At 33.5% G+C, this 57,671-nt stretch carries 55 protein-coding genes and 1 tRNA gene (2 of these 56 cut by a window edge); 44 read left to right on the top strand and 12 right to left on the bottom strand.

The genetic code is table 11. The features are described from left to right. The 5 genes from BR77_RS04615 to BR77_RS04595 all read left to right on the top strand — a co-directional run. A protein-coding gene (locus BR77_RS04615) for a LacI family DNA-binding transcriptional regulator (RefSeq protein WP_015076087.1) crosses the window boundary here: on the top strand, nucleotides 1-494 show its end. Its footprint begins 520 nt before the window's first position; the window shows 494 of its 1,014 coding nt (coding positions 521-1,014); its start codon lies beyond the left edge, outside the window; the stop codon is at nucleotides 492-494. A gap of 134 nt (nucleotides 495-628) precedes the next feature. Beyond that, the gene (gene rihC, locus BR77_RS04610) at nucleotides 629-1,543 is read left to right on the top strand and encodes a ribonucleoside hydrolase RihC (protein ID WP_015076088.1); all 915 of its coding nucleotides are present in this window, start codon (nucleotides 629-631) and stop codon (nucleotides 1,541-1,543) included. A gap of 18 nt (nucleotides 1,544-1,561) precedes the next feature. Beyond that, complete coding sequence (gene dcuC, locus BR77_RS04605; RefSeq protein WP_015076089.1) at nucleotides 1,562-2,935, top strand: C4-dicarboxylate transporter DcuC; 1,374 nt, start codon at nucleotides 1,562-1,564, stop codon at nucleotides 2,933-2,935. 241 nt (nucleotides 2,936-3,176) lie between these two features. Further along, entirely contained in the window at nucleotides 3,177-4,184 is a 1,008-nt protein-coding gene (locus BR77_RS04600; protein ID WP_015076090.1) for a class I SAM-dependent methyltransferase, read from the top strand. Nucleotides 4,185-4,215: 31 nt separating this feature from the next. Continuing rightward, nucleotides 4,216-5,406: an acetate/propionate family kinase gene (locus BR77_RS04595; protein WP_015076091.1), complete on the top strand. Its 1,191-nt coding sequence runs from the start codon at nucleotides 4,216-4,218 to the stop codon at nucleotides 5,404-5,406. 52 nt (nucleotides 5,407-5,458) lie between these two features. Here BR77_RS04595 and BR77_RS04590 read toward each other — a convergent pair whose 3' ends face one another. Next, on the bottom strand, nucleotides 5,459-5,923 hold the full coding sequence (locus BR77_RS04590; protein ID WP_010050541.1) for a universal stress protein: 465 nt from the start codon (nucleotides 5,921-5,923) through the stop codon (nucleotides 5,459-5,461). Between the two features lie 142 nt (nucleotides 5,924-6,065). Here BR77_RS04590 and BR77_RS04585 point away from each other — a divergent pair, with 142 nt between their 5' ends. Then, nucleotides 6,066-6,296: a hypothetical protein gene (locus tag BR77_RS04585; protein WP_010050542.1), complete on the top strand. Its 231-nt coding sequence runs from the start codon at nucleotides 6,066-6,068 to the stop codon at nucleotides 6,294-6,296. 32 nt (nucleotides 6,297-6,328) lie between these two features. On the opposite strand, the gene BR77_RS04580 is transcribed toward BR77_RS04585, so the two are convergent. Together BR77_RS04580 and BR77_RS04575 are read right to left on the bottom strand one after the other, a co-directional pair. Beyond that, nucleotides 6,329-6,607, bottom strand: a complete 279-nt coding sequence (locus BR77_RS04580; RefSeq protein ID WP_010050543.1) for a hypothetical protein — start codon at nucleotides 6,605-6,607, stop codon at nucleotides 6,329-6,331. Nucleotides 6,608-6,693: 86 nt separating this feature from the next. Continuing rightward, nucleotides 6,694-7,971, bottom strand: coding sequence for a replication-associated recombination protein A (locus tag BR77_RS04575; RefSeq protein WP_010050544.1), 1,278 nt, complete (start codon nucleotides 7,969-7,971; stop codon nucleotides 6,694-6,696). Nucleotides 7,972-8,286: 315 nt separating this feature from the next. Between BR77_RS04575 and BR77_RS04570 the strand changes: the two genes are divergently transcribed. The 13 genes from BR77_RS04570 to recD2 all read left to right on the top strand — a co-directional run bounded on the left by BR77_RS04570 (nucleotide 8,287) and on the right by recD2 (nucleotide 23,520). Next, a complete protein-coding gene (locus BR77_RS04570) occupies nucleotides 8,287-8,700 on the top strand; it encodes a CidA/LrgA family protein (protein ID WP_015076092.1) in 414 nt (137 codons plus the stop codon). Continuing rightward, complete coding sequence (locus BR77_RS04565) at nucleotides 8,666-9,385, top strand: LrgB family protein (protein WP_035064077.1); 720 nt, start codon at nucleotides 8,666-8,668, stop codon at nucleotides 9,383-9,385. Before BR77_RS04570 ends, BR77_RS04565 begins: the two co-directional genes overlap by 35 nt. A 212-nt stretch (nucleotides 9,386-9,597) precedes the next feature. Continuing rightward, nucleotides 9,598-10,569, top strand: coding sequence for a phage tail tip lysozyme (locus BR77_RS18970; RefSeq protein ID WP_016356399.1), 972 nt, complete (start codon nucleotides 9,598-9,600; stop codon nucleotides 10,567-10,569). A gap of 294 nt (nucleotides 10,570-10,863) precedes the next feature. Further along, nucleotides 10,864-12,189: a hypothetical protein gene (locus tag BR77_RS04555; protein WP_035064074.1), complete on the top strand. Its 1,326-nt coding sequence runs from the start codon at nucleotides 10,864-10,866 to the stop codon at nucleotides 12,187-12,189. 197 nt (nucleotides 12,190-12,386) lie between these two features. Further along, the gene (locus BR77_RS04550; protein ID WP_035064070.1) at nucleotides 12,387-12,896 is read left to right on the top strand and encodes a pyrophosphohydrolase domain-containing protein; all 510 of its coding nucleotides are present in this window, start codon (nucleotides 12,387-12,389) and stop codon (nucleotides 12,894-12,896) included. A gap of 14 nt (nucleotides 12,897-12,910) precedes the next feature. After that, the gene (gene gshAB / locus BR77_RS04545) at nucleotides 12,911-15,187 is read left to right on the top strand and encodes a bifunctional glutamate--cysteine ligase GshA/glutathione synthetase GshB (protein ID WP_015076099.1); all 2,277 of its coding nucleotides are present in this window, start codon (nucleotides 12,911-12,913) and stop codon (nucleotides 15,185-15,187) included. Between the two features lie 313 nt (nucleotides 15,188-15,500). Continuing rightward, complete coding sequence (locus tag BR77_RS04535; protein WP_015076100.1) at nucleotides 15,501-16,646, top strand: cysteine desulfurase family protein; 1,146 nt, start codon at nucleotides 15,501-15,503, stop codon at nucleotides 16,644-16,646. 463 nt (nucleotides 16,647-17,109) lie between these two features. Continuing rightward, a complete protein-coding gene (locus BR77_RS04530; protein WP_010050560.1) occupies nucleotides 17,110-17,454 on the top strand; it encodes a DUF1831 domain-containing protein in 345 nt (114 codons plus the stop codon). Between the two features lie 96 nt (nucleotides 17,455-17,550). After that, on the top strand, nucleotides 17,551-18,804 hold the full coding sequence (gene mnmA / locus BR77_RS04525; protein ID WP_015076102.1) for a tRNA 2-thiouridine(34) synthase MnmA: 1,254 nt from the start codon (nucleotides 17,551-17,553) through the stop codon (nucleotides 18,802-18,804). 166 nt (nucleotides 18,805-18,970) lie between these two features. Then, nucleotides 18,971-19,426: a hypothetical protein gene (locus tag BR77_RS04520; protein WP_015076103.1), complete on the top strand. Its 456-nt coding sequence runs from the start codon at nucleotides 18,971-18,973 to the stop codon at nucleotides 19,424-19,426. A gap of 141 nt (nucleotides 19,427-19,567) precedes the next feature. After that, nucleotides 19,568-20,200 (top strand): histidine phosphatase family protein, encoded by a 633-nt coding sequence (locus BR77_RS04515; protein WP_010050566.1) that lies wholly within the window; start codon nucleotides 19,568-19,570, stop codon nucleotides 20,198-20,200. Nucleotides 20,201-20,277: 77 nt separating this feature from the next. Continuing rightward, complete coding sequence (locus BR77_RS04510) at nucleotides 20,278-20,955, top strand: tetratricopeptide repeat protein (RefSeq protein ID WP_015076104.1); 678 nt, start codon at nucleotides 20,278-20,280, stop codon at nucleotides 20,953-20,955. 30 nt (nucleotides 20,956-20,985) lie between these two features. After that, complete coding sequence (recD2, locus tag BR77_RS04505) at nucleotides 20,986-23,520, top strand: SF1B family DNA helicase RecD2 (protein ID WP_051926661.1); 2,535 nt, start codon at nucleotides 20,986-20,988, stop codon at nucleotides 23,518-23,520. Nucleotides 23,521-23,652: 132 nt separating this feature from the next. Here recD2 and BR77_RS04500 read toward each other — a convergent pair whose 3' ends face one another. Further along, the gene (locus BR77_RS04500) at nucleotides 23,653-25,020 is read right to left on the bottom strand and encodes a PTS sugar transporter subunit IIC (protein WP_015076108.1); all 1,368 of its coding nucleotides are present in this window, start codon (nucleotides 25,018-25,020) and stop codon (nucleotides 23,653-23,655) included. Between the two features lie 17 nt (nucleotides 25,021-25,037). After that, complete coding sequence (locus tag BR77_RS04495) at nucleotides 25,038-26,138, bottom strand: DUF871 domain-containing protein (protein WP_016356405.1); 1,101 nt, start codon at nucleotides 26,136-26,138, stop codon at nucleotides 25,038-25,040. Between the two features lie 126 nt (nucleotides 26,139-26,264). Between BR77_RS04495 and BR77_RS04490 the strand changes: the two genes are divergently transcribed. Then, a complete protein-coding gene (locus BR77_RS04490) occupies nucleotides 26,265-27,356 on the top strand; it encodes an AraC family transcriptional regulator (RefSeq protein ID WP_015076110.1) in 1,092 nt (363 codons plus the stop codon). 265 nt (nucleotides 27,357-27,621) lie between these two features. On the opposite strand, the gene BR77_RS04485 is transcribed toward BR77_RS04490, so the two are convergent. Then, complete coding sequence (locus BR77_RS04485) at nucleotides 27,622-28,557, bottom strand: diacylglycerol/lipid kinase family protein (RefSeq protein WP_010050576.1); 936 nt, start codon at nucleotides 28,555-28,557, stop codon at nucleotides 27,622-27,624. 238 nt (nucleotides 28,558-28,795) lie between these two features. Between BR77_RS04485 and BR77_RS04480 the strand changes: the two genes are divergently transcribed. The 15 genes from BR77_RS04480 to BR77_RS04410 all read left to right on the top strand — a co-directional run bounded on the left by BR77_RS04480 (nucleotide 28,796) and on the right by BR77_RS04410 (nucleotide 43,898). Further along, nucleotides 28,796-29,554, top strand: a complete 759-nt coding sequence (locus BR77_RS04480) for an ABC transporter ATP-binding protein (protein WP_015076111.1) — start codon at nucleotides 28,796-28,798, stop codon at nucleotides 29,552-29,554. Nucleotides 29,555-29,572: 18 nt separating this feature from the next. Continuing rightward, nucleotides 29,573-31,408: an ABC transporter permease gene (locus BR77_RS04475; RefSeq protein ID WP_016356406.1), complete on the top strand. Its 1,836-nt coding sequence runs from the start codon at nucleotides 29,573-29,575 to the stop codon at nucleotides 31,406-31,408. A gap of 337 nt (nucleotides 31,409-31,745) precedes the next feature. Beyond that, entirely contained in the window at nucleotides 31,746-32,579 is an 834-nt protein-coding gene (locus BR77_RS04470; RefSeq protein WP_257613192.1) for a YitT family protein, read from the top strand. A gap of 350 nt (nucleotides 32,580-32,929) precedes the next feature. Beyond that, nucleotides 32,930-35,575, top strand: a complete 2,646-nt coding sequence (gene alaS, locus BR77_RS04465; protein WP_015076115.1) for an alanine--tRNA ligase — start codon at nucleotides 32,930-32,932, stop codon at nucleotides 35,573-35,575. Nucleotides 35,576-35,824: 249 nt separating this feature from the next. Then, nucleotides 35,825-36,094: an IreB family regulatory phosphoprotein gene (locus BR77_RS04460; RefSeq protein ID WP_010050586.1), complete on the top strand. Its 270-nt coding sequence runs from the start codon at nucleotides 35,825-35,827 to the stop codon at nucleotides 36,092-36,094. Further along, nucleotides 36,091-36,513, top strand: a complete 423-nt coding sequence (gene ruvX / locus BR77_RS04455) for a Holliday junction resolvase RuvX (RefSeq protein ID WP_010050587.1) — start codon at nucleotides 36,091-36,093, stop codon at nucleotides 36,511-36,513. The genes BR77_RS04460 and ruvX overlap by 4 nt, the downstream gene beginning before the upstream one ends. A 61-nt stretch (nucleotides 36,514-36,574) precedes the next feature. Then, complete coding sequence (locus BR77_RS04450; protein WP_010050588.1) at nucleotides 36,575-36,883, top strand: DUF1292 domain-containing protein; 309 nt, start codon at nucleotides 36,575-36,577, stop codon at nucleotides 36,881-36,883. Nucleotides 36,884-37,301: 418 nt separating this feature from the next. Further along, a complete protein-coding gene (gene mltG, locus BR77_RS04445; protein WP_010050589.1) occupies nucleotides 37,302-38,459 on the top strand; it encodes an endolytic transglycosylase MltG in 1,158 nt (385 codons plus the stop codon). 87 nt (nucleotides 38,460-38,546) lie between these two features. After that, nucleotides 38,547-39,176, top strand: coding sequence for a uridine kinase (gene udk, locus BR77_RS04440; protein WP_010050590.1), 630 nt, complete (start codon nucleotides 38,547-38,549; stop codon nucleotides 39,174-39,176). A 158-nt stretch (nucleotides 39,177-39,334) separates the two neighbouring features. Continuing rightward, a complete protein-coding gene (gene greA, locus BR77_RS04435) occupies nucleotides 39,335-39,805 on the top strand; it encodes a transcription elongation factor GreA (protein ID WP_010050592.1) in 471 nt (156 codons plus the stop codon). A 341-nt stretch (nucleotides 39,806-40,146) separates the two neighbouring features. Further along, on the top strand, nucleotides 40,147-40,890 hold the full coding sequence (liaF, locus tag BR77_RS04430) for a cell wall-active antibiotics response protein LiaF (RefSeq protein ID WP_010050594.1): 744 nt from the start codon (nucleotides 40,147-40,149) through the stop codon (nucleotides 40,888-40,890). Next, nucleotides 40,887-41,963: a sensor histidine kinase gene (locus BR77_RS04425; RefSeq protein WP_010050597.1), complete on the top strand. Its 1,077-nt coding sequence runs from the start codon at nucleotides 40,887-40,889 to the stop codon at nucleotides 41,961-41,963. Before liaF ends, BR77_RS04425 begins: the two co-directional genes overlap by 4 nt. Next, a complete protein-coding gene (locus tag BR77_RS04420) occupies nucleotides 41,956-42,588 on the top strand; it encodes a response regulator (RefSeq protein WP_010050600.1) in 633 nt (210 codons plus the stop codon). Before BR77_RS04425 ends, BR77_RS04420 begins: the two co-directional genes overlap by 8 nt. A gap of 117 nt (nucleotides 42,589-42,705) precedes the next feature. Then, the gene (locus BR77_RS04415) at nucleotides 42,706-43,365 is read left to right on the top strand and encodes a potassium channel family protein (protein ID WP_010050601.1); all 660 of its coding nucleotides are present in this window, start codon (nucleotides 42,706-42,708) and stop codon (nucleotides 43,363-43,365) included. 242 nt (nucleotides 43,366-43,607) lie between these two features. Continuing rightward, nucleotides 43,608-43,898, top strand: coding sequence for a HesB/YadR/YfhF family protein (locus tag BR77_RS04410; RefSeq protein WP_010050602.1), 291 nt, complete (start codon nucleotides 43,608-43,610; stop codon nucleotides 43,896-43,898). 193 nt (nucleotides 43,899-44,091) lie between these two features. On the opposite strand, the gene rnjA is transcribed toward BR77_RS04410, so the two are convergent. After that, nucleotides 44,092-45,765, bottom strand: coding sequence for a ribonuclease J1 (gene rnjA / locus BR77_RS04405; RefSeq protein ID WP_015076121.1), 1,674 nt, complete (start codon nucleotides 45,763-45,765; stop codon nucleotides 44,092-44,094). Nucleotides 45,766-45,768: 3 nt separating this feature from the next. After that, nucleotides 45,769-45,981, bottom strand: a complete 213-nt coding sequence (locus BR77_RS04400; RefSeq protein WP_010050604.1) for a DNA-directed RNA polymerase subunit epsilon — start codon at nucleotides 45,979-45,981, stop codon at nucleotides 45,769-45,771. A gap of 643 nt (nucleotides 45,982-46,624) precedes the next feature. Between BR77_RS04400 and BR77_RS04395 the strand changes: the two genes are divergently transcribed. The 6 genes from BR77_RS04395 to BR77_RS04370 all read left to right on the top strand — a co-directional run bounded on the left by BR77_RS04395 (nucleotide 46,625) and on the right by BR77_RS04370 (nucleotide 52,936). Then, a complete protein-coding gene (locus tag BR77_RS04395; protein WP_015076122.1) occupies nucleotides 46,625-48,355 on the top strand; it encodes an ABC transporter ATP-binding protein in 1,731 nt (576 codons plus the stop codon). Next, complete coding sequence (locus tag BR77_RS04390) at nucleotides 48,352-50,130, top strand: ABC transporter ATP-binding protein (RefSeq protein WP_015076123.1); 1,779 nt, start codon at nucleotides 48,352-48,354, stop codon at nucleotides 50,128-50,130. The genes BR77_RS04395 and BR77_RS04390 overlap by 4 nt, the downstream gene beginning before the upstream one ends. A 126-nt stretch (nucleotides 50,131-50,256) precedes the next feature. Beyond that, the gene (locus BR77_RS04385; RefSeq protein ID WP_010050609.1) at nucleotides 50,257-50,442 is read left to right on the top strand and encodes a hypothetical protein; all 186 of its coding nucleotides are present in this window, start codon (nucleotides 50,257-50,259) and stop codon (nucleotides 50,440-50,442) included. A gap of 83 nt (nucleotides 50,443-50,525) precedes the next feature. Continuing rightward, complete coding sequence (locus BR77_RS04380; protein ID WP_015076125.1) at nucleotides 50,526-51,305, top strand: Cof-type HAD-IIB family hydrolase; 780 nt, start codon at nucleotides 50,526-50,528, stop codon at nucleotides 51,303-51,305. 37 nt (nucleotides 51,306-51,342) lie between these two features. Further along, nucleotides 51,343-51,415 (top strand) — tRNA-Ala (locus tag BR77_RS04375). Nucleotides 51,416-52,345: 930 nt separating this feature from the next. Further along, a complete protein-coding gene (locus tag BR77_RS04370; RefSeq protein WP_015076127.1) occupies nucleotides 52,346-52,936 on the top strand; it encodes a 50S ribosomal protein L25/general stress protein Ctc in 591 nt (196 codons plus the stop codon). A gap of 30 nt (nucleotides 52,937-52,966) precedes the next feature. Here BR77_RS04370 and BR77_RS04365 read toward each other — a convergent pair whose 3' ends face one another. Further along, complete coding sequence (locus BR77_RS04365) at nucleotides 52,967-53,452, bottom strand: ImmA/IrrE family metallo-endopeptidase (RefSeq protein WP_010050614.1); 486 nt, start codon at nucleotides 53,450-53,452, stop codon at nucleotides 52,967-52,969. 12 nt (nucleotides 53,453-53,464) lie between these two features. Continuing rightward, nucleotides 53,465-53,821, bottom strand: coding sequence for a helix-turn-helix domain-containing protein (locus BR77_RS04360; RefSeq protein WP_010050615.1), 357 nt, complete (start codon nucleotides 53,819-53,821; stop codon nucleotides 53,465-53,467). 215 nt (nucleotides 53,822-54,036) lie between these two features. Between BR77_RS04360 and BR77_RS04355 the strand changes: the two genes are divergently transcribed. The 3 genes from BR77_RS04355 to BR77_RS04345 all read left to right on the top strand — a co-directional run bounded on the left by BR77_RS04355 (nucleotide 54,037) and on the right by BR77_RS04345 (nucleotide 56,300). Then, the gene (locus tag BR77_RS04355; protein WP_015076128.1) at nucleotides 54,037-54,441 is read left to right on the top strand and encodes an ArpU family phage packaging/lysis transcriptional regulator; all 405 of its coding nucleotides are present in this window, start codon (nucleotides 54,037-54,039) and stop codon (nucleotides 54,439-54,441) included. Between the two features lie 465 nt (nucleotides 54,442-54,906). Continuing rightward, nucleotides 54,907-55,308 carry a phage holin family protein gene (locus BR77_RS04350; RefSeq protein ID WP_016356407.1) on the top strand — a complete coding sequence of 134 codons (402 nt, stop codon included), beginning with the start codon at nucleotides 54,907-54,909 and terminating at the stop codon, nucleotides 55,306-55,308. Beyond that, entirely contained in the window at nucleotides 55,305-56,300 is a 996-nt protein-coding gene (locus tag BR77_RS04345; protein ID WP_015076131.1) for a GH25 family lysozyme, read from the top strand. Before BR77_RS04350 ends, BR77_RS04345 begins: the two co-directional genes overlap by 4 nt. A 51-nt stretch (nucleotides 56,301-56,351) precedes the next feature. Here the strand turns inward: BR77_RS04345 and BR77_RS04340 are convergent, their stop codons facing one another. After that, a complete protein-coding gene (locus BR77_RS04340; protein WP_016356408.1) occupies nucleotides 56,352-56,768 on the bottom strand; it encodes a VOC family protein in 417 nt (138 codons plus the stop codon). 377 nt (nucleotides 56,769-57,145) lie between these two features. Further along, a protein-coding gene (gene def / locus BR77_RS04335) for a peptide deformylase (protein WP_015076133.1) crosses the window boundary here: on the bottom strand, nucleotides 57,146-57,671 show its 3' portion. 35 nt of this gene lie beyond the right edge of the window; only the last 526 of its 561 coding nucleotides appear in the window; the start codon falls outside the window, past its right edge; it ends in the stop codon at nucleotides 57,146-57,148.

Genomic DNA, 57,671 nt, shown 5'->3' with positions numbered 1-57,671 from the left:
TTCTTCTAAAAGGACATACTAGAATTGGAATTATTGCAGGAGACAAAGGGGGCTATACTTCTAAAGAACGACTTTTAGGTTACCAGGATGCTTTAAATTCTCAAGGAGTTTCTTTAAAACCAGAATATATTGTTTACGGTGATTTTTCAAAAAAAAGTGGTTATGATGCCTGCCAAGAATTATTTGAGTTGCAAAATGTCCCCACAGCAATTTTTGTAACAAATTATGATATGACCGTTGGAGCTTTAGAATGTTTTAATTCATACCAGAAAAGAATAGGAGAGGATATTTCTTTAATTGGTTTTGATTCTGCTGAAATCTCAACAATTCTAACACCAAAACTTTCAATGGTGATCCAACCAGTTGATAAAATGGCAGAATTTGTCGCTGAAGAATTATTAAAAGCCATTAGAGAACCAGAAAATGTAAAATCTAAAAGCACAGTATTTACTTGTGAGTTATTGATCGAGGATTCAATCCAATCTATAAAATAAGGGTAAATAGAATAGTAAAACAATAAAAATGAAACGTTTCATTTTTAGGGTAATATAAAAAATAGAATTCAGTTATAACTATAATCACGAATCCAAGACGGCAAGATAGTCAAATGAACTAGGAGGAAAATAAAATGACAAGAAGACCAATTATTATTGATACAGATCCAGGAATTGATGATGCAGTTGCAATTGCAATTGCATTAAATAGTGAAGAGCTTGATGTTAAATTAATTAGCACTGTAGCAGGAAATGTAGATGTTGAAAAAACAACGAGAAATGCCTTGAAATTAGTGACATTTTTAGGGAAAGAGACCCCAGTTGCTAAAGGTGCTGATCGGCCATTACTAAAAGAGCTGGAAACTGCTAGTGATGTTCACGGAGAATCAGGTATGGATGGATATGAGTTTCCTGAGTCGCAAAATAAAGAACTATCTATTCACGCTGTTGAAGCATTGAAAAAATATATTTTAGCAAGTCCAGAAAAAATTACGTTGGTACCGATTGCAGCTCTAACTAATATTGCCTTATTATTTACTATGTATCCAGAAGTGAAAGAAAATATTGAGGAAATTGTTATGATGGGCGGGACACTATCAAGAGGGAATACGAACTCAATTGCTGAATTTAACACATATGTGGATCCTCATGCTGCACAGATGGTTTTTCAAGCAGGTGTTCCAATTACAATGGTTGGCTTAGATGTTACGGACACAGCGGTTTTAACCTCAGTTGAAAATGAACAAATCAAAACTTACGGAAAAGTTGGAGAAATGTTTTATGCACTCTTCCAACATTATCGTGGAGGAAGTTTGAAATCCGGTTTGAAAATGCATGATGTTTGCGCTATTGCTTATTTACTTCAACCAGAAATGTTTAAAACACAACTAACCCATGCAGAAATCCAATTAGAAGGGCCAGCTGCTGGAGCTGTAATTGCTGATTTAAAAATGAATTACCATACAACTACAAATGTATCCGTTTGTTTAGAAATTGATGTAGAAAAATTTCGTCATTGGACATTAAAAGAGTTGCAAAAAAATCAATAGAGGGGGGATGAAAGAAAAATGATTGAAATTTTTTTAGTTATACTTGTTTTAGGAGTTGTTGCGTACTTAATTATTAAAAACTATAATCCAATTCTGACCTTAATTAGTGGAGGATTAGTCTTATTAGCATGTGCGGTTATACTAGGCCACCCGTTATATCCAGCTGGAGAAGGGACAGGTTTAGGTGTTTTTGATATTTTTATGAAATTTAAAGATACGATTATTGGGCAAGTTCAATCAGCGGGCTTAGTTATTATGATTTTATTTGGCTACTCAGGGTACATGAATAAAATTGGGGCCAATCAAGTTGCCGTCAATTTATTAGTGAAACCAATGATGAAAATTAAAGCTAAAGCTCTATTTGTACCCATTATTTTTCTAATAGGAAACTTAATGTCTTTAGTTATCCCAAGTGCATCGAGTTTAGCGATTATTTTAATGTCAATTCTATATCCTATGTTACAAGGTATTGGTATTTCTTCCCTAACTGCAGCCGGAGTGATCGCGATGACTGCAACTATCATGCCTACACCTTTAGGAGCAGATAACGTTATTGCGGCAGAAACATTAGGCTATGACTTATTAAATTATGTGATGTGGAATGCAAAAATATCCATTCCAACACTATTCATTATTGCAGTGGCACACTATTTTTGGCAGAAATACTGTGATAAAAAAGAGGGCGCTAGTGCTTTTATCGAAATGGATCAAGCTAAGCTAGAAAAGATTGAAGAAAGTAATACACCTACTTTTTATGCAATTTTACCATTAATGCCATTACTCTTAATTTTAATTGTTGGGATTATGAGTATAGTTATAAAAGGAATTACGATGGATATCTTTGTATTAACAATGATTGCTTTCTTTATTGCAGTTTTGATTGAAACATGCCGTTATCGTTCTTTTAAAACAGTCCAGTTGTCAGCTGTTGAAATGTTCAATGGCATGGGCCAAGGTTTTAGCCGAGTAGTGATGTTGGTAGTGGGAGGCTCTCTTTTTACTACAGCTATCCAATCATTAGGAGTTATTGATAATCTTCTTTCTTCTGTTGAATCCTCAACATCAGCTGGTATTGTCACAATGTTTATTTTTAGTGGTGCAACAACATTGTTTGGCATTTTAAGTGGTGGAGGACTAGCTATGTTTTATGCGGTGATTGAACTAATCCCGAATATTGCAGATAAAGCAGGTGTGGACGGAATTTTAATTACGTTGCCAATGCAAATGATTGCCAATTTGGCTAGGACTATTTCACCTGTGGCAGCGGTGGTTATGATTGTTGCTTCAACTGTTGGGGTTTCACCTGTTCGAGTTCTAAAAAGGACCAGCGTCCCAACCATTGTAGGTATTGTTTCTGTGATTGTGTTGTCGTTATTAATTTTGCCTTATTAAAATGCAAAAAAGCTTCTTATAAATGGTGTGTTCATTTTTAAGAAGTTTTTTTTATAAAAATAATAACGAAGTATCTTAGTGAAGTTAAAAAGAAATGAATAATAGGAACATAATAATTTTATCTTGAAAAGAAGCACAATATCAGATAGAATAGGACAAGTAGCTGTGACCTAATAATAACAATCGATTGACTATTTTGGTTCGTGTTATGTTTAGAATGTGAAGAAGAGGTGAATGTACGTTGACCATCAATCAAATTGAACAATTATTTAAACTTTTAGATGAATCTTCGTTAGTATTGAAAAATGAGCTAGATAGTTCTTATTTAGATGCTCTTTTGGAAACTGGAGAAAATCTAATTGATGGAAAACAAGCAAGACAAGTTGAAGGCGTCCCAACCGAAGCCGTTATTGAGCGTTTAAATCGTTTGTATGCGCAATGGGAAAAAGATGAAGTAACTCCAGAAAAAATCAGAAAAGCTTTTCAGTTAGCCTTATTAAAAGGTGCTAAAGTAGATAATCTACAAGCTAACCATCAGATGACACCAGATGCAATTGGTTTCATAATGAGTTATATTATTGAAAAAATGATTGGCGATGAGGCTACTAAGATTCGTATTTTTGATCCTGCAGTTGGAACAGCAAACCTGTTATCAACTATCTACAATCACTTAACACTTAAAAACATAGTGGTAGAAGCAGAAGGAGTAGATATTGATGATCTATTGCTTTCCCTTGCATCGGTACTAATAGGGCTTCAGAGACAGTCAATTAAGCTGATTCATCAAGATGCTATTCAAGATTTATTAGTTGATCCTGTTGATGTTGTCGTTAGTGACTTGCCGGTCGGTTTTTATCCACTAGATGAGCGAGTAACAGACTTTAAAACGAAAGCCAAAACAGGTCATTCGTATGCACATCATCTGTTAATAGAACAAAGTGTTCATTATTTAAAACCAGGTGGAGTAGGCGTATTTCTAGTTCCTTCTCAACTATTTGAAACAGAAGAGGCTCCGGCTTTGACAAAATTTATTCAAGAAACAAGTTATTTACAAGGTATGTTACATTTACCAAAGGAATTATTTAAAACAGAACACTCACGTAAATCAATTCTCTTGATTCAAAAGAAAGGCGCAGAAGCAAAACAAGCGAAACAAGTTTTACTTGCGCAAATTCCTGACTTTAAAAATCAAGCAGCTATGCTGCGTTTTATGAATGAAGTTGACACTTGGAAAAAAGAGAATAATTAATAAATTAACTATAAAAGGGGACTTATAAAAAATGACAAAAACAATTGCAATTAATGCCGGAAGTTCAAGTCTAAAATGGCAATTATTTGAAATGCCAGCAGAAACAGTTATCGCTAAAGGAATCGTGGAAAGAATTGGATTAAATGATTCTATTTTCACAATTAAATACGGTGAAGGTCAAAAATTTGAAGAAATTTTAGATATTAATGACCATGAATTTGCAGTTGAAATGTTATTAAAACAATTGATTGAATTAAAAATCATTGGTAGCTTTGATGAAATTACAGGTGTCGGTCACCGTGTTGTAGCTGGTGGCGAAATCTTTAAAGATTCAGCACTAATTACAGGAAATGTTTTAGATCAAATTGAAGAGTTATCTGAATTAGCTCCTTTACACAATCCAGCTAATGCAACAGGAATCCGTGCGTTTAAAAAATTATTGCCAGAAATTACTAGTGTGGCAGTTTTTGATACATCTTTCCACACAACAATGCCTAAAACAAGCTATTTATACAGTATCCCAATGAACTATTATGAAGATTTTGCAGCACGTAAATATGGTGCTCACGGAACATCTCATAAATTTGTTTCAGAACGTGCAGCAGAAATGCTTGGTCGTCCATTAGAAGAATTAAAATTAGTTTCTTGTCATTTAGGTAATGGTGCATCTATTACAGCTATTGACGGTGGAAAATCAGTTGATACTTCTATGGGATTCACTCCACTTGCTGGTGTAACAATGGGAACTCGTTCTGGCGATATTGATCCTTCATTAATTGCTTATTTAATGGGTAAATTAAATATTACAGATATTAACGAATTCATCAATATCTTAAATAAAGAATCTGGTTTACTAGGTTTATCAGGAATTTCAAGTGATATGCGTGACTTAGAAGTTGCTCAATTAACAGATGAAAATGCGAATGTTGCATTACGTATCTTTGCAGATCGTATTAAAAAATACATTGGTTCATATATTGCAACAATGAACGGTGTTGATGCTATTATCTTTACTGCTGGTATTGGTGAGAATGATATTCACATGCGTAAAGAAATCATTGATGGTATTACAGTCTTTGGTTGTGAAATGGATGCTGAATTAAACAATGTTCGTAGTGATGAACGTGTTATTTCGACACCTGATTCAAAAGTAAAAGTATTATTAATTCCAACAGACGAAGAAGTTATGATTGCTCGTGATGTTGAGCGTTTAAGTAAATAATAGTAAAACAAAAAGAGTAAAGATGTCAGTTTCTGACATCTTTACTCTTTTTTTATTTTTGTGGTATTTTATTCTCTAAGTCAGTTCGTACAACTAAGACATCACAGGGAGCTTGTCGGATAACATACTCTGAAACAGACCCAATAAATATACGTTCTACAGCATTTAAACCCGTAGCACCAACCATAATTAAATCAACTTTTTTCTCTTCAGGTATTTGTTTTGCAATTAGAGCTTTTGGAGAACCATACTCAATTGTGTAAGAAACATCTTGGACATCATGTTTTTTTGCATATTTTACATATTCTTCCATCGTGTTTTTAGCTTGCTCAGTTGCTTGTTCCGCCATGGCGCCATCAAAACTTGAGACACTTTGAAAAGCTCTAGTGTCAATAACATGTAATAAAAGTAAAGCGGATTCATTCCGGTTCGCAACATGAACAGCTTTTTTAAAGGCTAATTCAGCTTCTTCAGATCCGTCAACGGCAACTAAAATGCGTTTGTATTGTTGTAACATGTGAATCACTCCAATTCATCTGATTTTTATGATATGATAGAAGATATAGTTTAGCTTCTACATTCATTTTACACTAAAACAGTAGAAAACTAAACCATGAACTCTTTAAATTATTAAATTTCTAATGAAAGGATTTCTTAATTTGAAAAAAGAATTTTGTTTAATCCAAGATGTTTTTGCTGAGCCTAAATTTAAGCTATTTAAAAACTATTCTATAGAGCATCAATTGATTTATTTACAAGATATTAGCCCAGAAATCCTTGAAAACTTTGCGAAGCAGCGGGGAGTTGGAGCAGTCAAAATGACAGCACTAATCGAGCGACTAGCAGGCCCAGTGTCAACATTGCCACTAGATGTATTTACTACAGAATAAAAGGTTAGGAGAAAAATACTCTCCTAACCTTTTTAGTCGATTCTTCGATTCAATCCGAGTATTAATAGTAGCATTATGGCACATGTAGCAACTAAAAATAGCAATAAAAGCCAAGTTGAATGAATGAAAATTAACACAAGTGCAAATATACCACATAATAATAGTAGAGCACCATAAGATTTAAAAAACACTTGATTTGCTGCATGTTGATTTTCTTTTTCATTAATAATCAGAATACTAGCTTTTCCCGATAATAAAAAACCAGCAGTTGCAAATAAAATTAAAGCAAAGAGAATCATTAAAATCGTCATACTTAAGAAACTCCTTTCAATAAATGTGACAGTTCCTATTTAGGATAACATAAATTTCAATCAAAATAGAACAATAAACTAAAAAATCATTTCTTTTTTTTCAGTTTGTTAATCTTGTCATATTGCCCTGCTAAGCTTGCTTCATATTTCCCTGTATAATTAGGGACATAATAAGTTGCATTTTTTAACTTATCTGGTAGATATTGCTGATCTACCCATGCCTCTGGGTATGCATGAGGATACTTATAGTCGATTCCTCGTCCAAGGTCCTTAGCACCGCTATAATGGGAGTCTCTTAAATGGTCTGGAACATCGCCACTTTTACCAGCACGAATATCACTTAAAGCGGCATCTATCGCTACGTAAGTCGAATTAGATTTTGGGGACAAGCATAAGTCGACAACGGCATTAGCTAAAGGGATTCGAGCTTCCGGAAAGCCCAATTTCTCTGCGGCTTGAACAGCTGTGACAGTTCGAGCTGCGGCTGCAGGATTTGCCAATCCGATATCTTCATATGCGATTACCATTAACCGTCGAGCAATAATGGGTAAGTCTCCAGCTTCAACCAAACGTCCCATATAATGTAAAGCGGCATTTACATCACTACCTCTAATCGACTTTTGTAATGCTGAAATCACATCATAATGAGCATCGCCGTTTTTGTCATGAGTCAGAGCTTTTCGTTGGACACATTCTTCAGCGATAGCTAAATCAATGATAATGAGCCCATCTTGATTAGGGTGAGTTGATTTGACGGCTAACTCAAGCCCGTTCAAGGAACTGCGTAAATCTCCGTTAGTTGCTCTTGCAAAATGCAGTAAAGCTTCTTCAGTGACTTCTACAGCGCTATCTCCTAGTCCATTGACCTTATCGACTAGCGCCCGTTCAATAGCCACCTCAATATCAGAAATTTCTAGTGGCTTTAATTCAAAAATCTGAGTCCGACTACGAATCGCAGGATTGATTGTAATATAAGGATTTTCAGTTGTAGCACCAATCATTACAACACGCCCATTTTCTAAATGAGGCAATAAAAAATCTTGTTTTGGTTTATCTAAACGATGAACCTCATCTAATAATAAGATGACAGTCCCGCTCATTTTAGCTTCTTCAACGACAATTTGTAAGTCTTTTTTTGTATCTGTTGCCGCATTCAACATTCGAAAAGCATATTTTGTTGACCCTGCGATGGCACTTGCAATGCTTGTTTTTCCAATACCAGGCGGTCCATATAAAATCATCGAAGATAGCATTTTAGACTCAACCATACGTCGAATAATTTTTCCTTCTCCAACAAGGTGAGTTTGGCCAACAATTTGATCAATATTTGTAGGCCGCATACGAAAAGCTAATGGCTGATTCATAATTTCCTCCTTTATATGCATAGATTAGATTTATTTTTTGAATTCCTCTTTTTGGTATGAATTACATGTGAAACTAGCTTAATGAAATCAAAAACTTATCTATGTTTAGATTATTCACTCGTAAGAACTATAAGAATAGTATACCATTTAATTATGAATCCTACCACGGAAGGGAACGAATGTTCAAATGGTTTCGGTTTCATTATGTTTTAGTAATAGGTTAGATAACTTTACAAGAAAACCCAATAAAATCAAGACTTTTTTCGCTTTTTTTGAGTGAAATGTGGTATATTATGGGGGTATGGAGGAATGTTCATGAATATCTATAAACAGTTTTTAATCATTTTAAGCTTTTCTTTCTTAGGCGAAGTACTGTCAAAGGTCTTTAATTTACCTGTGCCAGGAAGTGTGATTGGCATGTTATTTTTATTTTTAGCATTAGAATTTAAAATTTTGAAAGTCAAAGACGTTGAAACAGTAGGGGGCTTTTTATTAGGAAATCTAAGTATTCTATTTTTACCTGCTGGTGTCGGAATAATGGTTTATTTTCCGATTATTAAAGATACGTGGTGGTTATTATTACTTGTTTCAATTATCACGACAGCTTTCACGGTAGCTTTTGTGGGCGTAATTGTCCAAGCAGTTAAGCGTAGATTGGAAGACAGTGCAGTTGACTTAGATGAAACGAGAAAGGATGACGCAAAAAGTGTATCAAGAACTTACAAGTAATCCTATGTTTGGTTTAATGTTATCTATTGGCATGTATTTATTTGCTTTAGCTATTTTCAAAAAATTTCCTTTTCCTTTATTTAACCCATTAGTTTTATCAACTATTTTTGTCATTATTATCTTAAAAGTTGGGCGTATTTCGTATGAAAATTATTTCGAAGGCGGAACAATTTTAAATATCTTGATTACTCCAGCAACAGTTGCTTTGGGAATTCCATTATATAATACGTTTCATTTGTTAAAAAAACATGTTCGTTCAATTTTAACTGGAATTATATGTGGAACGATTGCAAGTACTTTTCTCACAGGAGCGTTGGCAGTTGCCTTGCATTTAAAAAAAGATTTAATTGTTTCTATTATGCCAAAATCAGTTACGACGGCAATTGCGCTAGGTATTTCAGAAAAAATGAATGGTATTGCGACTGTCACCCTAGTGATGGTAATTGTAACAGGAATTATTGGCTCAATAATTGGCCCACCTATTTTAAAAAGGCTTAAAGTGGAAGATCCAGTTGCTAAAGGTATCGCCTTAGGAACATCTGCTCATGCAATTGGGACCTCGAAAGCCTTAGAAATGGGGCATGTAGAAGGGGCAATGTCTGGTTTAGCTATTGGTGTAACTGGCGTTGTAACTGTTTTTGTAGCACCATTGATGATGAAATTTATTCTAGTTCTTTTTTTCTAAAATTGAAAATTTTCCTTTTAAGAAAGCTCTTTGTTCTTTGAAGGAGTATTTTTTTATTTAATTATGAATATGGACGATAATTGTATGGAACTTGGTTCGTGTTAGTAAGCTTTTTATTTAACCAGAATGATATTCTTAATGTGTTGAATGGTTCAAGAAAAAATGAAAGACAAAAACTATTCAAACAAAAAAATATCAAGGAGGAAAAAGAAATGGCAGACAATACAACAGATAATGCAAGATTTATTTTTTCATATTTTAGAGGGAAAGGGTGGACAGCACAAGCAATTTGTGGAATGCTGGGCAATATGCAAGGAGAATCTGGTATCATTGCAGATAAGGATGAATATGGTGGAGGTGGTGGTTACGGTTTAGTCCAGTGGACACCAAAATCAAATTTAGTCAATTGGGCTAATGCAAATGGGCTGAATTATCGTTCAGTTGAAACGCAATGTAAAAGAATTCAATGGGAGCTAGATAACGGGCAACAATTTTATGCTACTGGAGCTTATCCAATTAATTTTAGACAATTCAGTCAGAGTACACAAAGTCCAACTTATCTAGCAAGTGCTTTTATTAATAACTATGAACGACCAGCTAATGCTAACCAACCTCAACGCGGAGTTTGGGCAGAAGAATGGTACCGCACATTAAATAATGGGACAATTCCGCCAATTGGCGACGGTGGAAAAAAAGTCACAAAATACTTTTGTGGGATAAATGTTGGTACAGATTTTACGCAAGTTCAAGCCTATCGAGTTGCGATTAATAACCAATGGAAAATTGATTATCTGGATATTTATTATTATCAAAAAGATAGTAATTGGTTTATTGGAATAAACAACTTGAATTTTACAGGTGATGGCGGAGTCGAAGCCTATCGAATGGCGTTTAATAATGTGTTTGGTATTCCTTTTGATAAAATCACGTATTACTCATATGAAGAGCAAGCTTGGGAAATTGGATATTCAGGTGTTTCGTTAACAGAATATCAAAATTTACGATTAAGAATGATGGCTAAAGGTCTACAATTACGTGAAGTTAAAATTGGAACTAACCCAGATCGATATGATGTATTAGCGATTAATTTATCTTTCAGAGATATTCAACGCTATCGATTACAATTTATGAGTGAGTTCGCTGATATTATCGTTGGAACTCGTGTAACATATAAAGAAATGTAAAAATTAAGTTTTGAATTTAAAAATTGTAAATTGATAACTCCATAAAATAAAAACTAGAATTTTTTTAAGTTTTATTTTATGGAGTATTTAGGTAAAGCTAAATACATAGTGAATAAATCGTTTTATATTATCTCTAATTTAGAAAAAGTTGTTATTTTGTTTAAATAAGGTGCAATTTTGTCTGTTTTTTGAGATAATAGAAAAGAGTTTAGTCTAAATGAAGACAAGAACAGTAGATAAAGGCAAAAATCCACTTACACTGGGAATAGGTAGTGTGGAGAGAGGAGTTCATTCATGTCAGATACAGAACAACGCGAAAGAATAAAAATTCAGTTTAAACCCCAAATTATTGAAGATACAACGACAATCACTGATCAAATGGTTGATACTGTAAAAGGAACATTAAATGAATTGATTACTGAGTCTGTTTCAAAAGTGAATGAATTAAACATTCAACGCTTTGAAGAAAAACAAGCAGAGCTGGAAAAAGAATATCAATCAAAAATTGGTGAACTAATTGCTGAATATGAAGTGAAAAAAAATGAACTTGATCAAAAAATCGCGGATAAAGAAAAGCTTGTTTTAGAAAATGCTAAGTTAGAAGCAGAATCTATTTTACAAAATGCTTATGAAGAATCCAATGAAATGTATCAATCGGTTCAAAATGAAATTATAAATTTAAAAGCTCAATTAATGGATTACCAAGCCGAGGTTGAAAAAGAAAAGCAAGAACAAGATAAAGAATTGGCTAGGCGCTTAGATGAACTCAATTTGGTTTATCAAAAAAAGCAAGCTGAATTAGAAGCAAGCTTAAATGAGAAAGAGCAAGCTTTGTTAAGAGATGCTCGTAACGAAGCCAATCAAACTAAAGATGAAGCTAAACAAGAGTCCTTATTACTTTTGTCTGAGGCCCAACTTAAGGCAGCCGATTTGCGAGACGGAACAGCTCAAGAATTATTAGAAGAAAAGGCTGAACATCAGGCTAAATTATCCGATGATTTCCTACGTCTTACGCGAGAGAAAGAGTGGTTTTCTTTGTATCAAGAACAAGTAGAACAAAGGTTTATCGAAAAAGAAAGAGCTTTATATCAAAAAACACAAACTGAGTTAGATGAACTACAATTAAAAGTTCACGAACTACAAAATCAAAGTGATTTTTATCAAGACATGGATCAAGAAAGAAAAGATAAATCTTTTTCAATTGGACTTTATATTTGTTTAGTTGCTGGAGTAAATGTAGTATTAATCTCTTTATTTGGTCAAAATTCAGTTGTATTGCCAATTTTGTCGGCTTTCTTAGGTTCATACCTCATTTACACTACGCTAACAGATGGTCGTTTTGAAAGCGGAACGAAGAAATTAACGAAAAAAAATGAATGGTTAATTGAAAAAAATGATGAATTGGCTAAAAAAACAACAGAGTTAACTCAAAGTTTACAGGAAGTAATGACTGAAAAAGATCAATTGGCTAAAGCTAAATTTGAACACGAAGCGTTAGTCCAAAATCTTGAAGAGTTGAAAGATTTAGTTCGTAAACAGGGAACTCAGAGAAAATTAGTTGAATCAGAAAATATTGTGTTACGTAAACGTTTGATGGATCAAAAAAAAAGAACAGAATAGATAGTAGCCTCCAAAATTAGAGTACTATTTAATTTTGGAGGCTTTTTTTAACGATTATAGCTAAATTTGACAACTTTCTAACAATTTTAGAAATTAAACTGAATTTTTTCAATTTTTTGAGCGCATCTTTTTCTTTTATAAAGTAAGTAGGCTATAATTATGAAGCAAAGTATTACGATCAAAGGAGTTATTAAATAATGACACTAGCATCTGAGTTTGAGCAAGTAAAGGAATTTCACGAGACCTTTAGTCCAGCTACTAATAAGACACCAACAGCATTTACTGTTGAAGAAGCGTTATATCGCGCAGATTTTACAACAGAAGAAATACTAGAATTTTTATATGCAACAGTTGAAGGAGATTTGGTTGCATTTGATCAACTTGTCGCAAAGTGGCAAGAGGGAATTACAAAAACGGTAAAAAAAATCAAAACAGAAGCCAAACCCGTTGAAGATAAATTAATTGGTCAAGTAGATGCACTCACAGATGCAAACTACTTTAACTATGGTTCATTTGTTTTATTAGGGGTTGATCCCAGACCGATTTTTAATTTTGTTCATCAGGCAAATATGGGGAAATTATTTCCAGATGGCAAACCTCATTATCTAGAAGGAGATGGCAAAGTTTTAAAACCTGATAATTGGGAAACCGACTTTGCTCCTGAAAGTAAAATAAAGGCTGAAATTGAACGACAAAAACAACTATAAGAAGAGGGTCAATTATGAATGATATTAAAACACGGATTAAAAATGAAAAATTAGGACCAGCTTTCATAAAAGGAACATTTGGACTTGAAAAAGAAGGCTTGCGTGTCACACCAACTGGTGATTTAGCTTTGACAAATCATCCTGCTATTTTTGGGAATCGTAGTTTTCATCCCTATATACAAACAGATTTTAGTGAATCTCAACTTGAGTTAATTACACCTCCAGTTGAATCAATTGATGAATTATATAATTGGTTAGCAGCCATTCATGACGTAACAGAACGGTCGCTGCCAAAAGATGAATATATTTGGCCTATGAGTATGCCTGGCGCATTGCCAGAAGAAGCGCAGATTTCAGTAGCCAAGTTGGATAATCAAGAGGATGTTGCTTATCGTATACACTTAGCTGAAAAATATGGTAAGAAAAAGCAAATGGTTTCGGGCATTCATTACAATTTTGAATTAGATGCTGGCTTTTTAAATGCTTTATATCAAGGGCAATCGAGCATAAAAGAGTATAGTCAATTTAAATCAGAAGTCTATATGAAATTAGCTAAAAACTTTTTACGCTATCGCTGGGTTTTAACTTATTTATTTGGTGCTTCTCCAACAGTAGCTTCTAATTTCTATCAAGCAGACCAAGAGCCTTTAAAAGATTATGTTCGTAGTATCCGAGGTAGCCATTATGGCTATGTAAATACGAAGGAAATCCAAGTTTCTTTTGAGTCATTAGAAAGTTATGTAGAAGACATTGAAGAACTTGTAAATAAAGGTGCATTAAGTGAAGAAAAAGAATTTTATTCAGCAGTTCGTTTAAGAGGCGGCAAAAGAAATCGAGATCTATTAACGGATGGTATTCATTACTTAGAGTTTAGAATGTTTGATTTTAATCCATATGCAGCTTTTGGTATGACGAAAGAGGATATGAAATTTATTCATTTATTCTTGATGTCGTTGGTCTGGATGGATAAAATTGCGACTGTTGAAGAAATAGAAGTTGGGAACTTAATGAATGAAAAAACGGCATTAGAGCACCCAAATACAGTTTCTAATTTTCAACAAGAAGCGATTCGCTTAGTTGATAATATGCTTGAAATGCTTCAATCTTGTGAGTTTTCAACTGAAATGAAAGAGTTGGTCATACAGGCAAAGGCACAAATTCTAGATCCGCAAAAAACAATAAGTGCCCGCTTAATTAAGGATATAGCCAAAGTGGGATCTTTTAAAGAGCTTGGTATGAAGTTAAGTCGTCAGTATAAAGAGGAAGCCTTTTTAAAACCTTATAGCTTACGTGGTTTCACATCAATGGAGTTATCAACCCAATTGCTGATGTTTGATGCGATTCAAAAAGGCGTAGAAGTAGGGATTCTAGATGCTAGTGAGCAATTTTTAAAACTGCGTCACTTAGATCATATAGAGTATGTGAAAAATGCGAATATGACCTCAAAAGATCAATATATCGCACCATTGATTATGGAAAATAAAACAGTCACAAAAAAAGTTCTAGCTGGCGCAGGCTATAAAGTTCCTGCAGGTGAAGAATATCAAAATGCACGAGAGGCTAAAGGGGCTTATTGGAATTATGCTGGTAAAGGAATTGTTGTGAAACCTAAATCAACAAACTTTGGAGTGGGAATTTCAATATTTAAAGATGGTCCGTCTAGAGAAGATTACGAATTGGCGATTGATTTTGCTTTTAAAGAAGATAAAGCTATATTAGTCGAAGAATTTATTACAGGTACAGAGTATCGTTTCTTTGTCATCGGAGATGCTGTAAAAGCGATTATGCTGCGGATGCCAGCCAATGTAGTTGGAAATGGTGAACAGACTATTGAGGCCTTAGTTAAAGAAAAGAATAAAGACCCGTTACGTGGTACAGACCACTTAGCACCACTAGAATTAATTCAATTAGGCGAAATTGAACAACTGATGCTAAAAGAACAAGGCTATACAATTCAAAGTATTCCAACAAAAGGTACGATTGTTTACCTAAGAGAGAATTCAAATATCAGTACTGGTGGAGACTCATTTGACTATACAGATACAATTGATGACTCGTACAAACAAGCTGCAATCGATATGACTAAAGCTTTGGGAGCGGTCGTTTGCGGAGTTGACTTAATTATTCCAGATTATACAAAACCTAGCACCAAAACAAATCCTGGCTATGCAGTTATTGAGGCGAATTTTAATCCGGCGATGCATATGCATACTTTTCCGTACAAAGGACAAGGACGTAGGTTAACAATGGCTGTTTTAGATATGCTGTTTCCAGAGTTAGGTATATTTTAAGAATTAGGTATGAAAAACTGTTCTGATTCAGTTAAACTAGAAACAAAAGCCAGCAATTGATATCATCGATTGAGGAAACTTGTAGCAGTTTATGAGAATCATAACCAATTTAAACTAGGTGAGACCGGATTATTCTGGGCCAAACAGTATAATCAAAATGAACAATTAATAGAGGCTGAGGACTTTGGTCCCAGCCTCTATTTCATAAAAATAAAAAAACGACCTAAATCAAAGGAAGTATTTGTTGAAAAGGTAAATTCATGATAGAATTTGAAGCATAAATGGATTTGTTACCTATAGATAGGAGCTAATTATGGAAAAAATATATTTAGATCATGCTGCAACTAGTCCAGTTCATCCAGAGGTTTTGGAAGTGACTTACGAAGCAATGAAAAACCATTATGGAAATGCTTCAAGTATTCATAACTTTGGGCGGGACTCTAGACGATTATTAGACGATGCTCGATTAACATTTGCAAAAAGTATTGGTGCTAAACAAAGTGAAATTGTCATTACAAGTGGCGGAACTGAAAGTGACAATACTGCAATCATTGAAACGGCTTTATCTAGGCAAGAAACTGGGAAGCACCTAATCACATCAGAAATTGAACACCATGCAGTTTTAGAACCCATGGAGTATTTGGAGTCATTAGGTTTTGAAGTGACCTATTTACCAGTTGATACATTCGGTAGAGTTGATCCCGAAGCAGTCCGAGAAGCGATTAGACCAGATACTACATTAGTTTCAATTATGTATGGTAATAATGAAGTTGGAACCTTGATGGATATTGCCAAAATCGGAGAAATTGTTGCTGAAACAGATAGCTACTTTCATACAGATGCAGTTCAAGCATATGGGTTAGAAGATATAGACGTGAAGAGAGACCAGATTGATTTATTATCTGTCTCAGCGCATAAGATTAATGGACCAAAAGGTGTCGGATTCCTTTATATTAGCGAAGGCATCCATTTGCCTAGCTTTATGCGCGGTGGGGAACAAGAAACCAAACGTCGGGCAGGAACAGAAAACATTCCAGCTATTGTAGGATTTAAAAAGGCTGTTGAAATTATCGCGGCCGAAAAAAAGGAGCGTCGTGAAAAATATCAAGGATATAAAGGTCAGTTGATTAAGAATTTAGTGGATACAAAAATTGATTTTGAGATTAATGGGGACCAACAAAACGGTTTAGCTCACATAGTGAATATCTGGATTAAAGGTGTTTCCTCTGAGCAATTGCTGATGAACTTAGATTTGATGGGAATTGCAATTTCAGCAGGATCAGCGTGTACAGCTGGAAATGTTGAACCTAGTCATGTTTTAACTGCGATGTATGGCCCTGAAAATCCTCGGATTTCAGAATCTGTACGGATCAGTTTTGGGCTTGGAACAACTTCAGAAATGCTCTCTGAGTTAACTGATAAACTAGCTTTATTTGTTAGCCGATTAAAAATAAATTAGGTAGTTAAATAAAAAATTGCCCAAGTAATCATGCCAATAAAAAATAATACCCCGATGATAGCTTGGTACTTGAATAAACGATCCCACTTCATACATTCGTCCTCCTAAAATAAAAAGTTTGTTGAGCCGTTTAGCTCCGGCAAGAAAATAGGGAAAATTGATAGGACGCTTTTTGTCCTCTCGAATTTTCATCTTTTTCTCGAGGAGTTGGCTCAAAAGAACTAGCCTGAATAAAAAGTTTGTTGAGCTTGATCAATGCTTTAAATTATATAACTTTAGTATACAAGGACATTTAATGCATTAATAGTAACAAAAATGTAAGATGTCGTACAAATTTGCCACCTGCTGTTGTCAGTTCATTAAAGTAAAAAATTAAAGTAGAAGAAGAGACGGATTGTATGATATAGTAGTAATGTAAAGGGTTTATATAGTAATGGAAAATCTAATGAAGAGGTGACCTTAAATGGCATTTGAAACAACAGCAAGTTTAGTCGGATCAACAGAAAAGTATCGCTTGACGCCAAACGTCAAAAAATTTACATTACGTGATAACGGTTTTGAAGAAACCAGCTCTGGCAATTATCAATTTATTCGTCCTTTGGATGGATCACCAGAAAATAAACAAGGAATTAAATTGAAAATTATTGTTAATAAAGATTTAAAAACGTTTAAGATGTCAACTACAACTAGCAATGGGCTAAGAGCAGTTAACATTTATACAAATGAAAACTTTAAAATGAGCGTAGACAAATTTAAATTTATTATGGATGGATTTATTGAACGTGGTGTAATGGAAAAAGCTGAATAAAGAAGAAAAGCAGTTAGAGAGAGACCCTACCTGCTTTTTTGAACGAATTAATTAAAATAGTGACAAAAATAGAACAGATAGTAAAATTTAATAGAAATGTTCATTGTTATTCAATACATTAATCTTGATTTATCATTAAAAGCCGTTATAATGATTAAGACTGGAAAAATACGACCTTCAAATCGTAAAGATTTTCAGAATCTATTTGAAATGATGGTGAAAGAAATGACAGACAACAGCAAAACACGTGTCGTAGTTGGCATGAGTGGCGGAGTTGACTCATCTGTTACAGCTTTATTGCTGAAAGAGCAAGGCTATGACGTGGTGGGGATTTTTATGAAGAACTGGGATGACACAAACGAAGCTGGTGTATGTACAGCAACGGAAGATTACAATGATGTGATTCGTGTGGCGAACCAAATTGGGATTCCTTATTATTCGATCAATTTTGAAAAGCAATATTGGGATAATGTTTTCCAATACTTTTTAGACGAATATAAATTAGGTAGAACGCCAAACCCTGATGTGATGTGTAACAAAGAAATTAAATTTAAAGCTTTTCTAGACTACGCAATGAGCTTAGGTGCCGATTACGTTGCGACAGGACATTATGCTCAAGTTGAACGAGATGAAGCAGGTGTCACTCATATGTTGCGTGGTGTGGATACAAATAAAGATCAAACTTACTTTTTAAATCAATTATCACAAGAACAATTAGCTAAAACAATGTTTCCCCTAGGAGGCATGGAAAAATCAGAAGTGCGTAGAATTGCTGAAGAAGCTGGATTAGCAACAGCGAAGAAAAAAGATTCAACCGGTGTTTGTTTTATAGGAGAACGAGATTTCAAAAAATTCTTAATGACCTATTTGCCGGCTCAAAAAGGCAAAATGGTGACTCCTGAAGGCGAAGTAAAAGGGGAACATGATGGCTTAATGTACTACACAATCGGTCAACGCCAAGGCTTAGGTATTGGTGGCGGCGGAGCATCTAGCGAACCTTGGTTTGTTATTGGCAAAGACTTAGCAAGTAATACATTGTATGTTGGACAAGGGTTCCACCATGAATGGTTATATGCAACTCATTTAGATGCAACAGACATTCATTTTACAACAATGAAAGAAATGCCAAGAGAATTCAAGTGCACAGCAAAATTCCGTTATCGTCAAACAGACACAGGTGTGACAGTTCATTTAAACGAAGATGGAACAACTGCTCGAGTTGAATTTGACGAGCCTGTACGTGCGATTACGCCTGGACAAGCAGTTGTATTTTATGATGGTATGGAATGTTTAGGTGGCGGTACAATTGATGTTGCCTATAATGATGCCAAAGTTTTACAATATGTTTAAAAAGTAACTAAATAGAATAAAAAAACAGCCAAGAATTTTGATTCTTGGCTGTTTTTTTAACAAGGTGCGAAAAAAGCTGCACTTTTCTGCTTTATGTAAAGAATAAAATTGACAAGGCTCAATAAAAAAAGGTATGCTTTTTAGATTAAGAAAGGAGTGAACTAGAATGGAAGAGATTAAAAATCTTATCAGACAAAATCCTGATAAATTCAAGAAAAACCCACTATTATCAATAGTAGCCAGTATGTGTGGCGAAGAGCAAAAAATACAAAATACCGAAGAAAATTGGTACGTGGTCTTTAAGGAAACGATTAAATTAGTTGCGATTACAGCAGTAGAGGGCGTGGAGCACTATTTCAACCAATTAAACCCAACAATTGCCTATTTGCTCATCAATTACATAAAAATACTTGAGTTTTCAGATTTGGAATTATTTATGGAACATGGAATTAAACTAGTCGACCCAGAAAATCCAACAAAGTATACAAAAGAGCAGAAAGAGCAAGATTATCAAGAAATGTATGATTGGTTACTTGAAAATAGCCGACTAACAAATGAGCTATCATTGACATTAGTTATACGCTATCATGCACTATTAAATCAATTATTGATTGAAGATTAAAACGTTATAAAAAAATTTTGAATTCTAGTAACTAGAAAAAGCCAAAAATAATGAAAAGAGTATGAAAATGCTAGCTCTATCCTTGAATTTATTACTCCATTCAAGGATAATAGGATAAAAGTGAGAAGAGGGCGTGAGAGGATGGCAAAATTATATTTTGTAAGGCATGGAAAAACAGAATGGAATTTAGCTATGAAATTGCAAGGGAGCAAAGGTGACTCTCCATTGTTAGAGGAAAGTTATTTTGAAACAGCTCTCCTTGGTGAACGACTGAAGAAAATTTCCTTTTCTAAAGTCTATGTTAGTCCTCAAAAACGAGCAATTGAAACAGCCAATGTTTTAATGGAGGAATTACTAATCAAACCTGAAATAATCCAAAAAGAAGGTCTAAAAGAATTTGGTTTAGGTGAACTAGAGGGGCAGTTGATTCTAGATGCTATTGATGCCTACCCAGAGCAGATGCACCATCTAAGAAATAATCCTCATGAGTATGATCCCAGTGAATTTGGAGGCGAAACATTTAGTGAGATGATTAAACGGAGTGTGGTTGTCGTTGAGGAAGCCGTTATGCAAAATCCAAATGAGAACTTATTGTTTGTCGGTCATGGTGCGACACTAGTTGCGCTTATTCAAACACTATCAGGAAAACCGTTGGAACAGATTAGAAAAGCAGGTGGCTTAGATAATAGCAGTTTAAGTATTATTGAAATGAATGAGTTAGGTTATGAATTAATTTTATGGAATGATACAAGCCATCTAGATTCTTTGAACTAAGCTCATTGAAAAGTCTGGTTTATCAGCTTAAGATGGTGTAAAATAGTAAGGCTGAGAAAGAGTCAGGAGTGTGGCAAATGGATGAGAATTTAAAAGCTTTTGAACTGTGGGATAAGGGAGAATACAGCGAAGCTATCCAAGTTTTACTTAATCAAATTGAAGAAAATCCTGAAAATATGGCAAGTTATTATAATTTGGCCAATATGCTATTGGTTGCCAAAAAAGAAGAAGATGCGAAAGCTGTTTTGCTTGTGGCAAATGAAAAAAGTCCAAACCATCCAGAAATTTTATATGCTTTTGGAACCTATTACTATCAAATTGAAGATTATCCTCAAGGAATTCATGCATTTTTAGCTGTTTTTCAACAAGATACGTATTTAAAAAAAGATAGTTTAGTGATGATTGCTCAGTGCTATATAGCATTAGGAAATCCTCAAAAAGCTTTAGTATACTTACTTACCGCTGAGGAAATAGATGGAACGGATAGTGACGTATTAATCGTGATGGGAAATACGTTTATGCAAATTAAAGATTTCAAACAAGCTCAAGAATATTTCAAAAAAGTGACAGAAGTAACGCCTAAAAACGCGGAAGCTTGGTTTAAAAGAGGTTTAACCAGTTTAGTTTTAAACGAAGAAAAAAAACTTGTTGAAAGCTATTTTAACCAATCAATGGAATTAGATCCCGTTTTTTATCAAAAAAACAGACAGCAGTTAGCTGAAATTCAAGCATTTATTCAAAAAAATGAGGACTAGCCAAAAAGATAGGAAGGAGGCTGATAGAAAATGGCGATGCAAGAAGATTTAGATTTATTTATCGGGAGCGAACCGTTTGTCGTTGGACAAGTAGTAGCAATTTTCTATCAAAATCCAACAAATTTTTATAAAGTTATTTTGGTTCGAGTGGTGGAAACAGACAGCAATTTTAAAGAAAAAGAGATTGTTGTTACTGGGAGTTTCGGACAAATTCAAGAAGAAGAAATTTATCGTTTTTATGGGAAGCTGACGGATCATCCTAAGTTTGGAGTCCAGTTCACGGCAAGTAGATATAGCCCTGAACGTCCAACATCAGCTGCTGGAATTGTTAATTATTTGTCTAGTGAAAAGTTTCCAGGTATTGGGAAAAAGACAGCTGAAAATATTGTTGAGGCTTTAGGTGATCATGCAATTGATGAAATTATTGCCAATCCAGCCGTTTTAAAAATGGTAGCAGGTTTAAATCAAAAAAAAATTGATTTATTAGCTGAAACGTTGCAAGCTGGCGATGGTATGGAAAAGATTATAATTGGTTTGAATGGATACGGGTTTGGTAGTCAACTTGCTTTTTCAATTTACCAAACTTACCAAGAAGAAACCTTAGAAATTATTCAAGAAAATCCCTATCAATTAGTAGACGATATTCAAAATATCGGTTTTAAAAAAGCAGATGCTATTGCAGAACAACTAGGTTTTGCAGCAGATTCTCCAGCCCGTATTCGAGCGGCTATTTTGTATGCTCTCAATGAACTTTGTTTAGGACGAGGAGATACTTATACGCTTGCAGAACCACTTTTAGAAGAATCATTAAGAGTGTTGGAAGAAAGTCGTTCGGTTATGATTGATCCTGATTTTGTAGCTAATGAATTAATTGGCTTATTAGAAGAGCGACGTTTAGTTGAGCATCAAGAAAAACTTTATTTACACTCGCTATATGCTGCAGAGTGGGGGATTTCAACTTCAGTCAAACGTTTATTAGAACGTAAAAAGAAAATTAACTATGATCAACATGATATCCCAAAAGAAATTCGCAAATTAGAAAAACGTTTAAATATTTCTTACGGTGCTTCACAAATTGAAGCAATTGCCGAAGCCGTTGTTTCCCCGCTTTTCATTTTAACTGGTGGTCCAGGAACTGGAAAAACTACGGTACTAAATGGAATTGTTGCTTTATTTGCTGAATTAAATGGGTTGTCGTTGGATATTAATGACTACCACAATGCTATTTTTCCAATTTTGCTAGCGGCTCCAACAGGTCGAGCTGCTAAGCGGATGAACGAATCAACAGGCTTACCAAGTAGTACAATTCACCGATTGCTGGGTTTAAATGGGCGTGAAAAAAACTCAGACCCAGTTTCTGAACGTGAACTGGAAGGCGGTTTGTTAATTGTTGATGAGATGTCAATGGTAGACACTTGGTTGGCCAATAGTTTGCTAAAAGCCGTTCCAACAAATATGCAAGTTATTTTAGTTGGGGATAAAGATCAATTGCCATCAGTTGGTCCGGGTCAAGTTTTACATGATTTACTAGCATCTAAAGTAATACCCAGCATGGAATTAAATGAAATCTATCGTCAAGAAGATGGTTCATCTATTATTCCATTGGCTCATGAAATCAAAGATGGCAATTTACCGGCTGATTTTACAGCGAATAAAAAAGATCGTTCTTTCTTTCAATGTGACACGATGCAAATTGAAAATGTGATTAGACAAGTTGTTGAACGAGCAAAAACAAAAGGTTTTACGGCACAAGATATTCAGGTTTTAGCTCCGATGTATCGTGGTCCAGCAGGTATTGATGCTTTGAATAAAATGATGCAAGAAATTTTCAATCCTAATGATACAGGTAAACGTAAAGAATTAAAGTTCAATGATAAAGTTTATCGAATTGGAGACAAAGTTCTACAGTTAGTGAATAATCCTGAATCAAATGTGTTTAATGGAGATATGGGTGAAATTGTTGGCATTAGTTACGCGAAAGAAACGGATGATAAAGTCGATGAAATGACGATTCAATTTGATACAAATGAAGTGACCTATAAACGGAACGAATGGAATAAAATCACATTGGCTTATTGTTGTTCTATTCATAAATCACAAGGTAGCGAATTTAAAATGGTTATCTTGCCGATGGTACGCAATTACAATCGCATGTTACGTCGTGATTTACTTTATACAGCAATTACTCGTAGTCGCGATTTACTTATCTTATGTGGCGAACCACAAGCTTTTTGGACCTGCGTTGAGCGCTCTTCTGATGACCGTTTAACAACATTGAAAGATCGTTTACTAGAAGATGATGAATTAGAAGTTTCGTACCAAGTTATTGCTTCACCTTATCAGGAAAAAGAACAAGTACTAGACGTTGAACCAAAAGCTCTGCCTGAAAAAAAAATTACAGAAGTTAAGACTAAAGAAGTGAACTTATTTGATTTAGAAGAAGAAAGCGTCGAGTACCAAGTTGAAATAAAAGATCCAAATCGTTATATTCTAACAATTGAAATGGTTAAAAATAATCAGATTGATCCAATGATTGGAATGGAAAATGTTACTCCATATAACTAACAAAGCCTAGAATTTAACTATAAATCTTTAACGTCCTATTCTTGTAAATGAGAAGAAGAATAAATATACATCAAAAGCTAGTTAAATTGGGGTATTCAGACCCAATTTAACTAGCTTTTTAGTAGTATTGATTTAAACTGCTTGTAGTTCTTCGTTTTTTTCATCTAATAGAGCTTGTCGATCAGCAATTTTAAAGAAAGGATAATAAATTAAGGTATTGATTGTTAAACAAATTAAGAAGATTAGGATATATTTAATTCCGCCCGCCAGTGGAATAGATAATAATTTTGGCGTAGTCCAAGGCATCAAGCCAATGAGTGGATTTAAATTGACTTGAATAAATGAAGTCAATCCCCAAGCGGATAACCCAATAATTAAGGGACTAAAAACCATTGGAAGAAAGAAAATTGGATTTAGAACCATGGGCATACCGAAAACTAAGGGTTCATTAATATTAAATAATTCTGGAATGACAGCTAATTTAAACATGGCTTTGTACCGTTTTGATTTTGCCACGACCATTGAAAGAATCAATCCAAGGGTACAACCTGCGCCACCCATTGTAATCATTGTCGTAATAATCCCTAAATTTCCATAAGGAAGATCGGTACCAATTCCGCCACTGGCTTTATAAGCAGCGATGTTTCCTAAAATAATGGTATATGTTAATGGAGAAATAGCTCCATAAACCACATTTGGATGAATTCCAAAGAACCAAAGGAAGCTAGCTAAGGTTAAAATAAGAATAAAAGCAATTGGAGTAGAAGTTAAAAGTCCTAAAGGTTTTGCAACTAATTCATTAAAGAATGTCAACATATTCCCGGCTTGTGTAAAACCAAATCCCACTCTTAAAGAAAAAGCGACGCCAACCACAACCATTGAAGAGAAGGCTGGAGATAAAGATTCTGCAACCATTGGTGGGATACTATCAGGCAGTTTGGGATTAAATCCTTTTTTTGTCATTTTAATATAGAGCCAACTAGCAACGAAACTAACGAGTAAAGCTGCTAGTAATGATTGTCCCCCAAATGCAGAAATAGGAAATGCTTCGATTACTTTACTCGTCGTCTCTTTCGTAATCGGATTAGTACTGTAGTTTTTTGCCACCTCTGTGATTCCTTGGCTTGTTGTTAACATAATTGTTTGTGGGCTAATAATTAAAAAACTTAATAGCCCCAAAAATCCAGCATTTTGTGAATTAACTTGCTGCTTTTTAGCATACGCTGCAGCAAAAATAAATGAGACATAAAGAGCTAAAGCATTCGTGCTAGCATTGATAACGGCATCGACATGTTCCATTATTCCAACTGAGGTTAACCAAGTTCCCCAAGCTGTTGGAATAGGCCAATAACCAACAATTGCAACTAAGGCAATGCCTAGAATGATAAAGGTTAGACGAACAAAAGATTCAGAAAGAGCACCTAAGAAATAATTATTATTAATTTTTTCAGCAATTGGCATAATCCGTTTAGTCATTAAATCTTCAATTTTAGTCATCATGATAGTGTCATCCTTTTCTATTTTGAATTAAAAGTAAATTTTTGATAAGGTAGATGGGCTAAATCTTGTAATAAGTGCAAATCATCTTTCGATAATGTTCCAATTTTGTTTTTATTTTCTGAATGTGCTGTTGTTTGAAGGATGATTTGTAATTCACACTCGTATTGTCCATATTGATTGTTAGCGATAATAATATCACCAAATTTTAAATCTCCTAGGTAGTCAACAGGTTTAATTTTTTCTTTTTTATGAAGATGTCTTGAAAAAGCTGAACGTAATACATACTCAGAATATTCTGGCCGAACAAAGTGAAAATCCGAATTTAAAATAGTTGCTTCAGATTCTGATAAAGGACGTTCCAACTCAATATCTAAACTAAATGGTTCGTCATAAAATAAGTGACTCATTTCTTTAAGCTCTTTTTCAGAAGCAAAACAATTACCAATGATAATATGATCAGCTAAATCAAGTAATAAAATCTGTTTTAATTGCGTACTCAAAGATAAATTCCGATGTTCTTCCAACGTACATAAACCTTCTTGGAGCTGCCATGGTCCTACTTCTGCTGACTTTGAAGAAACAAATAATGTTGTTGGTAAATGATGAGTATGGTACTTTTTAGTAATTTCTTTTGTATGTTCGACTAACATTCCTGTTTGGCGTTGAGGATAGAAATTATAAGACGCCGATAATTGCTTTTTATTTGGTGAAAAGCTCATAATGCGGTCAATATATTCTAGCCCAGCACTCATATTTAGCTCAATTTTTATCCCATGAGGATTGTGACTCATTATCATTTCCTCTAAACCAGAATAGCCTCCGTCTAAGCGTAGTGTACCAACACCAAGATCAGCAAAAAAAGATAAGTCTTTCCAACTAGCTCCAAGATTAGGTAAAAGTAGTGGATTTACGTCCAAAATAACCTCCATATCTAATGAGTTTGCATAGTGTATAATTTTTTTAAACTGATTGATGACATCAGTTGAATCGCCAGTTACTTGCAAAAGACTAGTAAAAACTCTTTTAAATTTGTATTTAGCTGCAAGTTTTAAATAAGCAATTGTCTCTTCGTAGCTTGTTTTTTCTGGATAAATTGAAATACCAATTGTTTTAGTCATATAATCTCCTTAATTAAACGTTTTCATAACTAGTTATATAGTGTATAGTAAAGGAGAAAAATGATTCAAGATAGTATAAAGTATTTATAAATAGTAAAATACTACTATAATGTTAGAGGTGTGAAAATGGAAAATTTAACTTTATTTTTATTATGCAAATTACATAAAGCTAATTGTTATCATGTTGGTTATACCCCTTTTTGTGTTAAAGATATTTACACAACTTTTTCAAAATTTGATTTGTCTAATATCATTTTAAAATACGAAGATAAATTTAAAAATGCGTTGTCTGAAGATATTTATATTTATGTAATCAATGAATTAAATAGTGTAGTTATTGCCTGTTCTAAAAATCAGGAATCCTATATTTTTAGTTTACAATTAGAAGGAAAAGTGACTAAAGAGAGTATTCATAACCTTGCGGAATTATTTTACTTAGAAATTTATTCAGCTTATAAGTCCTCTTTTATTTTAGTGGATACGCTAAATTTTGATCGAGAAGCTATCAAAGAAAAAGTCTTTAAAAAAACGTATGAGCAATCTTTACATCATAATCCTAATTTTGAAAAGTATTTATTACGTGCGGTTCAAAAAGGCGATGCAAATGAAGCTTTGGATTATTTAGACGAACTAATTAAACTTCCTTTAAATGCTTCTTTAGCAAAAAATAGTGATCGCCATTATAAAAACTTGTTAATTTCTTTTGTCACCATTATTACTCGGGCGACAATTGATGGAGGACTCTATTCAGAAAATGCATATATATTAAGTGATAATACGATTGAAAAAATTGAAAAACAAACGCGATTAAATTCGGATAAAGCTTATCAATTAGCTAGAGAAATTATTTTGGAATTTATTCAACTATTAATGACCAAAAAAAGGAGTAGACATTCTGGTTATGTCAATCAAACCATTCAATATATTCAAAAAAATACTCAAAATAAAATAAAAGTCAGTACAATTGCCGATTTATTAGACATTACACCCAATTATCTGGCAACATTATTTAAAAAAGAAACAGGGATGACAATTCTTGCTTATAGTCAAAATGAAAAAATTAAAGAAGCTATCTATTTGATTGAGAATACGACAATCTCACTTTCCGAAATTGGAAGCATTCTTTCATTTACGGATCAAAGTCATTTTATTAAGGTTTTTAAAAAAATTAAAAATCAAACGCCGAAAGACTATCAGAGAAGGAATAAGAAAGTATAATTGAATGCGAAAAAAGGTTGAAATTAATTTAAATAGTCTTTATCAGATACTATTTGGCAGGAAATTAAAGTTGAAAGTATCGGTTGTAATATATAAGAAAGCCTATGTTGATGAACCATTTACAAGAAAAAACTTTGAGTTTAGCAGTTTCGGGATTGTCTGAAACTGTTTTTTTGTTCTAAAAAAATGATGCTAATTAGTACTTTCATACATAAAAAAGGTGTTAATGAGTTTACTCATTAACACCACAAAATAAATCATTTACTTAAAACCAAAAATAACGTGAAGTAGGTGTGAAGTGGAGATTAAAAAGTTGGCTTCCTAGTTCTTCACCGTCTGCTTGTCCGTTCTCAGGCATTTTTGTTTCAATTCGAATATCTTTGCCATTAAAATGCAAAACAGATTTAAAACGAGTATGGCGTCCACCTAACATCATTAAGACGAAGAGAAAAGCAATTTTTATAATAGGAATTTTTGAAACAATAATAACATCAATTAAGCCATTAGTAGGTTTTGCCATAGGGGCAATATTTACTCCACCACCAAAAAAAGGATGGTTCGTTGTTGTGACTAAAAAGGCTTTGTCTAAATAATGTGATTGTCCATCTACGTCTATTACAATGGGGAAATTAGGTTGGTGAAAATAAGCTTTTATTAATGAAGATAAATAGGCGAGAGAACCTAGGTTGTATTTGTTTAGCCAAGCTTTGGAGGTGGAATGATTAGTTAATTTTACGATTAAAGCATCAAATCCTAAACCAATATTGTTCACAAAATAGCCTGTTTTTCCAGTGTTTTCTTCTGAAAATTCAATAACATCTATGCTTCGGAATGTTTCTGCATTTAGCAACTGTTCCAAGGCTTTTAAAGGTTTTCTAGAGATACCAACTCCCCGAGCGAAATCATTACCAGAGCCAGCCGGAATGTAGCCTATTGGCAAATTTTGGTACGTTTCACCTAAACCTTGGATGGCTTCATGCAAAGTGCCATCGCCCCCAATGACAACAAGTCGTTCATCAATATTAATTTTTTTTGCTATTTTTTCAACAAGTTCAATTGTTTCACCAGCAAATGTACTGGTGTATTTTTGATAAGAAATTTCTTTTTTTTCCATAATTGGTAGTATTTTATGCCAGATTTTCAGGCCATTTCCACTACCGGAATGTTCATTAACAATAAAATGATAGATGATCTTTTTCAATTTTTTTTCCCCTGATTCTTTCTATAATAAAGTAAGTATAGCCGAAAATAGCGTAGAAGAAAAGGAAAGATAGTTAGCCATTTGAAAACTATGACAAAATTGTAAGCTGAGAAGGGGCATCTGTAAGCTCAACCACAGGCTAGCTAAAAAGCAATATGCTAAGATAGATTAAGTAAAATAAAGGTTTAAAAATAAGTAGTATAAAAATAGAAATTACAGGAAAAGTGGAGGAATTTAAATGAATGAATCAGTAGTAAGTATTAAAGATGTTCGAAAGGTTTATGGTAAGAAAAATGAAAATCAATTTGAAGCATTAAAAGGCTTGTCTTTTGAAATTGAAAAAGGTGAATTTGTAGGGATTATGGGACCTTCTGGATCAGGGAAAACAACGCTATTAAATGTGTTAGCAACGCTAGATACTGCAACATCTGGAACCATTAAAATTGCAGGGAAAGACATTACACATTTGAATTCAGATCAGTTATCTGATTTTAGAGCAGCGCAGTTAGGATTTATTTTCCAAGATTTTAATTTATTAGAAAATTTAACTATGTATGAAAATATTGCCTTGCCATTATCACTACAAGATGTGCCTTCAAAAAAAATTATGCCAAAAGTAGAAAAAATCGCAAAAACTTTGGACATCACTAGGATTTTAAATAGTTATCCAACAGAAGTATCTGGTGGACAAAAACAGCGTGTAGCAGCAGCTCGTGCTTTAGTTCATGAACCTGCCATATTATTAGGAGATGAACCAACTGGAGCCCTTGATTCTAAAAATGCGAAAAGTTTATTAGAGTCAATGAAAGGATTGAATGAAGAGCAAGCTGTGACGATTCTTTTAGTTACTCATGATGCGTACAGTGCTAGTTACTGTAAACGAATTTTATTTATTCAAGATGGAGTTATTTTTAAAGAGCTTAAACGTAAAGAAAGTCGTGAAGAATTTTATCATGAAATACTAGATGTATTAGCAGACTTTGGCACAGATGAGTAGAATAGGAGTTGAACGAATTTGTTATTAAAATTATCACTATCAGGTATTAAAAGTAAGTTAAAAGATTACATTGTTTTATTAGTCGGTTTAGTTATGTCTAGTTCCATTTTTTATATGTTTCAAACATTGTCGATGAATAAAGATTTCTTAAAGAATAATTCGATGCTCAGTGCCATTGCATTTGTCTTTCTGGCTGGTTCGGTCTTATTAGGAATAATTACGATAGTCTATATTCTTTATGCCAATTCATTTTTACTTTCTTTGAGGCAAAAAGAATATGGAATGTATATGATGTTAGGAGCTAAAAAGAAAAAAATTGGGAAAATGATGTTCATTGAAACCTTGATTGTTGGAATCGTGTCATTAGTTATCGGGATTATTGTTGGAATTGGTTTATCTCAAGTCGTTGGGCACTTATTGATGCAACAATTAGAGTTTTCTTCTCCTGATTATACCCCTTTTTATATACCAGCGATGAATGTTACGGCTATCTTTTTTTTCATCCTATTTGCTTTAGCAGCAATCGTAAATGTATTTAAATTGGCCCGCTTCTCCACATTAGAACTAATCAATGGTGAAAAGCAAGCAGATCATATTGTTATTCGTAAAAATAAAATAATGATTCAATCGTTTGTAGCGTTTATTTTATTACTAATAGGCTATATTTCAATGATTAATATTCTTAGATTTCAAATGTTGGGAATATTTGTTGCATTAGTTACGATTACAGGAGGAACTTTTTTATTCTTTCAAACATTTTTACCGTATTTTGTTCAACTATTAAAAAATAATCGACGTATTAGCGAAAAGAAAATTAATATCTTTACTTTTTCACAATTGAGTTTTAGGGTCAACGACTTAACACGAGTCTTGGCCATGGTAGCAATGTTAATCGCCTTAGCTGTAGGGTCAATTGCTGTTGGAATTGGTTTTAAAAACAATAGTGAATTAATGGTGGAAAAAGCAGCAGCATATGATGTTGTTATTCATAATCCAACAGAGAAAGAAGACAAAGTTTTGGATAAAATGGACTTTGCTAAGAAAGTAAATTATCACTATAAATCTGATGGAACTATGCAGTATTTTATTAAAGAAGAATTAAATGAAAATCCTTTATTTATGGCAGAAAATGGAGTTTTAAAAGCAAACGAAGAAAAATTTAGAAAAGTAGAAACTCCGCTTGAAACTGGAACGATAATTAAGGTAGAAGAACAATATAATGATGAGTGGGCTAGTGCCTTTGCGCAAATTAGAGAAGAGCGAATTGAGTATGGTCAAGATTTGCCAATAAAAATCGTTTCTAGAGATGAATTTAAACAATTATCTGGAGAAGAGCATACTGTTTTGGTTGGAAATACAACTGGCTTTTTTGATTATTTACCTCAATTAAAAAAATTAAACGAACTTGAAAAAAACCGTGAACCAAAACAAGAATATTTATCGAGTCGTTACGAGTCATACAGTACATGGAACATTTTCTCAAGTGGAACTGTTTTTATGGGGTTATTTTTAGGCTTTGCTTTCCTAGCTATGATGGCAAGTTGTTTAATGTTTAAAGTTTTATCAGGAGCTTCAAATGATATTAAACGTTATGAGATGTTAAGCAAGATTGGTGTTCGTCGTAGTCTTTTAAGTCGTTCGATATATGTCGAAATGTTCTTGATTTTTGCCTTTCCAGCAGTGATTGGAATAATCCATGTATTAATTGGAATGCAAATGTTTAAGGGTTTCTTATTAGCGCCTTATTATAAAATATGGATACCTTTTGCTATCTTTGCGGTAATTTATGCAAGTTACTACCTAATTACGGTCTACTTGTATAAAGGGATTGTCTTAGAAAAAGAAAAAAAATAAAATTAAACGAAAAACTAAAAAGCTGATTGCAAATGAAATCAGCTTTTTAGTTTTTTTTGACCTTAAATACAGAAAAAAGCCATCTGATTCGTGGCAGATGGCTAAAAAGGGTGGGGTCCAAATTGTTTCTTTTGGAATAAGTAAAGTATAGCAAATGAATATAAAGAAAATGAGTGTATTTGTGTAAAATAAAAGTAAAGGAAGACTAAAAAAGTATGTGAAAATAAAAGTTTGTAAAGTGCTAGCGTTCAATGATAGAATAGTCTAGGAATTAAATTGTACAAAGTAAGGGGAACAGAAAATAGTGAAGAAAAAATTGATGTCACATCGACATTCTATGAAGGTAGTAGATGTCTTACATGTTTTAGTAGGGGCTTTTTTTATTGCTATTGCGGTAAATGGGTTCTTTTTGCCAAATCAAATCGTTTCAGGTGGAGTTAGTGGGTTAAGTGTGGTGTTAAATTATCAATTTGGTTGGCAACCCTCACTGATTTTATTGGCTGTTAACGTGCCTTTATTAATCTTATGTTTTTTGACTCTGGGTGTATCAGCGGGGTTGAAAACTATTTTAGGAAGTTTGATTTTGCCATTTTATGTTGAATTAACTAGTACGATGAAGCCAGTTACAGAAAATCCATTATTAGCTGCCGTTTTTGGTGGCATTGTGGTGGGGATTGGAATTGGAATTGTTTTTAAAGGGAAAGCCTCAACAGGTGGAACTGGAATTATCGCTTTAGTGATTCATAAGTATTTGCGTTTACCAAAAGGAACTTCTGTAGCTTTAATTGATGGTTTAATTGTTTTTTCGGCCTTTTTAGTATTTGACGTCGACATTGTGATGTACTCATTGATGTCTCTCTTTATTATTAGTCGTGTCATTGATTTGGTTCAAGTTGGTTTTAATCGCTCAAAAAATGTTTTAGTGATATCAGAATCAGTCTTACTGATTAAGGAACAAATATTAACTGAATTAGATCGTGGGGTAACCAATATCTCTATTCGTGGTGGCTATGGCAATCAAGAACAAGAAATGTTAATGTGCGTCATCCCTGAGCGTGAATTTAATCAATTAAAAGAAGCTGTTCTTGAAATTGATGCGAATGCATTTGTTGTCGTAATGAGTGCTAGTGAAGTTATGGGTCGTGGTTTCAGTTTATTGCGAGAACAATAAAAGAGTTGGAATTGCTTATTTTTATTGACAAATAAGCGTTAGTCTCCTATAATTTAGACACAAGTAAAAGGTCATGCTGTTTTATTTTGTTTGCTTAAAGAAAGATCTTCCTAGGCTGAAAGAAGATTAGAAACAATAAAATTAGTGCTCCCTATTTATTAACTTATAGTAGAAATACTATCGCTTCTCGCGTTATCGAGACTTAAGAGGTAATGAATTCAGCCAGAAGAATCATTGCAAACAAGGTGGTACCGCGATTTTTCGTCCTTGTATTGCAGTGTTTTTCTGGTTTTTTTGTTTTTGAATGAAAGTATAGCTAGTAAAAAAGAATGATTGGAAGGTTGTTGAAAATGAAAAAATTATCAAGTGCTGAAGTTCGTCAAATGTATATAGACTTCTTTGCATCAAAAGGCCATAAAATTGAACCGAGTGCTTCATTGGTTCCTGTTGAAGATCCAACATTACTATGGATTAACTCAGGCGTAGCAACATTGAAAAAATATTTTGATGGAACGATTATTCCTGAAAACCCAAGAATTGTGAATGCTCAAAAGAGTATTCGGACGAATGATATTGAAAATGTTGGGAAAACAGCTCGTCACCATACATTATTTGAAATGTTAGGAAATTTTTCAATTGGTGATTATTTTAAAGAAGATGCTATTACTTGGGCTTGGGAGTTATTAACGAGTCCCGAATGGTTTGATATGGAGCCTGAAAAATTATATATGACGGTTAATCCAAATGATGAAAAAGCGAAAGAAATTTGGTTGTCATTAGGAATTCCAGAGGATCATATTATTCCTTTAGAAGAGAATTTTTGGGATATTGGTGCTGGTCCAAGTGGTCCAAATACTGAAATATTTTATGATCGTGGTCCAGAATATAATGATGTTGCAGAGGATGATCCTGAAAACTTCCCAGGTGGAGAAAATGAACGTTATTTAGAAATATGGAATGTTGTGTTTTCTGAATTCAATCACAATCCTGATGATACCTTTACACCTTTACCTAAGAAAAATATTGATACGGGTATGGGGTTAGAACGAATGGTGTCTATTATTCAGGATGCGCCAACTAATTTTGAAACTGATTTATTTTTACCGATTATCGAAGCTGTTGAAAAATTAAGTGGTACAGTAAAATATGGTGCAAATCAAACAACAGATATCTCATTCAAAGTTATTGCAGACCACGTTCGTGCTGTTAGCTTTGCAATTGGAGATGGAGCATTGCCATCAAATGAAGGACGTGGTTATGTCTTACGCCGTCTTTTACGTCGCGCTGTCATGCATGGCAAGAAATTAGGTATTCATAAAGCTTTTATGTACCAACTAGTTCCAGTTGTTGGCGAGATTATGAGTAGTTATTATCCAGAAATTCTAGAGCAAAAAGAGTTTATTGAAAAAGTAATCCGGACAGAAGAAGAACGATTCCATGAAACAATCAATGATGGATTAACTATTTTAAATAATTTAGTTAAAGAATTGAAAGAAGCTGGAAAAGAAGAAATTGAAGGCAAAGATATCTTTAAACTATACGATACCTATGGCTTCCCTGTTGAGTTAACAGAAGAATATGCTGAAGATGAAGGTTTAAAAGTAGACCATGCTGGTTTTGAAGCTGAAATGGAAATGCAAAGAAATCGTGCGCGTTCAGCTCGTAGCGATGAAAAATCAATGAATGTTCAAACAGGCTTATTAGCAGATATTAAAATAGACAGCGAATTTATTGGCTATGATAAAACAGATGCTGTTGGAACTTTAGAGCTAATTGTTGCAGAAGATGCATTAGTGGATAGTGTTAAAACTGGTTCAGAAGCACAGTTAATCTTCAATCAAACACCATTTTATGCTGAAATGGGAGGACAAGTTGCAGATACCGGTGTCATAAAAAATAAAGATGGCGAAACGGTTGCTAAAGTGACAAGTGTGAAAAAAGCACCAAGTGGTCAACCCTTACATTTTGTTGATGTTTTAGCTGAATTGAAGCTAGGTGAAGAATATGAATTAGTTGTTGATCAAGTAGCGCGTCGTAAAATTACGCGCAATCATACTGCTACGCATTTATTACACCGTGCTTTAAAAGATATCCTTGGTGATCATGCCAATCAAGCTGGATCTCTTGTAGCACCACATTATTTACGTTTTGATTTCACTCATTTCGGTCAAATTACTGCCAAAGAATTAGTTGAAATGGAACGTATTGTGAATGAAAAAATTTGGGCTTCGCTACCAGTTGTCACAGTTGAAACTGGAATTAATGAAGCCAAAGAAATGGGTGCAATGGCTTTATTTGGAGAAAAATATGGTGAGATGGTCCGCGTTGTCAATGTGGATGGTTACTCGATTGAATTATGTGGTGGTGTCCATGTCTCAAATACAAGTGAAATAGGTATCTTTAAGATTCTTTCTGAATCAGGTATTGGAGCCGGTGTGCGCCGTATTGAAGCTGTGACTAGTGAAGAAGCATATCTAGCTTTATTTGAAGAGCAAACACGTTTAAATGAAGTGGCAGCGTTAGTTAAGGCACCACAAACCAAAGAAGTTCCGACTAAAGTTAGTCAATTACTAATGGAGTTAAAAGAAGTTCAAAAAGAAAATGAATCTTTACAAGCTAAATTAGCAAATGAACAAGCAGGAGAAGTATTCAAAGAAATCCAAGATGTTTCTGGTGTTTCAGTGGTTACAGCTCAAGTTGAAGTCAAAGATATGAATGGTTTGCGACAATTAGCAGATCAGTGGAAGCAAAATAATATTTCCGATGTCCTTGTATTAGGATCAGTTCAGGACGGAAAAGTCAGCTTATTAGCAGCTGTTAGTGAAGAAACAATTAAAAAAGGCTTAAAAGCCGGAGATTTAATCAAAGAAATCGCTCCACTAGTTGGTGGCGGTGGTGGCGGACGCCCCGATATGGCTCAAGCCGGTGGGAAAAAACCAGCTGGTCTAGCGGATGCTTTAGCTAGTGTTAATCAATGGGTTGAGGCTAAAATTTAAAAAAATGGCGAAACTAAAAGCAACTTGATTACTTATCAAGTTGCTTTTTAGTTTCGCGTAAATTAGATGTGAATAAATAACCAAATAAATAGTCGGAACTATTCTATAAATAGCCTTAAAAACTAATGATTTTAATGAAATTACTGAAATAAAAGAAAAATTTAAAAAATCAGGTAAGAATAGACATTGTAGTTTGTTCCAATTTCTTGTAGAATAATAAGTAGAATCAAGAAAAATGAGGTGGAAAGTATGAGTTCAATAGATGAAACAGTTCGTTTTAATTTTGGTGAAAGCCATGAGAAAAATGTCAAGGAAACACTAACACTAGTGTACGATGCCTTAGAAGAGAAGGGGTACAACCCAATTAATCAAATTGTTGGCTACTTGCTTTCTGGAGATCCTGCCTATATTCCCCGTCATAATGATGCTCGTAATTTAATTAGACGTCATGAACGAGATGAAATTGTAGAAGAATTAGTAAAGACCTATTTGAAAGAGAGTGGACGAACATTTAAATGAGAACCATGGGGTTAGACGTTGGATCTAGAACTGTCGGTATTGCCATAAGTGATCCTTTTGGTTGGACAGCGCAAGGTATTGAAACGATAAGAATTAATGAAGATGAAGAAAATTATGGGATCTCTAGAGTCATGGAATTAGTTCAAGAGTATGAGGTTTCAAAATTTGTAGTAGGATTACCTAAGAATATGGATAATTCAATTGGACCAAGAGCAGAGGCTTCTATGCGTTATGCTGAGTTGCTAAAAAAACAAATTGATTTACCTGTTATTTTTCAAGATGAACGATTGACCACGGTTCAAGCCGAAAGAATGTTAATTGAACAAGCAAATACTTCTCGTGAAAAACGCAAGAAAGTTATTGATAAAGTTGCAGCTGTGATGATTCTGCAAAACTATCTAGATGGGAATCCGAACTAGCTTTTTTGAAGAAGATGCTGTAAAATAAAGCTGAACCCATATATATAAAGGAGTGTTGAATATGTCACACGATCACAACCACGATGATGAACACCATGACCACGAACATATTACGATTATTGATGAGAATGGAAATGAAGAGTTATATGAAATCTTATTTACTTTTGATTCTGATGATTACGGTAAATCTTATGTTTTAGTCTATCCAGCAGGAATTCCTGAGGGAGAAGAAATCGAATTACAAGCATTTTCATATGTTGAGCAAGAAAATGGTGACCAAGGAGATTTAAAACCAATTGAAACCGATGAAGAGTGGGACATGATTGAAGAAGTTTTAAATACTTTCATGGCTGACGAAGACGGCGAATAAACGTTATAAAAAGCAACGATTTTGATAATCGTTGCTTTTTTAGTTTGCTTTAGGAAAAAGTGAAGTCAAGTTATTAATAATTTCTTAAAAAACAAAAATAAAGCTAGGATAGTCACTAGAAATAGGATAAAATAATAGCGGTTCAATTATAAAAAATAAATCGTTTTTTTGCATATAGTATTTAATAGAACCGTTATGAGAACTACTATTGATTCGGTTTTATAGTTAAAATTTTCAATATATTTGGAAAAAATTGACTTTAATGTAAAAAATAACTAGTTAAGCAATAATTCTTCAAAATTCTTCACTTTTTAGTTCTCATTAATATCATTATCATGTATAATGATTGAAGTTAGTTAAGAAATTAAAGGAAAAGATAGAGTTTGTTTCCTTAATTTGTAGTTAGGAGGGTCTTTTCTTGGGAAATAATAATGAGAATCAGTCAGAAAAGCAAGAAAAATTGGTGGCTGAATCACACTCAAGGATGCTAGAAAGAGAAAAAGAATCAAAGGTAGTGAAAAAAATCGTACTTAGTATCATTTCAGTCCTGCTAGTTTTAGTTGTTATACTGGGATTTGTGGGGTATAGATATGTTTCAACATCATTAGAACCGTTGGATCCTAAGAGCGAAAAAAAAATATCTGTCGAAGTTCCAATTGGTTCAACTTCAAAAGAAATTGCAAAAATTTTAGAAGACAAAAATATTATCAAGAGTGCACTAGTCTTTAACTATTACGTCAAGACAAACAATGCTGCCGATTTTTTAGCAGGTTTTTATCAACTTTCACCATCAATGACGTTAGATGAACTGATTACAGAACTACAAAAGGGTGGGAGTACAGATCCATCTAAGACTATTTTGATAAAAGAAGGTTACACCTTGGATCAAATTGCGGATTCAATAGCAAAATCAACTAAATTTAAAGCAGATGAGGTTATGGCATTAGTCCAAAACCAAGCATTTTTAGATCAAATGCATAAAAAATATCCAAAATTATTAGATAGTGCCATGAGTGCTGAAAATGTTAAGTATCGACTTGAAGGATATTTATTCCCAGCGGTCTATGATTTTTCTGCAAAAATGACCCTAGATGAAATTATTGAAAAGATGATCAGTAAAACAAATGAAGTACTCTATCCATTTTATGGAACGATTAACGCACAAGGAAAAACAGTACAACAAGTTATGACAGTAGCTTCTTTATTAGAAAAAGAAGGAGTTAGCTACGAAGATAGAACAAAGATTGCAAGTGTATTCTATAATCGGATTGCAGAAGATATGCCTTTGCAAACAGATATCAGTGTTTTGTATGCATTAGGGGAGCATAAAGAATTTATTTCTATTAAAGAAACAGAGGTTGAATCTCCTTATAATTTATACGTCAATAAAGGGTTTGGACCAGGACCATTTAATAGTCCAAGTTTAGAAGCAATTAAAGCTGCTTTAAATCCAGTAGATTCTAGTTATCTATTCTTCTTAGCGGATACAGATACTGGTAAAGTATATTTTGCAGACACCTATGAAGAGCATCTAGAACTGAAAGAAAAATATATCGATAGTAAATTAGAGAAATAAATAACGAGTTAATTGAGTAGTCTAAAAATAAAAGCATTGAGTCAAAATGACTCAATGCTTTTCATAAGGAAAGAGGAAATAGTTGTTATGGGAAAAAATAAACCAATCGTAATTGGAGTTACTGGTGGTTCTGGTAGTGGGAAAACAAGTGTAAGTCGAGCGATTTTTAATCAATTTTCTGGTCATTCGATTTTGTTGTTAGAGCAAGATTTTTACTATAAGGATCAAAGTCAATTAGACTTTACAGAGCGATTAAAAACAAACTATGACCATCCGTTTGCTTTTGATACTGACTTAATGATCCAACATGTTTTGGATTTAATTGCCTATAAGTCAATTGAAAAACCGGTTTATGATTATGCTGCCCATACGAGAAGTGACCAAATTGTTTTGCAAGAGCCGAAAGAAGTCATCATTATTGAAGGAATATTGATTTTAGAAGATAGTCGCTTGCGTGAATTGATGGATATAAAATTATATGTTGATACAGATGATGATATTCGCATCATTCGTCGGATTAAGCGAGATATGGAAGAAAGAGGGCGTACTCTGGATTCTGTTATTGATCAATATTTAAGTGTGGTAAAACCAATGTATCATCAATTTATTGAACCAACAAAAAAATATGCAGATTTGATTATTCCAGAAGGTGGACAGAATCAAGTTGCTATTGATTTGATGACAACAAAAATTAGTTCGATTTTGAACAATCAATAAGAAAATAAAAAAATTAAGCATGTTGTTGTTTACAATTGACCAACTTCATGGTATCTTTGCACTATTAAAAAATAAATTAGTACGCTTTCAAAAATAAATGGAAGTATTGCATTATCTGTAACTATACAGATGAATTGAAGAAGGAGAGTTAATTAATCATGGTAGAAAAAGTTTATCCAATGACATTAGAAGGAAAAGAAAAATTAGAAAAAGAATTAGAAGAACTAATTACAGTAAAAAGAAAAGAAATTGTTGAACGTATTAAAATTGCTAGAAGTTTTGGGGACTTATCTGAGAATTCAGAATATGAGTCAGCTAAAGACGAGCAAGCATTCGTAGAAGGTCGAATTACATCAATTGAAAACATGATTCGCCTTTCGCAAATAATTGATAGTAATAATGATAAGAACACAGTGTCGTTAGGTCACACTGTTACATTTATAGAATTGCCAGATGGTGAAGAAGAAGTGTACACAATTGTAGGAAGCGCTGAAGCGGATCCATTTTCTGGTAAAATTTCAAATGATTCGCCAATTGCGAAGGCTTTGCTTGGTAAAAGTATCAATGACAAAGTTTTAATTGCGACTCCAGGCGGAAATATGGAAGTCAAGATTGTTAAAATAGCTTAAGCACCTTCTGCTGTTACCTTTGAAAAGAAAATTAATGAAGCGAAGCTGCTCAACAGGGGCAGCTTTTGTTTTGCTATGGTTCTTGTTGATTTGTCATGGTTCTAGTTGCTTTAGCAACTTAGAAACATGATACACATCCATCAAAGATGGACTGTGTTCCTTTTATGAAAACACAGTATGCATCGGCCAGAAAGGGGCGATGTAATCCGGAAATTTTCGTTTCTTAGGTAATAACTAAATATCAGACTATAGTCGTAGATTAACTTCATGCTTTAGCACACTGTTTAATAACAGAAAAATGACTATACTAGAGATAGAATAAGAAGTAAAGGAGAGAGGATATGAATAATAAATGGAAATTATTTATCCTTGCCGAGTGTTTATTGCTAATCGGTTTAGTTTATCAGATTTTTAGCGCAGTGCCGTTATTAATAGCGTTCATTTTAGGTGCTGGTTTATTTGCTTGGAGTCTTAAAAATAAATTTCAAAAAAAACGATCAAATAGTTTTTGGATTGTTCTTGGCAGTTTATTAATGATTTTTGTTCTTCTATCTTCCAGTGCTTTTTGGGCGATTATTATTATAGGTGTTGTTTTCTTCATCGGTAATGGTAGCGATATGTTTACCAATATGAAATCGAATGATTTTTCTAAGGCACCTTGGAAAAATAAAGAGATGATCATTGTTGAAACATCTGGAGCTGTTAAAAAAAATAATAAACGCATGAAACGACCTTGGATAGGAAATGAACGAATTGGAAATTCTGTTTATGAATGGGATGATATCAACTTTTCAATTTTTGCTGGTGATACAATTATCGATTTAGGTAACACCTTACTACCAAAGGATGAGAGTTATGTAGTTATTCGTAAAGGGTTTGGCAAGACGCGTATATTAGTTCCTGTTGGTGTTGGAATTATGATTGAGCACAGTGCTATTTCAGGTAAAATTAAGTTTGAAGGTGAGTTTTTCTCACTTAAAAATGAATCTGTTAAGTTATACAGTGAGCAGTATGAAGAAAGTACACGTAAAATTAAAATTATAACAAATATCTTAATTGGTGACTTAGAGGTGATTGGAATATGAAAAAAGCTTCAAACCAAAAGCTATTTCTTTCAGTCTCCTTTTTTTCTTTTATCATTATGTTATTAATTTCAATTGCTTATGGCTCTGCAATTTCAAAAAATGCTTGGTACATTGATTTAATCTCATTAAAAATTTTGTACATTCCTTTTTTAGTATATTTGGTTGCTTTTTCTTTGATTATTGGTTTAGCCGTTTCAATGGTTATTTATTTCATCAATCAAAAGAAGTTTGAGCAAATTGAGAATGAATTACAGTCTTTAGCCGAGGGAAATTATGAAAGTTTTATTTTTGAACAAAGAAAAGTTGACTTAGAGAATACAACTGTTTATCAGGAAGATATTGAAAAACATATCTTAGTTGTTAGAGATAAGTTGTTGGAATTGTCTAAAGAGGTTCAAATCAATGGAAATCAGCCGAAATTAGTCGATGGTGAGACCAAAGAAGAGATTTTAACCCAAGAGCGTCATCGCTTAGCAAGAGAGCTTCATGACTCTGTTAGCCAGCAATTATTCGCTGCCATGATGTTACTGTCTGCATTGAACGAACAAGCATCGGTTAATACAAACGAACTCTTTCAAAAGCAATTAAAAATGGTAGAAAGTATCATTAATGAATCTCAATCGGAAATGCGTGCTTTACTATTGCACTTACGTCCGATTAGTTTAGAAGGTAAGACCTTAAGAAAAGGAATTGAACAATTATTAATTGAATTAAAATCAAAAGTTCAGATTTTGCTAAAGTGGGAAGTTGATGATATTTATTTACCCAATGGAGTTGAAGACCATTTATTTAGAATCGTACAGGAGTTGCTCTCTAATACGTTACGGCATTCAAAAGCTAAAGAGCTTGAAGTTTATTTGAAACAAATAGACCAATCAGTGCTTTTAAAAGTAATTGATGATGGTGTTGGTTTTGACACAAGCGAAACTAAAGCTGGTAACTATGGGTTACAAAATATTAAAGAACGTGTTTCAGGAATGGGTGGAACATGCAAATTTATTAGTTTTCCTGGCAAAGGCACGAGTATCGAAATTAAAATACCAATAATAAAGGGGAGTGAATTGAATGATTAAAGTATTATTGATTGATGATCACGAGATGGTTAGATTAGGTGTTTCTGCCTATTTATCTATTCAAGAGGACATTGAAGTCATTGGTGAAGCTGAAAACGGTCAAATTGGATATGAGAAAGCTTTAGAGCTAAGACCAGATGTTATTATGATGGACTTAGTTATGGATGTTATGGACGGAATTGAGTCAACGAAGGCAATCTTAAAGGACTGGCCAGAAGCTAGAATTATTATTGTGACTAGTTTTATTGATGACGAAAAAGTCTATCCAGCTTTAGAGGCAGGAGCATCAAGTTATATGTTGAAAACATCAACGGCAGGAGAAATTGCCAATGCGATTCGTTCTACATATGCGGGAGAATCGATTTTGGAACCTGAAGTGACTGGCAAAATGATGGAACGCTTTACTAAAAAGAAAGAACCTGTATTGCATGATGATTTAACCAATCGTGAACAAGAAATTTTACTGTTAATTGCTCAAGGAAATTCCAATCAAGAAATTGCGGACCAATTATTTATTACTTTAAAAACGGTTAAAACACACGTATCTAATATATTAGCTAAATTAGATGTTGAGGATCGCACACAAGCAGCTATCTATGCATTCAAACATCATTTAATTGAATGATTCATAGAACAAGACAAAGGATGATTCTATTTTTGTTTCGTTCTTTTTTTGTTATACTGAAGTAGATTAAGTTTTCAGTCAAAAAATAATGAAAAGTGAAAGCAGAAGGTGTAAAAAATGAAAAAGAACTTTGCGATTATTGGCTTAGGAAGATTTGGCGGGAGTATTTGCCGAACTTTGATTGAGGCAGGACAAGATGTTTTAGTTATCGATTCTAGTGAAGATCGGGTCAATGAATTTATGAATATTGCGACCCATGCAGTAGTAGCTAACGCTCAAGATGAGAGTGTTTTACGTTCATTAGGTATACGTAATTTTGACCATGTTGTTGTGGCAATTGGTGAAGATATCCAGGCAAGTATTTTAGCTACTTTAATGATTAAAGAAATGGGTGTGCCTTTTGTTACGGCAAAAGCTCAAAATGAATATCATGGGCAAGTGCTAGAAAAAGTTGGAGCTGACCATGTTGTCCATCCTGAAAGGGATATGGGAATTAGAATTGGGCATCATCTCGTTTCAAAGAATGTTGTCGATTATTTAGAACTATCTGATAAATACTCACTAGTTGAGTTAAAGGTAACCAATTCTAAATTTTATAATAAATCTTTGGCTGATCTGGATTTTAGAGCGAAATTTGGACTGACTGTTATTGGAATGCGTCGTGGGCAAGAAATGATTATTTCACCTACAGCGGACGAAAAGATTCAAGAAAATGATACGTTGATGTTAGTTGGCGCGGTAGATGATTTAGATCGTTTAGAAGCTAAAATGCCTTAGTAAAATACAAAACTGTATTTAAAATTTATCAATGATTACTAGTGAAGCAAGATTTTTCTTTTAATTTAAATGTAAGAGTGCATTTCACAAACAGAAGAATGTGGTTTTTAATTTATTTGTGCTAAAATAGAGAAGTGAACATATTAAGGTCAATTTGACTGACTAACTTGTTGAATGAAAAGTTAGAATGTGAAATGTGAAGGGAGGAATCACAGAGAATTAATTTCTGTGAGTATAAATAGATGAAAATTGAAATTACAGAACGCGCAAAAAAATGGTTTGTAGATGAAGTTGGTGTTTCAAGCGGGGATGCTGTTCGTTTTTTTGGTAAATACGGTGGATCTAGTCCAATTCAAACAGGTTTTTCTTTAGGTATAGATTTAACAGAACCCCAAACACCGCTAGGAAAAATTGAATTAGATGGTGTAACTTATTTTGTTGAGGAAGCAGATGAGTGGTATTTCAGAGGTCATAATTTAAAAGTAGATTATAATGAACAAGTTGACGAACCAAGTTATGAGTATGTTCAATAAGTAAAAAAATAAAAAAGAGCACCTTTAGGTTTTGGAAAAACTAAAGGTGTTCTTTTTCTATAAGTTCAAAAGAGCTAGAACAAAAAGGTTTTATAATTCCTAAAAACTAAATTGGGTCTTAATTTAGTTCGTTCTCTTTTATGGACTAAATAAAAACCATTTAAGCATTTGCTTAAATGGTTTTTTAATGAATTTACACAGGCATAATAATTGGTAAAATCATAGGGTGACGTTCAGTTTTTTCAAACAAGAACGGTTGAAGACTCCCAATAACGGTTTCTTTAATTAACTGTTCAGTCAAGTTCTCGTCAGAGCTAGTTGTTTCTCTTAACGCTCTAAAAATGACACGTTGTGCTTCATTAATTAAATCACCAGATTCACGCATATAGATGAAACCTCGTGATAAAATATCTGGACCAGCTAAAATATCTTTTGTTTTGTAGTCAATAGTTACAACAACGACAACAAGACCTTCTTCAGAGAGGATACGGCGATCGCGAAGAACGACATTTCCAATATCTCCAATCCCTTTTCCATCAACATAAACATCGCCAGCATTAAAATGACCAGCCATTCGAGCTGATTCAGCTGTTAAAGCTAAAACATCACCATTTGCTAGAATAAAAGAATTTTCACTAGGAATACCCACTTGTTTTGCTAATGTAGTATGAATTTTTTGCATTCTGAACTCACCATGAACAGGCACAAAATATTTTGGTTTCATTAAACGTAACATCAATTTTTGTTCTTGTTGACCACCATGACCAGAAGTATGGATGTTGTTAACTTTCCCATGAATAACTTCAGCACCAGCTTCAGAGAGTAAATTGATTACACGATTTACACTAGTTGTGTTACCAGGAATTGGTGAACTAGAAAAGACAACTGTATCACCAGGTTGAATTGAAATTTGTCTATGCGTTCCATTTGCAATTCGGCTTAATGCCGCCATTGGCTCACCTTGAGAACCTGTACAAAGAATCGTGACTTCACTAGCAGGTAGGCGATTAAGTTCTTGTGCATCCACAAAAGTATCTTCAGGAGCAGTAATATAACCTAATTGTCGACCTGTTACCATAGCTGCTTCCATGCTTCGTCCGAAAACAGCTATTTTACGGCCTGTTCGAACAGCAGCATTTGCAACTTGTTGAAGACGAGAAATATTTGAAGCAAATGTTGCAAATATAATCCGTCCTTCAACTTTTTGAAAAATACTTGTAATCGATTCGCCAACAATCTGTTCTGACTTAGTAAAGTTTGGTACTTCAGCATTTGTACTATCAGATAGTAAAGCTAAAACACCTTCATCACCAATTTTTGCCATGCGGTGTAAATTAGCAGGTTCGCCAACTGGTGTGAAATCAAATTTGAAATCACCAGTTAAGACAATATTTCCAGGTGGTGTTTTGACAACAACACCTAAAGCATCTGGAATACTATGAGTTGTTCTAAAGAAACTTACACTTGTTTTACGGAATTTGATTACAGTATCTTCGCCAATTTGGTTTAATTCTGCATCACGTAAAAGACCATGTTCATCTAATTTATTACGGATTAAAGCGAGTGCTAAAGGACCAGCATAAATCGGAATATTTACTTGTTTTAATAGAAATGGAATACCACCAATATGATCTTCATGACCATGAGTAATAACTAAGGCTTTAACCTTATTAATATTTTGAACGATATAGCTGTAATCAGGAATGACATAGTCAATTCCTAACAAGTCGTCTTCAGGAAACTTAATACCGGCATCCACGATGATAATTTCATCTTGAAATTGAACGCCATAGGTATTTTTACCAATTTCCCCTAACCCCCCGATACCAAAGACAGCAGCTTCATTATTTTTTATAGTTGGTTTCATGGATTAAAACTCCGTAATTTCGAATTCAGGACTTTGTTGTTCATAAGCTAAATGTTTGCCTTCAACTGGTTGAACAAATTCAATATTATAAGGGGTATTTTCTTCAACTAGCTTACGTGCTTGAACGGCATCCTCTGTTTCGACATATAAAGCTTTTGTATCCTCACGTTTTGGATTGCGTCCTTTTGTTTCTTGATAAGTGATTTTAAAAATCATAGTTTTCTCTCCTTTATAAGTTACTGCAAAAGCAGTGATTTTATTTAATGAACGTTTATACTTACCAATGGAGTTGTTTTTTTACAGCCAATAGTTGGAACTTGTGAATAGCGATAAGACGATACAATGAAAACAAGAAAGAAAATTTAGTCATAAAAAATAAAGGTGACTAGCACCATTATTAAAATTATAGGCTAACCAAGAACAAGATGATCTGTTTTACATCACCAAGTTACTCAGTTAAATGAAACCAAATAGAGTTCTGTTTCATTGTAAATGTAGGTAGTAACACTATTAAAAGAGTAGAATAACGACAAAGTTGTCAGTTTGTCGACTCTTTCTTCAATTCCGAACGATGGTTGTGGTAAAATCACAACATTGTATGATTATTTTAACATAATTTGCTTAGTAAGTATAGAAAGTAAATCGTATAATTTGAATCCAAGTATAAATGATTGTTATTTAATATAAATTAGAGCCAATAATAACAAAAAATGAACGAATAATGAAAAAAATGAATAAGATTCAGTAAAGTGCTGACTTTTTATTATTATTTATGGTATAGTCTATTTATCGAACTTTTTCGGCTTAGACCCAAGCTGAAAGAGTTCCTTATTATGTGTTATACAAAGGAGATGATTTGTTGAAATTAATGTGGAATTATACAAAAAAATATAAGAAGTTGGTCTTCTTAAATTTTATTTGTGTATTTGGTTTTATTTTGATTGAGTTAGGGTTACCAACTATTTTAGCTCAAATGATTGACAAGGGAATTGCACAAAATGATTTTGAAGTAGTAAAACGATATGGGGTACTCATGCTCGTGATTTGTTTAATTGGTTTAGTAGCGCTGATATTCTTAGCCTACTGCGGAAGTAAGATCACCACAGGAATTGTTCGAGATATCCGGGACGATCTTTTTGAAAAAACACAATCATTCTCACATAGAGAGTACGATCAATTTGGCGTTTCTTCATTAGTTACGAGAACGACAAATGACGCTTTTCAAGTGATGCAATTTATGCAAATGATTCTAAGAATGGGAATGATGACCCCTTTAATGTTCATCTCAAGCTTTATTATGATTATTCGAACGAGTCCTTCTTTATCAGGCGTGGTATTTATTGCCGTACCATTCTTATTGGTAGGAGTCCTAATTATTGGGAAGAAATCGGAACCTTTATCTGAAAAGCAACAAGCTAATTTAGATGCAATTAATTTAAATTTGCGAGAAAATTTAACGGGATTACGTGTTATCCGCGCTTTTGTTAATGAGAAGTTTCAAGAATCTAGATTTAGTAAAGTAAATGGAAATTATACAGCTGTATCGAAAAAACTATTTAAGTTAATGGCATTTGCCCAACCAGGATTTTCACTAATTTTTAACTTATTGTTTGCTTGTATTCTTTGGCTGGGAACGATTCAAATTAGTCAGAATAATTTGCAAGTTGGACAACTAATTGCATTTATTGAATATATTTTTCATGCACTGTTCTCATTTATGTTATTTGCAAATGTCTTTATGATGTATCCAAGAGCTGCCGTTTCTGCTAACAGGATTCAAGAGGTTTTAGATACAGAGGCAGTAATTACAGAAAACGAAGATGGTGTAACTGAAACAGAAACACATGGCTATTTAACTTTTGAAAATGTAACGTTTGCTTATCCTGGAAATACTGAAACGCCTGTCATCCGTGATGTAAGTTTTAGTTCGAAACCTGGTGAAACGATTGCCTTTATTGGAAGTACAGGTAGTGGGAAATCAACTCTTATCCAGTTAATTCCACGTTTCTATGATGTGACAAGAGGCCGGATTTTATTAGATGGTGTTGATGTTCGTGATTATAAATTAAGTGCATTACGCCAAAAAATTGGTTTTATTCCTCAAAAGGCGCTTTTATTTACAGGAACGATTGCTGAAAATATGCGTTATGGAAAGTGGAATGCAACAACTAAGGAATTGGAAGAAGCATCTGATATTGCTCAAGCAAAAGAGTTTATTTCTCTTAAACCGAAGCAGTTTGATGAGTTACTAGCAGAAGGTGGAAGCAACATGTCTGGTGGACAAAAACAACGTTTGTCAATTGCCAGAGCGATTGTTAAAAAACCTGATGTTTATATTTTTGATGATAGTTTCTCAGCATTAGATTATCAAACAGATGCTAATTTACGTGCTCGTTTGCGAGATGAAACTTTAGATGCAACAGTCCTAATAGTTGCGCAACGTGTGGGGACAATTATGCATGCAGATAAAATATTAGTGTTAAATGAGGGTGAAGTAGTTGGTAGTGGTACCCATCAAGAATTGTTGAAGACTTGTGATGTTTATTATGATATAGCTTCTTCCCAGTTATCGAAGGAGGAATTAGCATGAGAAATTCACTTGGATCGATTAAACGGATAGGTTCATATATTAAACCTTATAAAATTGGTTTTATTGTAGCGCTACTTTTAACGGTTATCTGTATGTTTGCCAATGCTCTTCAACCATTTATTATGGGCCTTATTTTGACAGAGGTGGGCCATAATGTTGCGGATATTGCCAATGGTGTTGCAGGAGCAGCGATTAATTTTCCATATGTAATAGAAATTATTATATATATGTTGATTATTGCATTGGTTTATCAAATTACAATGTACGCATCTGCTTGGTTAATGACAAATGTGGTGCAAAATACAATGCGTGATTTAAGAGCAGACATAGATAATAAAATTAATCGTCTGCCAGTTTCATATTTTGACAAAAATCAACAAGGGAATATCTTAAGTCGAGTAACAAATGATGTTGATGCTATCAGTAATGCGATGCAACAAAGCTTGATTCAAATTGTTAATTCTGTTTTGGGAATTGTATTTGCTGTTGGTATGATGTTAGTTCTTTCAATACCATTGGCTCTAATTTTAATTGTTACCATTCCTGTATCTATTTTGATTTCTAAATTTGTCGTAAATAAATCGCAACCTTATTTTAAAGGACAACAAAAATCTTTAGGTGAACTGAATGGATATGTTCAAGAGAGTTTTAGTGGATTTTCTGTAATCAAATTATATGGAAAAGAAGCTGATACATTGAAAGAATTTAAAGAAATCAATCATCGTTTAGCTAGTTTTGGCTTTAAAGCAGCATTTATTTCTGGTATTATGATGCCTTTAGTTGGGTTAGTTTCCAATCTTGGCTATATTGGAGTAGCTGTTTTTGGTGGATATGCAGTTATTCAAGGAACTCTAACTTTAGGTAATTTGCAAGCTTTCACACAGTATGTTTGGCAAATAAACCAACCGATTTCACAAATTACTCAACTTTCTGGGGTTTTACAAAGTGCAGCAGCTGCAACAGGTCGAGTATTTGAAATTTTAGATGAGCCTGAAGAGAAACCAGATCAAGTCCAACGTCCACTTCCTGAAAAAGTTGAAGGAAATGTGAGTTTTGAACATGTGCAATTTGGTTATAATAAGAGCAATCCTTTAATTAAAGACTTAAATGTCGAAGTGAAAAGTGGTCAAACAGTCGCAATTGTTGGACCAACTGGAGCTGGGAAGACAACTTTAATTAATTTATTGATGCGCTTTTACGATGTTGATCAAGGAGCAATAAAAATAGATGGCATTGATACAAAAGAGATGTCTCGCGCTGATGTGCGTTCACAATTTGGGATGGTGTTACAGGACGCGTGGTTATACAATGCAAGTATTTCGGATAATATTCGTTTTGGTAAATTAGATGCGACTGAGTATGAAGTGGTTGATGCTGCAAAAACAGCCAATGTTGATCATTTTATCCGTACATTGCCAAATGGATATGATATGATTTTAAATCAAGAAGCGTCAAATATTTCATTGGGACAAAAACAGCTATTAACTATTGCTCGTGCGGTAATTTCAAATCCTAAAATTCTTATTTTAGATGAAGCGACAAGTTCAGTTGATACTCGTTTAGAAGCTTTAATTCAAAAAGCTATGAAACGAGTGATGGAGGGTCGTACAAGTTTTGTCATTGCTCATAGATTGTCGACAATTCGCGATGCTGATTTAATTTTAGTGATGGATCAAGGCGAGATTATTGAACAAGGAACACATGAAAGTTTATTAGCTAAAGGCGGATTTTATGAGAAATTGTATAATAGCCAATTTAGTGAAGAAGCTGAATAAAAAAATTCTAGTCAGAGACAGTTATTCTGTTTCTGACTTTTTTTGTATCTTGTTTAGTTTTAAGAATGGGCAATTTAATTGAAATTAGCGTATACTAGGAGTAGTTATTGTGAAGGAGGAGTTCAAATGGAAACATCTGAATGGATAAAAAATGAGTTGAGAAAACTAGCAGTAGATGAAAAAAGTACTTTTATAGTGAATGAAACACTTGCTTATATAGATGAAATAAAATCGGATAATGAAAGTTTACAGATTGCCTTAGAAGGGGAGCTGTGGAGTCCTAAAAAATGGAATGAAAAGCCGAAGCCTTAATTAGAAAAAGAAGTTTTGCGCTTTCAGTAAAAAACAGGTAAAATAGATTGTGCAGGAAAAAAATAGAATTAGGTGGAGAATACATGCAAAAAAAAATGATTTTTTTTGATATTGATGGTACCTTACTAACAGATGAAAAAAAAGTATTGCCGAGCACAAAAGAAGCACTGAAACAATTGAAAAAAAATGGACATGAAGTTGCAATTGCAACAGGTCGAAATTTATTTTTAGCTCGTGATGTAATTGAAGAATTAGACTTCGAAAATTATATTGTCTGTAATGGAGCTGCAGGCTATTTTCAACATGAGCTTGTTTATGAAAATACCTTGAATGCAGCTGAATATCAACGTTTAATTCAAGTAGCAGATCAAAATAGACATCAATTAGTTTACCAATCACCAGAATTATTGCGGAGAAGAGATGCAGAGGCAGATTTTATGATGTCAGAGGCAATGCGCAGTATTGATTTTGGTGTTCCTGAATATGATCGGGACTTCTATCAAAACAATACATTGTATCAAAGTTTAATTTTTTATGGTACAGATGATCATGCACTTTATGAAAGTGGTCAATTTCCACAATTCCGCTTTGTAAGATGGCATGATTTTGGTGTTGATATTTTACCTCACGATGGATCTAAGGCGAATACAGCCTTAAAAATGGCCCAATCAAAAGGGATTGCTGTTGAAGATACAATGGCTTTTGGCGATGGTTTAAATGATTTAGAACTATTAACAAAAGTGGGAGTTGGTGTCGCAATGGGAAATGCTTTTGAAGAAGTAAAATTGCGTGCGAATAAAGTGACTAAAAACAATAATGAAGATGGAATTGCTCTTGCACTAGAAGAGCTAAATCTGATATAATTACGATTGTTCGATAAGTTAATTCTTGTCGAATGATGGGGGCATAGCTCAGCTGGGAGAGCGTTTGGCTGGCAGCCAAAAGGTCAGGGGTTCGATCCCCCTTGTTTCCATTATAGATTTTAATAAGGAGTTAGAAAAGCTTTCGTGAAGCTGTTTACGAGTCTTTTCTAACTCTTTTTTAACAGGTTGTTTATTTTGTTGGGTTTTTGACTAGTTAGTAAATGATTGAATTGCATAGAAACTCACCCACTTAACTCTCTTTAATTTTGTTTGTCGAGTAATTGTTAGGTATAATGACTATAGACAATAAATTAGCTATCCTATATAAGAACGGATACCAAAGCTTTATAAAGGCAACCAAATTTTACTTGAGGGAGGTCCATAGCATGTCAACTAATTTTATTATTTGGTTAGTTAGCACAATTATAATAACGATTATTGTGGGAGTAATCATTTTTAAAAAGTTAAAAAAATAAAATTATAAGTGCTGTTACTTTTTAAAATAGATTATATTTTATAAAGAGACTTGGAATCAATCTGTAAAGATTGTTGTCTATGTCTTTTTTATTTTCTTATAAAATAGGGTACAGACTATAAAACTCAACAGTGGTTTACTTAAAATAAATCTTCTATTTTTATATGCTTAAAAATATCCAACTTATTCGGCATGATTTTTGAGGCTAACATAGTATTCCCAAATTTCAAATCCGAGCTCATCATGAATTTCGGAGGCACTTAAATTCCATAAGTAATGCTGAAGCTCGGTTAAACTAAGTTTATGATCTTCAAATAATTTAATTAGTCTCATTAATTATAAAATGCTCCCTTCTTATTTATACCTTTATTAATACATGATACGAACATACGTTCCTTTTGTCAAGTCATTTAATTAGACAATTAATTTTAAAAAAATTAATGTAAATTCTAGTAACCTAAAAGTTACTTGGTTTAAAATTTGATAAAAGTCTAACTTTGACATTATCATTTATTATCGTTACAATAAAGAGGTACCAAATATTATTGATGGGAGAGTTTTATTTATGACAATTTTACTAGAAGTTGAAAAAAGAGAAGTAAGACCTCGCTCTATTAAGAAGAGGTTACGACAAGAAGGACGAATACCTGCAGATGTTTATGGTTATAAAACAGAAAATATCGCAATCTCAATTGATGAGAAAATTTTACAAAAAGCGTTGAGAAAAAATGGTCAAAATGCAGTTTACACAATTGATATTGACGGAAAAAAAATGAATGTTCTATTAATGGAAGAACAGACTGATGCTTTAAGCGGAAAATGGATTTACGTAGATTTTGTGTCCGTAGATATGAAAGAGCTTACAGAAGTTGAGGCCCAAATCGTGTTGATTAACGATGCTGTAGGAGTAAAACAAGGTGGAATGTTAAATCAAACTTTATATTCTACGTTAGTATCTGCAACACCAGATAAATTACCTGAAACAATTGAAGTTGATGTTTCTAAGTTAGAAATTGGACAGTCAATTACAATTGGAGACCTAAAAGAAAATAAAGATTATACAATATTAGCTGATAAAGAAGAACAGATTGCTGCTGTTGAAGAACGTGTAATAGCGCCTGAACCAGAAGCTGAAGAAACAACTACTGCAGAATAAAAAGAAAGCCGTAAGACCAGTACATTGGTTTTACGGCTTTTTTTGATTGCTTTGGTCTTTTAATGAGGTGATTTCTAAAAAAGGTTCAAAATAGATTTGATGATTGGACACAATAATTCCATCAGCATATTGAACTTTATACTGTTCCAAAGCTTCAATTAAAAAATCTTCAGTAACTTCTAAATATTCAGCTGTTTCAAATAAGCTGTTGCAACCAAATTTTTTAGCTCGAACTAGTTCTATTAATGGTACTAAAAGTTCATGAGCATAACGTCGAGCCACAAGTTCTTGCTTTCTATTTTCGGTAACCTGTTGGTCAAGAATATTCCCAACATTTTTAATGCCATGTCCATATTCTTCAGCAAGAATACATTTTTTTTCGATTTCACTTTGAGTTTCTTCAATTAGAATAGTTCCATTACTAAAAAATCCATAGCTACCAGTTTGCTCAATCAAAGGAACTTCATAAACTGAAAATTCTTCGGAAACATAATTTAAGAGTTGCTCATAATTCAAAATGAATCACCTTCAATCCTTTTGTTCTTTTTGACTAATAATAAAATCGATGTAGTGGTTGATATTTTCTATATCTTCCTTAGATAGCTTTTTGTTTGTATTTGCCATATGAGCTGCAACTGTATTAATTTGATCAAAATTTAGTTTGTTTTCTTCAGATGGAAATCCATACATTAAAGTTTCGATATCAACATTAAAAATCTCACTCATGATAGCTAAATCTTTAGCTAGAGGAGTATTTGCTCCGCTAATCCACTTAGAAACAGCACTTTCACTTTTCCCTAGTAATTCCCCTAAATGTTTTCTGGTCATTTTCTGTTGCTGTAAAAAATAATCAATCATTTCTCCCACAATTAACTGTTTTTTCATAGAAGTATCCTCTTTCTATTATGATAGGTTAAGTATAACTTAAACTTGATTATAAATCAATTTTATTATCTATATATTGATTATAAATCTCTTTTTCATTGACATCGGATTTTAAATCAAGTATATTGAGAGTGTAAATAAATTTATAAGGCATATTTATAAGGTTGATTAAGAAAAAGACTTGATTTTAAATCATAAGAATAGGAGTGGTATTAATGGTAACTTTATTTGATGAAATAAATAAAGAAAAAACAAAAATAGCAGCTGAGGAAGTTTTGATGCAGTATCGAAAATTAAAAATGATTTCAAAACGAGAAATTCAAAAAAGGATGATTAATACCTACAACCGTTCATCCTCTGATGAAGAATCGGATATAACTAAACGTAAAGTAAGCGCGAAAATATACGCGGAAGAAGAAACAGAACGTATTGAACGTGCAGTAGAGTCTATTCCAAATGAAAAGCAAAGAATGGTAATTGAAGAACGTTATTTAAAAGGTTTTGAAAAATATGATTCAGAATGTAGCTTTAATTTGGATATGCCTACTAGCTCCTATTCAAATTATAAAGCTGCTGGTTTAATTGCTGTTGCTTGGGCACTTGGGTGTGAAGAATACTGAAATACAAGTAGAGTTATAATAGAATATAGTTTATAAAAAGCATTAGATTTGTTGAAACATATCTAATGCTTTTTTTATTTTTAAAACGATTTAAATAAATATAATTTTGAAAAAATTTGGAAGAAAGTTGTAAAGAATTAGTAAGCAATTTATCTAAGAAAATTGATAGGATAGTAGTATCAAAGAGTTAAAGAAATAAGCAAATAGAGTCAGAACTAAATCAGAGTAGAGATGTTGCAAAAGAATTCATTACCTCTTTGATAAATGAATTTAATCTAGAAAGTTACTTTCATTGTTTATTGATATTTTAACAAGGCTAATTCTTATGAGACAGCCCTTCGGGGAAAAAGATAAATTCCAGTAAAAGTAAAAATCTTTTCTTGGGATGTTCTATTCTTCATTCGAAACTGGACGAACTCAACAAGCTTTTGGTAGCAACAATTTTTTTAAGAAAGGAGGAGTTAGATGTTCACAAATATTTTACAAGAAATAGGTGCGTTCTTATTCGGCGGAAGCATGCCAATTCTGCGTGTTTATTTATTGGCAGTGTTTATTGATCTAGTAACAGGTTACATTAAGGCGCTAAAAAATCATAACTGGCGATCTGCTATTAATTGCTGGGGTATTTTGACTAAATTAACGACTATATTTGCCATTATTTCAGCCGCGATATTAGATGCAATTGGTCCATTTTTTGGGATCCAAATCCCAATTAATATTGCTCTTTGGGCAACCGGATTTTTAATTTTGTATGAAATTGGTAGCATTTTAGAAAATTTTGGAGAAATGGGGATTAAATTAGGTTTTATCAAAAAATATTTAGGTATTTTTACAGATCAAATGAATGGAAAGGATGAGGATAAGTGAGTCGAATATTAGATATTTCTGAGTGGCAAGTGCCTACTACTATTGACTATCAAAAGGTAGCGCAAGGGCTCGATTTAGTTATTGTGCGAGTTCAATACGGAAGTAATTATATAGATAAATATTACCAAACTCATATCCGTGAATTTAAGAAATATGGGATTCCAGTTGCTGTTTATGCTTGGGTACGAGGTGTAAATCGTATCGATATGGAGCAAGAGGCAAATGATTTTTATCAACGAGCCAAAGAGTTTGCTCCCTGTTTTTGGTGGTTGGATGTAGAAGAACAATCAATGACAGATATGCGAGAAGGTTGTAGTGCATATCTGCAGAAATTAAAAGCTTTGGGAGCAAAACGTGTGGGCATTTATATTGCTCATCATCTATATAAAAAATTCAATTTAAATGTAGCTGAGGCTGATGGGATTTGGATTCCTCACTATGGAATGAATGATGGTACACCTAATAGTCAGCCTGAATTTTCTTGTGATTTGCATCAATATACATCCGTTGGTAAACTATCAGGCTATAGTGGACATCTTGATTTAAATCGACTGTTAGGGTCGAGAAATATAGAATGGTTTACAAATACAGCAAAGGGTAACAATAGTTTGCCAAATCAGGAGGCTGCTTCAAAAATTTCAGTTGGAGACCAAGTTAGTGTTCAATCATTTGCTACGTATTATGCAACAGGAGAATCTATTCCGGATTGGGTTAAAAATTCTTCGTATAAGGTAATTGAAATACGTCAAAAAAAACAATCAAATTCAGATTATCAGTATTTAATGAGTTCTATTAACTCTTGGGTATTGGAGCAAGATATTAAAGTGGAGGGGACCTCCCAAAAAGGTAATGTATACGTTGTTCAAAACGGAGATAACTTGTGGTCTATTGCGGAGAAGGTCTATGGTGTAGGTGCTGATTATCCAAAACTAAAAGCTAAAAATGGATTAACTTCAGATATCATTCAACCAAACCAACATATTAATTACTAAAAAAACATGAAAGAGCCGCTATCCGGTTCTTTCATGTTTTTTATTGAGATATTAGCCTTCGTCAACAGTACTTTCATCCATATAGACAATTTCCCATAAATGTCCATCTAAATCTTGAAAACTTCTTGAGTACATAAAACCTAAATCAGAAGGTTCATTTGTAATTTTAGCACCAGCTTTTATGGCATTGTCAACTAGCTCATCAACTGTAGCTCGTGTATCTGCAGAAAGTGCAACGATTACCTCTGAATCTGTAGTGGTGTTAGGAATTTCTTTTTTTGTAAACCCTTTAAAATATGGTTTTACCAAGAGCATTGCAAAAATTGACTCACTAATAATCATACATGTTGCATTTTCATCAGTAAATTGTGGGTTAAACGTATATCCTAATTGTGTGAAAAATTCAACTGAACGGTCTAAATTTTCAACAGGTAAATTAACAAAAATTTTATTTGTTTTACTAGACATAGAGGCACCTCTTCTTTTTTATTAGTGTATTACACTGATAAAATAACATATTCATTCAATTGTTGTCAAAGGATTCGCATTACACTTGTAAATAAAAAAAGTTTGATTTCTGTTTAGAAACCAAACTTTTTTTATTAAGGCTAGCTCTTATGAGCCAACTCCTCGAGAAAAAGATAAAAATTCGAGAGGACAAAAAGCGTCCTATCAATTTTTCCTATTTTCTTACCGGAGCTAACCGGCTCAACGAGCTTTTTATTAAGGCTAGCTCTTATGAGCCAGCTCCTCGAGAAAAAGATAAAAATTCGAGAGGACAAAAAGCGTCCTCTCAATTTTTCCTATTCTCTTATCGGAGCTAACCGGCTCAACGAGCTTTTTATTTAAGAAATCAAAGTCACATCATTTTCGACTTTATAGGGATCATCAGGGTTAATATGGTCATAAAACATGATGCCGTTAATATGATCAATTTCGTGTTGAACAACAATTGCGGCATAATTTTTCAAACGTAATTTGTGTTCGTTACCTTCTGTATCAAAGTATTGTAGGGTGATTCTTGTGTGGCGTACAACGTATCCTGGAACTTCACGATCAACAGAAAGGCAACCTTCTCCTTCAGAAAGGCAAGAGTTTTGAACAGAATGGCTAATAATTTTTGGATTAATCATCACGGTACTCAATTGAGGCTCTGGATTTTCTTCAGTTCCTGGAATGTGTACGGCAATGATGCGTTTTTTTATATCTAGTTGAGGTGCGGCTAATCCAACTCCCCCTCGTAAATTGTATTTTTCGCTAAGCTCAGGATCTTGGCTGTTAACCAAAAACTCCATCATTTCTGCTGTTAATTTTAATTCTTGATCTGTTAATGGAAAGTCAACATGAGCAGCTGACTCACGTAAAGTGGGA

This window comes from Carnobacterium maltaromaticum DSM 20342, from assembly GCF_000744945.1.
Lineage (GTDB): Bacteria > Bacillota > Bacilli > Lactobacillales > Carnobacteriaceae > Carnobacterium > Carnobacterium maltaromaticum.
The sequence above is the reverse complement of the archived record's forward strand: the minus strand, read 5'-3'. Positions and strand labels throughout refer to the sequence as shown.

Coding starts and splice junctions, on each gene's coding strand:
- rihC (WP_015076088.1), top strand. CDS start 629: ATGACAAGAAGACCAATTATTATTGATACAGATCCAGGAATTGATGAT.
- dcuC (WP_015076089.1), top strand. CDS start 1,562: ATGATTGAAATTTTTTTAGTTATACTTGTTTTAGGAGTTGTTGCGTAC.
- BR77_RS04595 (WP_015076091.1), top strand. CDS start 4,216: ATGACAAAAACAATTGCAATTAATGCCGGAAGTTCAAGTCTAAAATGG.
- BR77_RS04590 (WP_010050541.1), bottom strand. CDS start 5,923: ATGTTACAACAATACAAACGCATTTTAGTTGCCGTTGACGGATCTGAA.
- BR77_RS04580 (WP_010050543.1), bottom strand. CDS start 6,607: ATGACGATTTTAATGATTCTCTTTGCTTTAATTTTATTTGCAACTGCT.
- BR77_RS04575 (WP_010050544.1), bottom strand. CDS start 7,971: ATGAATCAGCCATTAGCTTTTCGTATGCGGCCTACAAATATTGATCAA.
- BR77_RS04570 (WP_015076092.1), top strand. CDS start 8,287: ATGAATATCTATAAACAGTTTTTAATCATTTTAAGCTTTTCTTTCTTA.
- BR77_RS04565 (WP_035064077.1), top strand. CDS start 8,666: ATGACGCAAAAAGTGTATCAAGAACTTACAAGTAATCCTATGTTTGGT.
- BR77_RS18970 (WP_016356399.1), top strand. CDS start 9,598: ATGGCAGACAATACAACAGATAATGCAAGATTTATTTTTTCATATTTT.
- BR77_RS04555 (WP_035064074.1), top strand. CDS start 10,864: ATGTCAGATACAGAACAACGCGAAAGAATAAAAATTCAGTTTAAACCC.
- BR77_RS04550 (WP_035064070.1), top strand. CDS start 12,387: ATGACACTAGCATCTGAGTTTGAGCAAGTAAAGGAATTTCACGAGACC.
- gshAB (WP_015076099.1), top strand. CDS start 12,911: ATGAATGATATTAAAACACGGATTAAAAATGAAAAATTAGGACCAGCT.
- BR77_RS04535 (WP_015076100.1), top strand. CDS start 15,501: ATGGAAAAAATATATTTAGATCATGCTGCAACTAGTCCAGTTCATCCA.
- BR77_RS04530 (WP_010050560.1), top strand. CDS start 17,110: ATGGCATTTGAAACAACAGCAAGTTTAGTCGGATCAACAGAAAAGTAT.
- mnmA (WP_015076102.1), top strand. CDS start 17,551: ATGTTCATTGTTATTCAATACATTAATCTTGATTTATCATTAAAAGCC.
- BR77_RS04520 (WP_015076103.1), top strand. CDS start 18,971: ATGGAAGAGATTAAAAATCTTATCAGACAAAATCCTGATAAATTCAAG.
- BR77_RS04515 (WP_010050566.1), top strand. CDS start 19,568: ATGGCAAAATTATATTTTGTAAGGCATGGAAAAACAGAATGGAATTTA.
- BR77_RS04510 (WP_015076104.1), top strand. CDS start 20,278: ATGGATGAGAATTTAAAAGCTTTTGAACTGTGGGATAAGGGAGAATAC.
- recD2 (WP_051926661.1), top strand. CDS start 20,986: ATGGCGATGCAAGAAGATTTAGATTTATTTATCGGGAGCGAACCGTTT.
- BR77_RS04500 (WP_015076108.1), bottom strand. CDS start 25,020: ATGATGACTAAAATTGAAGATTTAATGACTAAACGGATTATGCCAATT.
- BR77_RS04495 (WP_016356405.1), bottom strand. CDS start 26,138: ATGACTAAAACAATTGGTATTTCAATTTATCCAGAAAAAACAAGCTAC.
- BR77_RS04490 (WP_015076110.1), top strand. CDS start 26,265: ATGGAAAATTTAACTTTATTTTTATTATGCAAATTACATAAAGCTAAT.
- BR77_RS04480 (WP_015076111.1), top strand. CDS start 28,796: ATGAATGAATCAGTAGTAAGTATTAAAGATGTTCGAAAGGTTTATGGT.
- BR77_RS04470 (WP_257613192.1), top strand. CDS start 31,746: ATGAAGGTAGTAGATGTCTTACATGTTTTAGTAGGGGCTTTTTTTATT.
- alaS (WP_015076115.1), top strand. CDS start 32,930: ATGAAAAAATTATCAAGTGCTGAAGTTCGTCAAATGTATATAGACTTC.
- BR77_RS04460 (WP_010050586.1), top strand. CDS start 35,825: ATGAGTTCAATAGATGAAACAGTTCGTTTTAATTTTGGTGAAAGCCAT.
- ruvX (WP_010050587.1), top strand. CDS start 36,091: ATGAGAACCATGGGGTTAGACGTTGGATCTAGAACTGTCGGTATTGCC.
- BR77_RS04450 (WP_010050588.1), top strand. CDS start 36,575: ATGTCACACGATCACAACCACGATGATGAACACCATGACCACGAACAT.
- udk (WP_010050590.1), top strand. CDS start 38,547: ATGGGAAAAAATAAACCAATCGTAATTGGAGTTACTGGTGGTTCTGGT.
- greA (WP_010050592.1), top strand. CDS start 39,335: ATGGTAGAAAAAGTTTATCCAATGACATTAGAAGGAAAAGAAAAATTA.
- liaF (WP_010050594.1), top strand. CDS start 40,147: ATGAATAATAAATGGAAATTATTTATCCTTGCCGAGTGTTTATTGCTA.
- BR77_RS04425 (WP_010050597.1), top strand. CDS start 40,887: ATGAAAAAAGCTTCAAACCAAAAGCTATTTCTTTCAGTCTCCTTTTTT.
- BR77_RS04420 (WP_010050600.1), top strand. CDS start 41,956: ATGATTAAAGTATTATTGATTGATGATCACGAGATGGTTAGATTAGGT.
- BR77_RS04415 (WP_010050601.1), top strand. CDS start 42,706: ATGAAAAAGAACTTTGCGATTATTGGCTTAGGAAGATTTGGCGGGAGT.
- BR77_RS04410 (WP_010050602.1), top strand. CDS start 43,608: ATGAAAATTGAAATTACAGAACGCGCAAAAAAATGGTTTGTAGATGAA.
- rnjA (WP_015076121.1), bottom strand. CDS start 45,765: ATGAAACCAACTATAAAAAATAATGAAGCTGCTGTCTTTGGTATCGGG.
- BR77_RS04400 (WP_010050604.1), bottom strand. CDS start 45,981: ATGATTTTTAAAATCACTTATCAAGAAACAAAAGGACGCAATCCAAAA.
- BR77_RS04390 (WP_015076123.1), top strand. CDS start 48,352: ATGAGAAATTCACTTGGATCGATTAAACGGATAGGTTCATATATTAAA.
- BR77_RS04385 (WP_010050609.1), top strand. CDS start 50,257: ATGGAAACATCTGAATGGATAAAAAATGAGTTGAGAAAACTAGCAGTA.
- BR77_RS04380 (WP_015076125.1), top strand. CDS start 50,526: ATGCAAAAAAAAATGATTTTTTTTGATATTGATGGTACCTTACTAACA.
- BR77_RS04370 (WP_015076127.1), top strand. CDS start 52,346: ATGACAATTTTACTAGAAGTTGAAAAAAGAGAAGTAAGACCTCGCTCT.
- BR77_RS04360 (WP_010050615.1), bottom strand. CDS start 53,821: ATGAAAAAACAGTTAATTGTGGGAGAAATGATTGATTATTTTTTACAG.
- BR77_RS04355 (WP_015076128.1), top strand. CDS start 54,037: ATGGTAACTTTATTTGATGAAATAAATAAAGAAAAAACAAAAATAGCA.
- BR77_RS04350 (WP_016356407.1), top strand. CDS start 54,907: ATGTTCACAAATATTTTACAAGAAATAGGTGCGTTCTTATTCGGCGGA.
- BR77_RS04340 (WP_016356408.1), bottom strand. CDS start 56,768: ATGTCTAGTAAAACAAATAAAATTTTTGTTAATTTACCTGTTGAAAAT.